Below are 56419 nucleotides of genomic sequence, written 5' to 3'. Positions count from 1 at the left end.
GGCGCGCCGGAGCGTGCGGGGGATCGCGGCCGGGCTGCACGCGCTGATCGAGGTGCCGGACGAGGCCGCGGTCCTGGCCCGAGCGGAGGCGGAGGGCCTGGCGCTGGGCGCGCTCGGCGACCACTGGCACACCCCGGGCCCCGGCCGGCCCCAGGGCCTGGTCGTCGGCTACGGCACTCCGCGGGAGCGGCTGTACCCGGAGGCGCTGGAGACCCTGGCGAAGGTCCTCGGACAGCCCGGCGGCACCGGCAGGGCCGCCGCTAGGCCGTGAGGAGGGACGGGTCCTTCCGCCATTTGAGGATCTTGTCGAAACTGACCACCGTCCCGCCCCGGCCGGGCTTCGGGCCGATGTGCACGTGGTCGGCCAGTTCGCGGATCAGACAGAGGCCGCGGCCGTGCTCGGCGTCGGGGCGGGCCGGCCGGGGGTCCTGCGGGCGGGCGAAGCCGGGACCGGAATCGGTCACTTCGATACGGCACTTCTCGCCGTCGAGATAGGCGGTCACCCGGTACGCCTCCGAGGCGCCGCGGGCGGCATCCCCGCCGTGCTCGACGGCGTTCGCGCAGGCCTCGCTCAGGGCGACGGACAGGTCGTAGGAGATCTCCGGGTCGACGCCCGCTGTCTCCATCGTGCCGATCAGCAACCGCCGGGCGAGCGGCACGCTGGCGGCCTCGCGCCGCAGATGGAGTGACCACCAGATGCTCATGCTCCAGCCTCCTGGCCGCGGCTCGACATACCGTTACGTATTGCCGCCCGTAGGCGGCCGTAAGCACCGCGTCGACGTGTCTGCGCCCGTCCGGCCGATGCGCCGGGGGAGGAATCGGTGTATGAGGGACGCCTCAGGCGCCCTGCCGTATACGCGCGGTAAGGGCAGTGCGATGATGGCCCCGCCATGACTGCCCCCCACCCACGCACGGCGCACTCCGGAGCCGGACTCCGGATCCTGCGGGCCGCGGTGTTCGCCGCGGTCTGCGTCGCGCTGGCCGCGGGCGGGCACTTGCTGGCCTCCTGCGCGCGCGTGCCGCTGTGGACGCTCGGCGCGGGCTTCCTCGGCGCCCTGCTGCTCGTGGCACCGCTCGCCGGGCGGGCCCGCTCGCTGCCGGGCATCGCCGTACTCCTCGCCCTCGGCCAGACCGTGCTGCACACGCTGTTCGGGCTGGGCCAGCACGGGGCGACGATGGCCTCCGCCGGGATGTCGATGGGCTCGACGGGGTCGACGGGTGCCGTGCTGAGCGACAGCGCGCTGGTCGAGCAGGCCACGCGGCTCGTGTGCGGCTCGACCGCCGCGTCCCTCACTCCGGGACACGCATTCCGCCTGCTGCTCGACGCGCGTCTCATCGACCGCGCCGGCCGGCCGACGGGGGCCATGGGCACCTTCGAGCACGTTCACGACGCCACCGGCGCCTCGGCCGGTCTGCTGCCCTCGCTGCCGATGCTGCTCGGCCATGTGCTCGCGGCCGTCGCCGCCGGCTGGCTGCTGCGCCGCGGGGATCTCGCGGTGCTGCGGCTGATCGAGCTATCGGCGCATGGAGTCGCGGAGGGGGCGCTCGTACGATCCCTGCGCGCGGCTCTCGCGCTGACGCGCGCCCTGTGCGCCGGGCTGCTGCCCGCCACCGGGCCCGGCCCGCGCGGCCCCCGCCCCGGCCGGGACGAGGCGCCGGCCCCGCACACCGCCGCACTCCAGCACACGGTGATCCGGCGCGGCCCGCCCGCCGCCGCCTTCCTCCTCGCCGCCTGACGCGGCCACCGCTCCCCCGACACGGACCCGGTGCGCCGCCGACGCGCGGCACGCGCGCGTGCGCGTCCTGCCGAGCCGTACGGGCGATTTCCGTGCCGTACTGCGACCACACCCCTCACGCGCGCGTATCCCTCTTCATCACCGGTTCCCACTCAGAGTGGAGTGCTTCCTTCCATGAAGGCTTCTCGTATCGCCGCCGCCGCCGCTGTCGCGGGTACGGCCGTCCTCACCCTGTCCGCCCCCGCCTTCGCGCACGTCTCCGTACAGCCCGAGGGCTCCGCGGCCAAGGGCGGTTACGCGGTCGTGGACTTCAAGGTCCCGAACGAGCGGGACAACGCCTCGACGACCAAGGTCGAGGTGAACTTCCCGGCCGACCACCCGATCGCCTCGGTGATGCCGGAGGCGATCCCGGGCTGGAAGATCGACATCACCAAGTCCAAGCTGGCCAAGCCGCTGACCATGCACGGCGAGAAGATCGACGAGGCCGTCACCAAGGTCACCTGGACCGCCGACGGCAAGGGCATCGAGCCCGGCTACTTCCAGAAGTTCCCGCTCTCCCTGGGCGCACTGCCCGAGAACACCGACCAGCTGGTGTTCAAGGCGATCCAGACGTACTCCAACAAGGAGGTCGTCCGCTGGATCGAGGTGCCGCAGAAGGGCCAGGACGAGCCGGAGAACCCGGCCCCGGTCCTGGAGCTGTCCGCCGCCACCGACGACCACCACGGCACGGCGAGCGCCGAGAACACCGCCGAGAAGACCGGGAAGACGACCGCCGCCGAGGACTCCGGCGACGGCAGTGACACCACCGCGCGCGTGCTCGGCGTGGTCGGCATCGTGATCGGCGTCGCGGGCGTGGCCTACGGCGTCCTCGCGGGCCGCCGCCGGACCGCCGCCTGAGCCTTCGTTCCGCAGCGCGCACCGGGCGCCGTACGTCCCCGGCAGCCGGGCCGTCGTACGACCCCGGTGCGCGCCGCAGTTCACACATCTGGGACATTTTTCTATGCGCAAGAAGACGTTCACCGCGGCCGTGCTGCTCGCCGCCGCCACCCTGACCCTCTCCGCCTGCGGCAGCGGCGACGACGGCAAGTCGCCGGTCGCCGTGGTCTCGGGAGGGTCGGACGCGGGCAAGGTCGCCACCGTGCTGGACCAGCCGTTCGACAAGCCGGGCCTGGTCCTGACCGACACCCACGGCGAGAAGTACGACCTCCGCAAGGAGACCGAGGGGCACCCGACCCTGGTCTACTTCGGCTACACGCACTGCCCCGACATCTGCCCGACGACGATGAGCAACATCGCCGTCGCCAAGAAGGCGCTGCCCAAGGCCGAGCAGGACGACCTCCGGGTGGTGTTCGTCACCACCGACCCCGGCCGCGACACCCCGGCCGAGCTGGGCAAGTGGCTCAAGGGCATCGACCCGCAGTTCATCGGCCTGACCGGCGACTTCGCCAAGATCCAGGCCGGCGCCCGGTCCGTCGGCATCTCCGTGGAGCCGACGACGAAGGACAAGAACGGCAAGCTGGTCTCCGTCCACGGCACCCAGGTCGTCGCCTTCTCGCCGAAGACCGACGCCGGATACGTCCTCTACGGCGAGGACGCCACGGTCGACGACTACACCAAGGACCTGCCCAAGCTCGTCAAGGGAGCCAACCCGTGAGGCGCCGTGCCGCGGTCCTGACCGCGGGCGCGCTCGCCGGGGCCCTGGCCCTCACCGGCTGCTCCGGGTCCGGCTCGGGGTCGGACAAGGCCGAGCTGTCCGTCGGCTCCTCCTACATGCCCCAGCCCGTCTCCGCCGACATGGCCGCCGGGTTCCTGACGATCACCAACAAGGGCGGGGCCGGGGACGAGCTGACCTCGGTCACCAGTGACGTCGCCGGCGAGGTGACCATGCACAGCACGGTCGGCGGCGCCATGGCGGAGAAGTCCTCCTTCGCGATACCGGCCCACGGACGGCTCGTGTTCCGAAGCGGTGGCAACCATCTGATGTTCGAGAAGCTGAAGCGCGCGCCGAAGCAGGGCCAGACGGTCACCGTGAAGCTCACCTTCAGCGCGTCGGAGCCGCTCACCGTCGAGATGCCCGTCAGGTCCGCCACGTACAACCCGTCGACCGGCCACTGAGGGAGGGATCACCGTGACCCGGACCACCGCCCCCCGCGTGCGGATCCTGGTGCTGCTGTTCATCGCCGTCACCGGCGCGCTGCTGGCGGGCGCCGGACCGGCCTCCGCCCACGCGGCGCTGACCGGCAGCGACCCCGCGCAGGGGGTGGTGGCCGACAAGGCACCCACCCAGGTGTCGCTCACCTTCTCCGAGAAGGTGGCGCTGAACGACGACTCCCTGCGCGTCCTCGACCCGAAGGGCAAGCCGGTGCAGACCGGCAGCCCGGCCAACGTGAGCGGGACGACGTACGCCGTGCGGCTCAAGAGCGGCCTGGCCGACGGCACGTACACCGTCACCTACCAGGTCGTCTCCGCGGACAGCCACCCCGTCGCCGGTGCCTACACCTTCTCCGTCGGGGCGCCCTCGCAGACGGTCGTCTCCGGCGCCGGTCCGGCCGCGGGCGGCGGGGTCGTGGGCGGGCTCTACGCGTTCGGGCGGTACGCGTCATACGCCGGGTTCATCGTGCTCGCCGGCGGCGCGGCCTTCGTGCTCGCCTGCTGGCGGCACGGCGCGGGCGTACGGCCCCTCCAGCGGCTGGTCGTCGGCGGCTGGGTCGCCTTGACGGCGGCCACCCTGTGGCTGCTGCTCCTGCACGGCGCGTACACCGGTTCCGGAAAGTTCGCCGACGTCTTCGACCTCGACCTGCTCGGCCAGGTGCTCCAGACGAAGACCGGTGCCGCGCTGGTCTCCCGGCTGCTGCTGCTCGCCGCCGCCGCGCTGTTCGTCGCCGTCCTCTTCGGCACCTACGCCCGCCCGTCGCCCACCACCACCCTGAACGACGGCGCTGCGCGCCGGCTGCCTGATCCCCGGGAGGAGGGCGAGGAGAAGCGCGACCTGGCCTTCGGGCTCGCCGTCGGCGGAGTGGTCGTCGCGGCCGGTCTCGCCACCAGCTGGGCCATGGCCGAGCACGCCTCGACCGGGCTCCAGCCGGGTATCGCCATGCCGGTCGACGTCGTCCACCTGCTGGCCGTCGCCGCCTGGCTCGGTGGCCTCACCGCCCTGCTGACCGCGCTGTACCGGGCACCCGCCGAGACCCCCGTCGAGGCCGCCGCCGTACAGCGCTTCTCCCGCGTGGCCTTCGGCAGCGTCCTCGCCCTCGTCGTCACCGGTGCCTACCAGTCCTGGCGGCAGCTCGGCTCCTGGTCGGCGTTCACCGAGACCCGGTACGGGCAGTTGCTGCTGGTCAAGATCGGGCTGGTGGCGGTGCTGGTCGGCATCGCGGCCGTGTCCCGGCGGTGGACGGGACGGCTCACGGACCCGGCCGTCCGCACCGGGAAGGCGCGGAAGACCCAGGCCCGCAAGGAGCAGGTCGCCGTCTCGAAGGCGACCGGTGACGGCAAGCGCACCGGCACCGGTTCCCGTGACACCCAGCGCGCCGCCCAGCTCGCCCGGCAGCGCGCGGCCGTCGACGCCGCGCGGGAGAAGCGGCTGCGGGACGGCGACGCGAACCGCTTCGGCCTGCGCCGCTCGGTGCTCGCCGAGGCCGGCGTGGCCATCGTGCTGCTCGCCGTCACCACCGCGCTGACGCAGACCGAGCCGGGCCGCACCGAGCAGGAGGCCAAGGCGGCCACCTCCGCGCCGGCGGACTCCGGCACCAGGGCGGCGTCCGGCGCGCTCACCCTGGACATGCCGTTCGACACCGGCGGCACCGACGGCAAGGGCGTCGTCAGCATCGACCTCGACCCCGCGCGCGTGGGCGGCAACGAGATGCACGTCTACGTCCAGCGCCCCAACGGCCGGGCCTTCGACGTCCCGGAGGTGAAGGTCTCCTTCACCCTGGAGGCGAAGAAGATCGGTCCGCTTCCCGTGAACCCCGACCACATCACCACCGGCCACTGGTCGGCGAGCGGAGTGCAGATCCCCATGGCCGGCGACTGGAAGATCGCCGTCACGGTCCGCACCTCCGACATCGACCAGGTGACCGTCTCCAAGAACGCGCAGATCGGCTGAACCACACCATGCCCGACCAGTCCATCCCTCAGGCCCGCACGCCCGACGCGCCGCCGGCGGAGCCCGTGTCCGGGGCGAGCGGCATCTCGCGGCGCGCCCTGCTCGGCACCGCCGGCGCCACCGGGCTCGTGCTCGGCACGGCCGGCGGGGCCGTGGGCTACGCCTCCGCGCCCGCCGGGGCCACCCCGCTCACCTCGGTGGGTTCGGGGCGGGCGATGTTTCACGGGAAACATCAGCCCGGCATCACCGAGGGCCTCCAGGCGCGCGGCCATCTCGTCGCCTTCGACCTGGCGGCGGGCGCGGGGCGCAAGGAGGCGGCGGCCCTGCTGCGCCGCTGGTCCACGACCGCCGAGCGGCTGATGGCGGGCGAGGCGGCCCCGCACGGCGACACCGATGTGGCCCGGGACGCGGGCCCGTCCTCGCTGACCCTCACCTTCGGCTTCGGCTACAGCTTCTTCGGCAGGACGGGCCTGGAGAAGCAGCGGCCCGGTGCGCTCGACCCGCTGCCGGACTTCTCCTCCGACCACCTCGACAGGTCCCGCAGCGACGGCGATCTGTGGGTGCAGATCGGCGCGAACGACGCCCTGGTCGCCTTCCACGCCCTGCGCACGATCCAGAAGGACGCGGGCTCGGCCGCCCGGGTGCGCTGGCAGATGAACGGCTTCAACCGCAGCCCCGGCGCCACCGCCCACCCCATGACGGCCCGCAACCTGATGGGCCAGCTCGACGGCACCGGCAATCCCAAGCCCACCGACACCGACTTCGACCAGCGGATCTTCGTGCCGGCCTCGGGCGAGCCCGCGTGGATGGCCAACGGTTCCTACGCGGTCGTACGCCGTATCCGCATGCTCCTGGACGACTGGGAGAAGCTGTCGCTCACCGCCCAGGAACAGGTCATCGGGCGCCGTAAGGCCAATGGGGCGCCACTGTCCGGCGGCGACGAGACGACTCCGATGGACCTGGAGAAGAGCGACGCGCACGGCGACTACGTCGTCCCGCTCAACGCGCACGCCCGGATCACCCGGCCCGAGAGGAACGGCGGCGCGGCCATGCTGCGGCGCCCGTTCTCCTACCACGACGGCATCGACGCGGACGGCACGCCCGACGCCGGTCTCCTCTTCATCTGCTGGCAGGCGGACCCCCTGCGCGGCTTCGTCCCGGTGCAGCGCAAGCTCGACCGGGGTGACGCGCTGTCGAAGTACATCCGGCACGAGGCGAGCGGCCTGTTCGCGGTGCCGGGCGGGGCGGCGAGGGGGGAGTACGTGGGGCAGCGGCTGCTGGAGGGCTGAACCCGGGAACCCGGGGTGTGCGGGGTGAACCGGGTTCAAACCACCTGGTCGAGTGGTTGTCGTCGAACGCCTCAGCCGAGCGGGCCCACGGCCATTAGGGTGAGGACATGCCAGCGAGCTATGCCTACCTCGGCCCGGAGGGCACCTTCACGGAGGTCGCCCTGCGCAGGCTTCCGGAGGCGGCCACCCGGGAGCTGATCCCGTACGTCTCGGTGCAGTCCGCGCTGGACGCGGTCCGGGCCGGCGAGGCCGAGGCCGCGTTCGTGCCGATCGAGAACTCCGTCGAGGGCGGCATCACCACCACCCTGGACGAGCTGGTCGCGGGCGAGCCCCTGATGATCTACCGCGAGGTGCTGCTGTCGATCACCTTCGCGCTGCTGGTCCGCCCCGGCACACGGCTCACGGACATCAAGACGGTCTCCGCGCACCCCGCGGCCCAGCCGCAGGTGCGCAACTGGCTGCGCGCGAACCTCCCGGAGGCCGCCTGGGAGTCGGCGGCCTCCAACGCGGACGCCGCCCGCCTGGTCCAGGAGGGCCGCTACGACGCCGCCTTCGCCGGCGAGTTCACGGCCGCCCGGTACGGCCTGGAAGCACTGGAGACCGGGCTCCACGACGCGGAGAACGCGCAGACCCGGTTCGTGCTGGTCGGCCGCCCGGCCCGGCCCGCCGCGCCCAGCGGTGCCGACAAGACCTCCGTGGTGCTGTGGCAGCGGGATGACCACCCCGGTGCCCTGCGCGACCTGCTCGGCGAGTTCGCCTCGCGCGGCATCAACCTCATGCTGCTCCAGTCCCGGCCGACCGGCGCCGGCATCGGCAACTACTGCTTCTGCATCGACGCCGAGGGGCACATCGCCGACCGGCGGGTGGCGGAGGCGCTGATGGGGCTGCGGCGGATCTGCCTCCAGGTGCGCTTCCTCGGTTCCTATCCGCGCGCGGACATCGCGCCGGACGGGGCCCGGCCGACGCTGCCGGGAACGTCGGACGAGGAGTTCATGGCGGCGGCGGACTGGGTGGCGCGCTGCCAGGACGGCCGGTTCTAGCCGTCGTACAGGCGGACGCCGACCGGTCGTACCTGCGGACGAACGTTATCCACAGAAGTTATCCACAGGTTCCCTTCTCGACCTGGGGACAAGTCGACAGAGTGGTGCCATCGGGTCGACAAATCGCCCGGGGAGCCCCGGTCGGGGTCACCGGCGCCTGGCTCACCCTTCGTCCACGCGTTTCCTTTGGTTCATCTTTGGGGGCGACCGTTTTCCACCCGAAGGTGGGTGTCGACGTGGTTTGACCCAGGAATTCTTCCGTCCGTTCGCGGTTTCCGGAGTGATCAATTCCGAAGTCCACAGATCTTCCACACAGCCTGTGGATAACTCCTGGGAGGGTGTGGATCGCTGTGGACAACCGACCCGCCAAATCCCGTTCTCCACAAGGAAGTCGAGTCAACCAGACGCCCGGGATGTGGCCCGTCCCAGGGAGTGAGACACTTTCCCCTTGACGCCCGGCATGACGTACGGACGACACACCGCAACACACTGGGCAATTACCGCATTACGGAACGTACGCCGCGAAACAGAACTCCTTGATGAGTGAGTCGTGAGCCGCGACCCCGCACCGGTAGCCTTGCCCTCGTGATTGACCTTCGCCTGCTCCGTGAGGACCCCGACCGTGTGCGTGCGTCCCAGCGCGCCCGTGGAGAGGACGTCGCGCTCGTCGACGCCCTCCTGTCTGCCGACGAGCGGCGCAGGTCCTCCGGCGTCCGCTTCGACGAACTGCGCGCCGAGCAGAAGCAGCTCGGCAAGCTGATCCCCAAGGCCGGCGCCGAGGAGAAGGCCGAGCTGCTGGGGCGCGCCGAGCAGCTGAAGGCGGACGTGAAGGCCGCCGACGCCGAACGCGACGCCGCCGACGCCGAGACCCAGGAACTGCTGCTCAAGCTCGGCAACCTCGTCCACCCCGACGTGCCCGTCGGCGGCGAGGAGGACTTCGCCACGCTGGAGACGCACGGCACGATCCGCGACTTCGGTGCCGAGGGCTTCGAGCCCAAGGACCACCTGGAGCTGGGCCAGCTGCTCGGCGCGATCGACGTCGAGCGCGGCGCCAAGGTCTCCGGCTCCCGCTTCTACTTCCTCACCGGTGTCGGCGCCCTGCTGGAGCTGGCCCTGGTGAACGCGGCGATCTCCCAGGCCACCGCCGCCGGCTTCACGCCGATGCTCACCCCGGCGCTGGTCCGCCCGCAGTCCATGGCCGGCACCGGCTTCCTCGGCCAGGCCGCCCAGGACGTCTACCACCTCGACAAGGACGACCTGTACCTGGTCGGCACCTCCGAGGTCCCGCTCGCGGCCTACCACATGGACGAGATCATCGACGCGGACCGGCTGCCGCTGCGGTACGCGGGCTTCTCCCCGTGCTTCCGCCGCGAGGCCGGCTCGCACGGCAAGGACACCCGGGGCATCTTCCGCGTGCACCAGTTCGACAAGGTCGAGATGTTCTCGTACGTCGCTCCCGAGGACTCGCAGGCCGAGCACCAGCGCCTGCTGGAGTGGGAGAAGCAGTGGCTGACCTCGCTGGAGCTGCCGTTCCGCGTCATCGACGTGGCCTCCGGTGACCTCGGCTCCTCGGCCGCCCGCAAGTTCGACTGCGAGGCGTGGATCCCGACCCAGGGCAAGTACCGCGAGCTGACCTCGACCTCGGACTGCACCGAGTTCCAGGCCCGCCGGCTGTCCATCCGGGTCCGCGACGGCAAGCAGGTCAAGCCGCTCGCCACCCTCAACGGCACGCTGTGCGCCGTACCGCGCACGATCGTGGCGATCCTGGAGAACCACCAGCAGGCCGACGGCTCCGTCCGGGTCCCCGAGGTGCTGCGCCCCTACCTGGGCGGACGTGAGGTCCTGGAGCCGGTCGCCAAGTGACCGGCTTCCCGTACCGACTGATCGCCACCGACCTCGACGGCACGCTCCTGCGCTCCGACGAGTCGATCTCGCAGCGCACCCGTGACGCGCTCGCCGCGGCCACCGCGGCGGGCGCCGCGCACATCGTCGTCACCGGCCGCGCGGTCCCCTGGACCCGGCACATCCTGGACGACCTCGGCTACGACGGCCTCGCCGTCTGCGGTCAGGGCGCCCAGGTGTACGACGCCGGCTCCCACCGCCTGCTGACCTCGGTCACCCTGGACCGGCAGCTCGCGGGCGTGGCCCTCGCCAAGATCGAGGCCGAGGTGGGCCCGCTGTACCTGGCGGCGAGCCGGGACGGCCTGGACGGCGAGGTGCTGGTGGGCCCGGGGTACGCGGTCGTCGGCAAGCTGCCCGGCACCCCCCTCACGGACGCCTCCGACCTCTGGACGGCGCCCCTGAACAAGATCTACATACAGCATCCGACGCTGGGCGACGACGAGCTGGCGGAGGCGGCCCGGCAGGCGGCCGGCGGCTTCGTCACGGTGGCCATGGCGGGCGAGGGCATCGTGGAGCTGCTCCCGCTCGGCCTGTCCAAGGCCACGGGCCTCTCCCTGGCGGCCCGCCGCCTGGGCCTGAAGGCCGCCGACACGATCGCCTTCGGTGACATGCCCAACGACATCCCGATGTTCGCCTGGGCGGACCGCGGCGTGGCCATGGCCAACGCCCATGCGGAACTACGGGCGGTGGCCGATGAGATCACGTCCTCCAACGAGGAGGACGGGATCGCGGTCGTGCTGGAGCGGCTGCTCGGCTAGCGGGCCACCGCGTCAGCGCAGGTAGCGGGCCCGGGCCGGGTACGTCTCGGCCTCCCCGGCGGCCATCATGCTGCCGTCGGACCGGGGCGGCATGCGCGGCCGCCCCCGGGCGGCGGCTGGGTGGGCGGCCCACGCGAGAGCGACGTCGCGTGCTCGAAGCGGCCACCCCTGGCAGTCCCCGTGGCCTCACGGAGATGCCCCCAGCCGGTGACGCCCGGACGATCCCGGGCGTATGGGGCACACCCACTGTGCCCGGCGCCGGAGTGGGGCGCCACCGAAAAAACCGGACAGGCGGACGGCCGCTACCGGCGGCGCCACCGGCGGCGCCGCGCCTTGCTGAAGAACCAGCCGGCCGGCGGGTCGTCGGAGCGCCACGGCTGCGGCTCGGGCGCCTCGGCCCGCCAGCGCGCGGCGAGCATCCGGGCCCGGGCCGACGGCTCGGAGGTCCCGGCCGCGCGGACGAACGCCTCGTCCAGGACGACGTCGTCCCACGCGTCCTCGCCGGTCCGCTCCCGCCCTTCGTGCTGCGGCGTCTCCTCAGCCATCTCCGGCCTCCCAGCCGTCCGTCCGCTCAGCCCAGTGTGCCCGGGCCGGGGTGAAGCCCCCGTCAAGGACGATGCCCGTCACTCCTCGCCCGCGAGCGTCAGCGACCGCAGCTTCTGACCGGCGTACCAGGTGGCCAGGACGGTGACCGCCACCAGCAGCACGGTGGCCGTCGGCAGGCCCACCTCGGAGGTCACCAGATCCCCTCCGGCCAGCTTGTGGGCGACGGCGAGCGACCACTGCTGGACGCTCAGCGTGCGCGCGCCCGGCACCAGGGAGCCGAACAGCGCCTCCCAGACCAGGGCGTAGACGAGCCCGAAGACCACCGCGTGCCGGGAGACCGTGCCCAGCAACAGGAACAGCGCCGAGTAGGCGATGGAGGAGACGAGCGCGGCGACCGTGTAGGCGACGGCGATCTGCTGGCCGTTGCCGTTCAGGATGAGACCGGCGATCAGGGTCGGCACTGCCGAGAAGACCATGGTCACGGCGATGGCGACGATCAGCTTGGTGAAGATGATCGTGGGCCGCTTGAGCGGCTTGGACAGCAGGTAGACGACGGAGCCGTCGTCGATCTCCGGACCGATCGCGCCGGTGCCGGCGATGACACCGATGATCGGCACCATCGTGGCGAGCGCGAAGCCGCCGAGCACGTCCGAGGCCGTCTGGTCGTCGGCTCCGGTCAGGGCGCGGACGGCCACGGAGATCACGATGAGCAGCAGCGGGAGCGCGCCGAGGATGAGGGCCCGGCGGCGGCCGAGCAGGGCTCGGTAGGTCAGCCGGGCGACGGTGGGGTCGTACATCTTCGGCCTCCTACGCCGCGACCAGGTACGAGAAGACGGACTCCAGGGACTCGTCGGACGGCGAGACCGTGAGGAGCCGGATGCCGTGGTCCCTGGCGACCTTCGGCAGCAGGGCGGTGAAGCGGCCGAAGTCGACGGCCTGGACGCGCAGGGCGCCCTCGGCGTGGTCGACCTCGATGCCGGCCGTCGACGGGTCGGCGATCAGCGCGGCCGCGAGGGCGCGGTCGTCGCTGGAGCGGACCAGGTAGCGGTGCGGGCGGTCGGTCATCAGACGGCGGATCCTGCGGAAGTCGCCGCTGGCCGCGTGCCGTCCGGCGACCACGACCTCGATGTGCCAGGCGAGTTGCTCGACCTCTTCGAGGATGTGGGACGAGAACAGCACGGTGCGGCCCTCGTCGCCCATGCGCCGCAGCAGGTCCATGAGCTGCATGCGCTGGCGCGGGTCCATGCCGTTGAAGGGCTCGTCCAGCAGGAGCAGCGAGGGGTCGTGGACCAGGGCGGACGCCATCTTCACGCGCTGGCGCATGCCCTTGGAGTACGTGGCGATCTTGCGGTCCTGTGCGTACTCCATCTCGACCGTGGCGAGGGCGCGCTGGGCGGCCTTGTCGCCGAGGCCGTGCAGTTCGGCGTTGGCCACGACGAACTCACGGCCGGTGAGGAAGTCGTACATCGCCTCGCGCTCGGGGACGATGCCGATGTGCCGGTAGATCGCCTCGTTGCGCCAGACCTGCTGCCCGTCGAGGGTGACGGTGCCGGTGGAGGGGGCGAGGAAGCCGCCCATCATGTTGATGAGGGTGGACTTGCCGGCGCCGTTGGGGCCGAGCAGGCCGGTGACGCCGGGGCCGATGGTCATGGTGATGTCGTTGACGGCGACCACGTTGCCGAACCAGCGCGAGACGTGGTCGATGACGAGGGTGCTCATGGGCGCGGCCCGTTCCTTAGAAGGGTGGTGGTGGCCGGACGGGTGGGTGTGGTCACAGTCCCACCTTCTTGTAGCGGCGCATCAGCAGGCCGTAGCTGGCGGCGATCAGGCCCAGGACGACCAGGACGTACACCACGCCCTCGCCGCTGCCGGGGCCGGCCGCGCCGGGGAACGCCGAACTCGCGCCGAGGAAGGCGGACTGGACCCCGTCGATGAGTGTGACGGGCGAGAAGAGTCCGATCCAGGGGATGGCGCCGGTGCTGTTCTGCGCGTCGGCGATGGCCTGGAGCGTGGAGACGGCGCCGTAGGAGATGGTCAGTACGGCGATGACGGCCGCGATGCCGAAGCCGCGCCGCGGGGTGACCGAGGCGATGACCAGGCCGATGCCGGCGAAGAGCAGTGAGAGCAGTGCCACGGAGACGAGTCCCTGCGCGAATCCCTTGGTCTGGTCGGCGAAGTCCAGCTTGGCCAGCAGCGCGCCCACGTACAGGACGACCAGCGGGGCCGCGGTGAGGACGAACAGCGCGGAGGCCAGCGCCGCGTACTTCGCCCGGACGTAGTCGGCGGTCTCGATCGGCCGCGAGAAGTACAGCGGGACGGTCTTGAAGCGCAGGTCGCGCGAGACGGACTGGGGCGCCTGCGAGGCGACGTACAGGCTGATGACGGCCTGCATGATGATCGCGTAGCGCGTGTAGTCGACGGGCAGTTCCCTGGCCTTGGTGGCGACCGCGACGGCGACCATGATGGCCGCGGGCACGCACATCACCACGAACAGCAGCATCGGCAGCACCTTGGACTTGACGGAGCGTCCGAGTCCGTAGGCGCCGCGCAGGGACTGCGAGTACAGGGAGCGGGTGGCGTAGGAGCGGCCGAGGCGGGGGCCGTCGTAGTTGCGGTAGCCGATGTTGTGGATGCGGGTCTGGTCACCCGGGGTCGCGGCGGATGCCGGCAGGGGCTGCTCAACTGCCATGGACGGCCGCCTCCTTCCGCTGCTCGTCCTCGGTGAAGACCTCCGAGATGTGGTGCCGGCGCTGCTCCATGCGCACCAGCCCGAGGCCCAGGTCGGCGACGACGTCACGGACCAGGTCGTACGTCTCCTCGCCCTGCGCCGTCAGAAGCAGGATGTGGCCGGCGCCCGGCAGGCCGCTGCCGGCCTCGACGGTCACCCCGCGCGCGTGCAGCGCCTCGCGCAGCGCGCGCGTGCCGTCGGGGTGCTCGTCGGTGTCGGTGACCTCCACGGCGAGCGTGGTCGTGGTCTGGGTGAAGTCGGTGGTGGAGCTGGAGCGCAGCAGCTTGCCGCCGTCGATGACGACGACGTGGTCGCAGGTGCGTTCCAGCTCGCCGAGCAGGTGGGAGGTGACGAGGACCGAGATGCCGAAGTCGGTGTGGATGCGGCGGATCAGGCCGAGCATCTCGTCGCGGCCGACCGGGTCGAGGCCGTTGGTCGGCTCGTCCAGGAAGACGAGCTGCGGGTCGTGCACCAGCGCCTGGGCGAGCTTCACCCGCTGCTTCATACCGGTCGAGTAGCCGCCGATGGGGCGGTACCGCTCCTCGTACAGCCCGACATGGCGCAGGGTGTCGGCGGTGCGCTCGCGGGCGGCGGCGGGCGGCAGGCCGGACATGCGGGCCATGTGGACGACGAACTCGGTGGCCGAGACGTCCGGCGGCAGGCAGTCGTGCTCCGGCATGTACCCGACGCGCTCGCGGATGGCGGCGCCCTCGGAAGCGACGTCGAGGCCGAGCACCTCGGCGCGGCCCTCCGTGGCGGGGGACAGCCCCAGCAGGATCTTGATCAGGGTGGACTTGCCGGCGCCGTTGGCCCCGACGAGTCCGGTCACACCGGGTCCGATGTCCACGGACAGCCGGTCGAGCGCGGTCACCCGGGGGAACCGCTTGCTCAGGCTTTCGGTCGCGATCACAGTCACGCCGTCGACACTAGTGACGCGGACCACGTCGGTCGTCAGACCGGAGAGCAGTCTTCGTGTCCGACTCCAGGTGTAGGGGTTCCTTAAGGGACCCCCTCCCTGAGAGGTACGGCCACCCTGTTGACGCCGGGTCTAACAAGTGCGAGATTCTCCGGTGTCGGGTGACGGGCACGTACCGCGAGGGTGGGACGGGGTGGCATGGCGACGACGTCGACCGGGGGGCGCTCGGCGGAGCCGCGGGGTTTCCGGACCGTGCGGCGCCTCGCCTACGCGTGCGCGGAGGCGGTCGCGGCCCGCCTGGAGCATGGCGTGACCGAGCGCGGGGCGGCCCGGATGCAGCGCGAGTGGCTGCGCGGGCGCAGGGCGCGGGACTGGTTCCACCCGCCCTTCGCCTGGTTCGGGGACCGCACGGCGTTCACGGGCTTCCGCGTGCCGTCGCGGCTCTTCCCGACCGGCCGCGCGCTGGAGCCCGGGATGCCGTTCGCCCTCGGCCTGGCGCCGGTGTACGAGGGGTACCCGGCGGACATCGGCCGCTCGGGCTCGCTGGGCGTGAACCCGGTGCAGGACCGGCTCATGGCCGGCCTGGAGGCACTCCGTGGGCTGATCGTGCGCGAGCGGCGCCCGCTGCGGGAGATCCACCAGGACGTGGACCGGCTCATGGTCCGCCAGGGCTACGCCGGGCGGCACCGCGCCCACCCCTTCGGAGTGATCGCCCGCAAGGTGCACCGGGTGCGACAGCTCCGCTGGTCACCCCACCTGTTCGGGTTCGGCACCCAGTCCCTGGAGGGCCTCGCCGCCGACGCGCTGCACGGCCACCGCGAGGGCTGGTCGCCGTACCGCTTCTCGGACCACCCGCCGCGGCCGGGGCTCCGGCGGTCGAACCCCACCCCGGCTTCCGGGTGACGGGCGCAAAGTTCGAGGAGATCCTGGTGGTCACCGACTCCCGGGACCCCGGAGAGAGCGCGTTCCGGCTGGACGACGATCTGCCGCACACGCGGCGCTGGGCGGAGGAGAAGTGACCTTGAAGGGTGCACGCGAGCGCTGGGTGCGCACGGGCGGGGTCGAACTGTGCGTGGCCGAACTGGGCGACCCCGGCCGGCCGACGGTGGTGCTGGTGCACGGCTACCCGGACAGCAAGGAGGTCTGGTCGGAGGTCGCCGCCCGGCTCGCCGGCCGCTTCCACGTCGTCCTCTACGACGTCCGGGGCCACGGCCGCTCCACGGCACCCCGGCCGCTGCGCGGGGGCTTCACCCTCGCCAAGCTCACCGACGACTTCCTGGCCGTCGTGGACGCGGTCAGCCCGGACCGGCCGGTGCACCTCGTCGGGCACGACTGGGGCTCGGTGCAGTCCTGGGAGTTCGTCACGGTGGGCCGCACCGAGGGCCGTATCGCCTCTTTCACCTCGATCTCCGGGCCGTCCCTCGACCATTTCGGACACTGGATCAACGCGCGCGTCAAGCGCCCCACGCCCCGCCGGGTGGGCCAGCTCCTCGGCCAGGGCGCCAAGTCCTGGTACGTGTACCTGCTGCACACGCCGGCCCTGCCGGAACTCGCCTGGCGCGGGCCGCTCGGCACGTACTGGCCGAAGATCCTGGAGCGGGCCGAGCGGGTCCCGCGCGGCGACTACCCGACCGCCTCGCTGCCCACCGACGCCGCGCACGGCGCCTGGCTGTACCGGGACAACGTCCGCGCGCGACTGCGCAGGCCGCGCCCGGACGCGTACGCCCACGCGCCCGTGCAGCTCATCACGCCCCAGGAGGACGCGTTCCTGTCCGAGCGGCTGTACGACGACCTGGACCGGTGGGCGCCCCGGCTGACCCGCCGCACGCTCCCGGCCGGGCACTGGGTCCCGCGCACGCGTCCGGACCAGGTGGCCGCCTGGATCGAGCAGTTCGCGACGTCCGCCGAGGGCGGCCGTCCCGCCCCGCGGCCCACCGGGCGCCACGCCGACCGGTTCGCCGGACAACTGGTGCTGGTCACCGGCGCGGGCAGCGGGATCGGCCGGGCCACGGCGTCCGCCTTCGCCGAGGCCGGGGCGCGCGTGATCGCCGTCGACCGCGACGCCGAGGCCGCTGCCCGCACCGCCGAGCTGTCCCGGCTGGCCGGCGCGACCGACGCCTGGGCGGAGCCGGCCGACGTCTCCGACGAGCAGGCCATGGAGAAGCTCGCGGAGAAGGTCCACGACGAGCACGGCGTGTTGGACGTGCTGGTCAACAACGCGGGCATCGGTCTGTCGGGCTCCTTCTTCGCCACGACGACCGACGACTGGCGCAAGGTGCTGGACGTGAACCTGTGGGGCGTGATCCACGGCTGCCGGCTCTTCGGCGCGCGGATGGCCGAGCGCGATCAGGGCGGCCACATCGTCAACGTCGCGTCGGCCGCCGCCTACCAGCCCTCGCGCGCGCTGCCCGCCTACAGCACCTCCAAGGCGGCGGTCCTGATGCTCTCCGAGTGCCTGCGCGCCGAGCTGGCCGGCCAGGGCATCGGCGTCACGGCGGTCTGCCCGGGCTTCGTCAACACCAGCATCACCTCCACGGCCCGCTTCGCCGGTGTGGACGAGGAGGAGCAACGCCGCCGCCGGCAGCGGACGGCCCGCCTGTACGGCCTGCGCAACTACCCGCCGGAGAAGGTGGCCGACGCGATCCTGGACGCGGTGGCCGACAACAGGGCGGTGGCGCCGGTGACCCCGGAGGCCCGCGGCGCCCGCCTGCTGTACCGCTTCGCGCCGGGGCTGCTGAGGAGGATCGCCCGGGTGGAACCGAGGTTGTGACGCCAAATGCCGCAAAGGGCACGGCAGTTGTCCACAACTTTGTCAATTCGCCTGTGGATAACCGCACTTGGTTGTGGATCAAACATCGGAGCGAAAACGAGCTGCGTGATCCGCGTCTCTCCCGCACGCTGGACCCATGGACGAACGCCGCACCGTGAAGGTGTCGAAGTACCTCTCCAGACACCTGCGGCACCAGCCCGAGAGGATCGGACTCACACCGGACCCGGGCGGCTGGGTGGAGATCGACACGCTGATCGCCGCAGCCGCCGCCCACGGGTTCCCGCTCAGCCGCGCGGAGCTGGACCACGTGGTCGCCGCGAACGACAAACGGCGGTTCGCCGTCGAGGACGGCAGGATCCGCGCCAGCCAGGGCCACAGCATCGAGGTCGACCTCGGCCTGCCCCCGGCGACCCCACCGCCGTACCTGTACCACGGCACGGTCGCCCGTCACCTGGACGCGATCCGCGCGGAGGGACTGCGTCCCATGAACCGGCACGCCGTGCACCTCTCCGCCGACCGGGAGACCGCGACCCGCGTCGGCGCCCGCCGGGGCAGGCCGGTGGTGCTGTCCGTGGACTCCGGCGCGATGCACCGCGACGGCCATGTGTTCCACATCAGCGCGAACGGGGTCTGGCTGACGGAGACGGTACCGGCGCGCTACCTGCGATTTCCCGGCCGGCACTGAGCACTGGGTGACTGTCGGCGCCGGCGCCGAGCACTCCGTGGCCGGCGGACACGGGGGTCGCTCGGTGAGCGTCGGGCACGCAGGTCGCTCAGTGACAGGCGGGCACGGGGTCGCTCGGTGAGCGTCGGGCACGGGGGTCGATAGGTGAGCGCCAGGCACGAGGGTCGCTCGGTGACCGGCGGACACGGGGTCGCTCGGTGAGCGTCGGGCACGGGGGTCGATAGGTGAGCGCCAGGCACGAGGGTCGCTCGGTGACCGGCGGACACGGGGTCGCTCGGTGAGCGTCGGGCACGGGGATCGCTCAGTGACCGGCGGACACGGGGTCGCTCGGTGACCAGCGGGCACAGGGGTCGCTCGGTGACCGGCGGACGCGCCCAGCGCTCCGTGGCCGCGGGACCGCACACAGTAACCGTTTCGTCCATGTCCGAGGGGGCCCCTTACGCTCGGACGCATGAGTCTGCGTCTGAGCACCGTGATCCTGCCGTACCGCCGCTGGCACGAGGGCGGCCGTTCGGCCTGGGTACGCGCCGAGCAGCTCGGCTTCCACACGGCGTACACCTATGACCACCTGTCCTGGCGAAGCTTCCGTGACGGCCCCTGGTTCGGCGCGATCCCGACGCTGACCGCAGCCGCGGCGGCCACCGACCGGCTGCGCCTCGGCACGCTGGTCACCTCGCCGAACTTCCGCCACCCGGTGACCCTCGCCAAGGAACTGATCTCGCTGGACGACATCTCCGGCGGCCGGGTCACCCTCGGCATCGGCGCGGGCGGCACCGGTTTCGACGCCACCGCCCTCGGCCAGGAGCCGTGGAGCCCGCGCGAGCGCGCCGACCGGTTCGCCGAGTTCGTGCCCCTGCTCGACCGGCTCCTCACCGAGGACGCGGTCTCGTCCGAGGGCCGTTTCTACTCGGCGGACGAGGCCCGGAACATCCCGGGCTGTGTGCAGCGGCCCCGGCTGCCGTTCGCGGTGGCGGCCACCGGCCCGCGCGGCCTGAGGCTCGCCGCGCGGTACGGCCAGGCGTGGGTGACCACCGGCGACCCGAAGCTGTACGAGACCGGTACGCCGGAGCAGTCCGTCACGGCCCTGCGCGGCCAGATCGGCAAGCTGACCGAGGCCTGCGAGGCAGCCGGGCGGGACGTCGCCGAGCTGGACAAGGTGCTGCTCACCGGCTTCACCCCGGACCGCGCCCGGCCGCTCGCGTCCCTGGACGCCTTCGTGGACTTCGCCGGCCGCCACCGGGAGCTGGGCTTCACCGAGATCGTGATCCACTGGCCCATCCCGGACTCCGACTTCGCCGCCGACGAGAAGGTCTTCGAGCGGATCGCCATGGAAGCCCTCGCCCAGCTGGACTGACCCCGGGACCTACAGTCCGTACCGGCCGCGCCGAGCGTCGCCTGTGTCTCATCCGTGCGGTCTCCTGCACGGCCGTGCGGAACCCTGGGTGAGAATGGCCGGGTGACCTCAGCGACCAGACAGCCCGGGACCCCTGCCGCCGCCTTGCCACCGCGGCTGATCGCCACCGACCTGGACGGCACTCTGCTGCGCGACGACAAGTCGGTCTCCCCGCGGACCGTCGCCGCGCTGGCCGCCGCCGAGGAGGCCGGGATCGAGGTCTTCTTCGTCACCGGCCGGCCGGCCCGCTGGATGGACGTGGTCAGCGAGCACGTCCACGGCCACGGCCTGGCGATCTGCGGCAACGGCGCCGCCGTGGTCGACCTGCACGGCGGCCCCGGAACGCACCGGTTCGTGAAGGTCCGCGAGCTGGCCCGGGACAACGCCCTGAAGGCCGTACAACTGCTGCGCGGGGCGGCGCCCGGCACGGTGTTCGCGGTCGAGCAGACGTACGGCTTCCACCAGGAGCCGGACTATCCCAAGCTGCACATGGAGATACCCGACCATCTCCTGCCCGCCGAGGAGCTGCTCGCACCCGACGGCCCCGGCGCCGACCAGCCCGTGCTCAAGATCCTCGCCTACCACCCGTCCCTCGACCCCGACGCGTTCCTCACCCTCGCCCGGCTGGCCGTCGGCGAGCACGCCAACGTCACCCGGTCCAGCCCCAGCGCCCTGCTGGAACTCAGCGGCCCCGGCGTCTCCAAGGCCAGCACCCTCGCCCTGTGCTGCGCCGAGCGCGGCATCTCGCACGAGGAGGTCGTGGCCTTCGGGGACATGCCCAACGACGTCGAGATGCTGACCTGGGCCGGCCAGTCCTACGCGATGGGCAACGCCCACCCCGACGTCATCGCCGCCGCGTCGGGCCGCACGGTCGCCAACAACGACGACGGTGTGGCGGTGGTGATCGAGCACCTGCTCGCCGACCGGCTGCGATAGCGCTCCGCGCAGGGGCCCGGTCTGAAGGCCCGCCGCCCTGGTGAAGCCCGGTAGGCACAGCCGGGCCGCTGACGGCCGCTGGTGGGCCGGTCTGAACAGCGGGCCGCTGGCGGCCGGTCACGCTGGTGGGCCGGGCGGAGCCGTCGGGCCGTCGATGCCCCCCGTCCGGGACCGCGGGGCGGCCCCGTCGGCGAGCCTCAGCCCACCCCCACCAGCGACTCCGCCTCGGCTTCCCGGCGTGCCATCTCCCGCAGCGGCCCGTCCTCGGTGATCAGCCGCTCGTAGGGCCCTCGCTGCACCACCCGGCCCGCGTCGAGCACGATCACCTCGTCCACCGCGTCGAGTCCCGCCAGCCGGTGCGTGATCAGCAGCGTCGTACGGCCCTCCGTGGCGGCCAGCAGATCGGCGGTCAGCGCATCCGCCGTCGGCAGATCCAGGTGCTCGGCGGGCTCGTCCAGGACCAGCACGGGAAAACCGGCCAGCAGCGCGCGTGCCAGCGCCAGCCGCTGCCGCTGCCCGCCGGACAGCCGCGCCCCGTGCTCGCCGACGAGCGTGTCCAGGCCGTCGGGCAACACGTCCACCCAGTCCAGCAGCCGTGCCCGGGCCAACACTCCGCGCAGGTCGGCCTCGGTGGCGTCCTTCCTGGCGAGGAGCAGGTTCTCGCGCACCGAGCTGTCGAAGAGATGCGCGTCCTGCGCGCACAGTCCGACGAACCGCCGTACGTCGTCTCCGTCCAGCGCGCACGCGTCCACACCGGCGAGCGTGTACGAGCCCGCCTCCGGGTCGAGGAACCGCAGCAGCACCTGCGCGAGGGTCGTCTTGCCGGAACCGGACGCCCCCACCACCGCCACCCGGCGCCCCTCCTCCAGCGTCAGATCCAGCCCGGCGAGCGCTTCCCGCCGCTGTCCCGCGTACCGCGCGACCACGTCCTTGACGACCACCGGGAACGGAGAGGCGGGCGCCTGCCGGGGCGAGACGGGCTCGCGCACGGGCTCGGGCGCGTCCAGGACCTCGTACACCCGCTCCGCGCTGCGCCGCACGCGCTGCCGGTACCGCGCGGCGAGCGGCAGCCCCAGTACGGCCTCGAAGGCGGCGAGGGGGGTCAGGACGACCACGGCCATCGCCACGCCGCTCAGCCGGCCGGCCGCCACCGCCTGGGCGCCGAACGCCGCGGTGGCCGTGACGGTCAGCCCGGTGATGAGCGCGGTGAGCCCGTCCCCGAGCCCGGTGACGGCGGCGGCGCGCGCGGCGATCCGGGTGAGGGTGCCGTCGGCCCGCCGGGCCGCGTCCGTACGGGCCGGCAGCGCACCGGCGACGGTCAGCTCGGCCGTGCCGGTGAGCAGGTCGGTCACGCGGGTCGCGAGCACTCCCCGGGCGGGCGCCAGCCGCCGCTCGGTCCGCCGGGCCGCGGTCGCGGTCAACAGGGGGACACCGGCACCGGCAGCCAGCAGGCCCGCCGCGAGGACGGCACCGGCCTCGGGCAGCAGCCAGGCCGTGAAGCCGACGGAGGCGGCGGACACGGTGAGCGCCACTCCGGCGGGCAGCAGCCAGCGCAGCCAGTAGTCCTGGAACGCGTCCACGTCCGCCACCAGCCGGGTGAGCAGATCACCGCGCCGGGCGCCGCGCAGCCCCGCGGGGGCCAGACGCTCCAGCCGCCGGTACACCGCGACCCGGGTGTCGGCCAGCATCCGCAGCACGGCGTCGTGCGACACCAGCCGCTCGGCATAGCGGAAGACGGCCCGCCCGATCCCGAAGGCCCGGGTCGCGGTCACGGCCACCATCAGGTACAGCACCGGGGGCTGCTGGGACGCCCGCGAGATGAGCCAGCCGGAGGTGGCCATGAGCCCCACGGCACACCCCAGGGCAAGGCTCCCCAGCCCCAGGGCCCCGACCAACCGCCCCCGTCGCCGCCCGCCGATCCCCCGGACCCGCCGCAACACACCGCCCCCGACCCGCTGCTCCGGCCCACCATCCAGCCGGCCGAGTCGGGTGGCGGGTGGGCGAGGGCGGGGGTCCAGGGAGCGGAGCTCCCTGGTGGGCGCACTGCACCCCGGGGACGGAACAGCAGCGGCACCTCCGAGCCGTACCACCCGGTCAGCCACCCCCAACAACGCGGGCCGATGCACGACAAGCAGCACGGTCCGCCCAGCGGCAAGCCTCCGCACCGCGGCCACGACCTCCCCCTCGGTCCCCCCGTCCAACGCAGCCGTCGGCTCATCCAGCAACAGCACAGGCCGATCCGCGAGAAACGCCCGAGCCAACGCCAACCGCTGCCGCTGCCCCGCCGACAACCCCGCCCCGTCCTCCCCGAGCACGGTGTCGACCCCCTCCGGCAGCGCCGCCACGAACTCCCACGCCCCCGCGTCCCGCAGCGCCCGCCGCACGGCACCGTCGTCGGCGCCAGGCCGGGCCAGCCGCACGTTCTCCGCGATCGTCCCGGCGTACAGATGAGGCCTCTGCGGCACCCACGCGACCCTCGACCGCCACTCCGCCAGATCCAGCCCGGCGAGATCCGCGCCCCCGATCCGTACCCGTCCCTCGGTGGGCCGTACGAACCCCAGCAACACGCTCAGCAGCGTCGACTTGCCCACCCCGCTCGGCCCGACCAGCGCAACGGTCTCACCGGGCTCGACGGTGAACGACACATCGGTCACCGCATCCGAGGACCGCCCCGGATACCGAACGCTGATCCCCTCGAAGGCCACACCACCCACCGGCACCGCACCGGTACCCGAGTCCGGCACCGCCGTCTCCAGCACGCTGAAGATCTCCTCCGCCGCGGCAAGCCCCTCCGCCGCCGCGTGGTACTGCGCACCCACCTGCCGCAACGGCAGATAGGCCTCGGGCGCCAGCACGAGGATCACCAGACCGATGGAGAGATCCATGTCTCCGTGGACGAGCCGCATCCCGATCGTCACGGCGACCAGCGCGACCGACAGCGTGGCCAGCAACTCCAGCGCGAACGAGGACAGGAAGGCGATCCGCAGCGTCCGCAGGGTGGCCTGCCGGTACTCGCCGGTGATCCGTCGGATGGACTCCGCCTGTGCCTTGGCCCGGCCGAACACCTTCAGCGTGGGCAGTCCCGCGACCACGTCCAGGAAGTGGCCGGACAACCGGGACAGCAACCGCCACTGCCGCTCCATCCGGGACTGGGTCGCCCAGCCGATCAGCATCATGAAGACCGGAATCAACGGCAGGGTGCAGACGATGATCGCCGCCGACACCCAGTCCTCGGTGACGATCCGCGCCAGCACCGCCACGGGCACGACCACGGCGAGCCCCAACTGCGGCAGGTAGCGCGAGAAGTAGTCGTCCAGGGCGTCGACCCCGCGCGTGGCCAGGGTGACCAGCGAGCCGGTCCGCTGACCGCTCAGCCACCCCGGACCGAGCGCCGCCGCCCGGTCGAGCAGCCGCCCGCGCAGCTCCGACTTCACGGCCGCGCTCGCGCGATGGGCCGAGAGTTCGGTGAGCCACGCGACGATCGATCGCCCGACGGCCACGGCGGCCAACAGCAGTAGGGGAGTGCGCAGTTCGGCGACCGACTGCCCGTGCTGGAACGCTCCGACGACGATCTCGGCGACGAGCATCGCCTGAGCGATGACCAGTCCGGCACCGACGGCCCCCAGACCGATGACCGCGACGAGGAAGAGACGGGTGGCGCGGGCGTACCGCAGAAGGCGGGGATCGATTGGTTTCACGTGAAACATGCCCTTCGGTACCGGGGGTGCTGTTTCACGTGAAACAGCACCCCCGGCGGACTCAGTGCGCGGCGCCGGCCGCAGCGTCAGGAGCGATGTGCTGCGTGCCGATCCGCTTACGGAAGACCCAGTAGGTCCAGCCCTGGTAGAGCAGAACGAGCGGCGTGGCGATCGCCGCGCACCACGTCATGATCTTCAGGGTGTACGGACTCGACGAGGCGTTGGTGACTGTCAGGCTCCAGTCCGCGTTCAGGGTGGACGGCATGACGTTCGGGAAGAGCGACAGGAAGAGCATCGCCACGGCCGCCACGATGGTGACGCCGGACAGTGCGAACGACCATCCCTCCCGACCGGCCTGGTTGGCCACGAGAGCCGCCACCAGAGCGACGACGGCCACGATCAGAGCCACCAGACTCTTGCCGTCACCGCTGTCGGCCTGCGTCCACACCAGGAAGGCGAGCGCCACGACGGCCGCGACCAGACCGACCCACCGGGCCAGCTTCCGGGCCCGTACCCGGATCTCCCCGACCGTCTTGAGCGCGGTGAACACCGCTCCGTGGAAGGTGAACAGCGTGAGCGTCACCAGGCCACCGAGCAGGGCGTAGGGGTTGAGCAGGTCCCAGACGTTGCCGACGTACTCGAAGTTCCGGTCGAGCTTGACCCCCCGCACGATGTTCCCGAAGGCCACGCCCCACAGGAACGCCGGCAGCAGCGAGGTCCAGAAGATCGCTGTCTCCCAGGTGCGCTGCCAGTTCTCCTCCGGCCGCTTGGCCCGGTACTCGAAGGCGACACCCCGGACGATCAGGCAGACCAGGATGAGCAGCAGGGGCAGGTAGAAACCGGAGAAGAGGGTGGCGTACCACTCGGGGAACGCGGCGAAGGTCGCGCCGCCCGCGGTGAGCAGCCACACCTCGTTGCCGTCCCAGACCGGGCCGATGGTGTTGATCAGCACCCGGCGCTCGGGCCGGTTGCGGGCCAGCAGCTTGGTGAGGATGCCGACCCCGAAGTCGAAGCCCTCCAGGAAGAAGTAGCCGGTCCACAGGACGGCGATCAGGACGAACCAGACGTCGTGAAGTTCCATGACTGTTCCCTCGGCCTAGTACGAGAAGGCCATCGGCTTGTCGGCGTCACGGGTGTCGCCGCCGATCTTCGTGGGCGGGTTGAGGTCGGCCTCGGTGAGCTCGGGCGGGCCGGCCTTGACGTACTTCGCGAGCAGCTTGACCTCGACCACGGCGAGGATGGCGTACAGCGCGGTGAAGACGGTCATCGAGGTGAGGACCTCGCCCTGGGAGACACCGGGGGAGACCGCGTCCCGGGTCTGGAGGACGCCGTAGACGACCCACGGCTGGCGGCCCATCTCCGTGAAGATCCAGCCCCACGAGTTGGCGATCAGCGGGAAGGCGAGGGTCCAGGTCGCGATGCGCCAGTACCAGGGGGTCAGCTTCAGGCTGAGCGCCTTGTTCTTGAACAGCACCAGGTGCGGCACCTCGTCCTCGCCGACCCTCAGGGCTTGGGGCAGCATGAACTTCTTGCGAGTCAGCCACAGTCCGGCCAGTCCGATGGCGAAGGAGGCCATGCCGAAGCCGATCATCCAGCGGAAGCCCCAGAAGGCGACGGGGATGTTGGGCCGGTAGTCACCAGGCCCGAACTTCTGCTGCTCGGCCTTGTTCACGTCGTTGATGCCGGGCACGTACGAGGTGAAGCTGTCGTCGGCGAGGAAGGACAGCAGCCCCGGGATCTCGATGGCCACGGAGTTGTGGCCCTTGTCCACATCGCCATAGGCGAAGATCGAGAACGGCGCCGGCTTCTGGCCGTCCCACAGTGCCTCGGCGGCGGCCATCTTCATCGGCTGCTGCTTGAACATCACCTTGCCGAGGGTGTCGCCGCTGATGGCGGTGAGCAGGCCGGCGATGACCACGGTGACCAGGCCGAGCCGCAGCGAGGTCTTCATCTCGCGGATGTGCTTCTTGCGGGCCAGGTGGTAGGCGGAGATGCCCACCATGAAGGCGCCACCGGTCAGGAACGCCGCGGACAGGGTGTGGAAGGCCTGGCTGAGGGCGGTGTTCTGGGTCAGCACGGCCCAGAAGTCGGTCAGCTCGGCCCGCCCCCTGACCTTGTCGATCTTGTAGCCGACCGGGTGCTGCATCCAGGAGTTCGCCGCGAGGATGAAGTACGCCGACAGGACCGTGCCGATCGAGACCATCCAGATGCAGGCCAGATGGATCTTCTTGGGCAGCTTGTCCCAGCCGAAGATCCACAGGCCGATGAAGGTGGACTCGAAGAAGAAGGCGATCAGCGCCTCGAAGGCGAGCGGGGCGCCGAAGATGTCACCGACGAAGCGCGAGTAGTCGGACCAGTTCATGCCGAACTGGAACTCCTGCACGATGCCGGTGACCACGCCCATCGCGATGTTGATCAGGAAGAGCTTGCCCCAGAACTTCGTCGCCCTGAGGTACTTCTCCTTCTCCGTGCGCACCCAGGCCGTCTGTAGCCCGGCCGTGAGCGCGGCCAGGGAGATCGTCAGCGGAACGAACAGGAAGTGGTAGACGGTGGTGATGCCGAACTGCCAGCGCGCCAGTGTTTCCGGCGCCAAAGCCAGGTCCACGTCGTCACTCTCCTTACTACGGCGTGGTGCAGCGCGGTTTGCCCCTTTTGTTGCACGCATACGGAACAAACGAGACGCGCTTGTGAACGCGTTCACATTCACAAGCCATTATGACGCACTGATTTTCAGCCTGCGTAGGGGGTCCCCCCTCACTTCGACCGCCCACACATGGGCGAGGAGGATCATTTCGCCACAGGCGCCCCTGTTTCACGTGAAACGGACGCCCGGCAGGGTCGTGGAACCGGGCACGGTGGCCTTCTGCACGGACGGCGACGCAGCCCGTGCACTGTCTCCGGCAACGTGCACGGGGGCGCCGCTCTCCTGGCGGCCGTACGCGACGGCGCCCCCGTCCGGGTGGAACTGATCGACGAGCAGAGCTACCGCCGGACTACAGCTCCTTGCGGAACGCCTCCGCCACCTTCAGGAAGATGTCGTTCGCCTCGGCCTCCCCGACCGTCACCCGCACACCCTCGCCCGGGAACGGCCGGATCACCACTCCGTGCTCCTCGCAGGCCTGTGCGAACGGGACCGTACTCTCCCCCAGCCGCAGCCACACGAAGTTGGCCTGCGTCTCCGGCACCGTCCAGCCCTGGGCCCGCAGCGCGTCGACCACGCGCGTGCGCTCGCACACCAGCGAGCCCACCCGGCCCAGCAGCTCGTCCTCGGCCCGCAGCGAGGCGATCGCCGCCTCCTGAGCCAGCTGGCTCACCCCGAACGGCACCGCCGTCTTGCGCAGCGCCGCCGCCACCGGCTCATGGGCGATCGCGAAACCGACGCGCAGCCCGGCCAGCCCATACGCCTTGGAGAAGGTCCGCAGGACGCAGACGTTGGGCCGCTTCCGGTACAGCTCGACACCGTCGGGCACCTCGGGGTCGCGGATGAACTCCCGGTAGGCCTCGTCCAGCACCACCAGCACATCGGCGGGCACCCGGTCGAGGAACCGCTCCAGCTCGGCCCGCCGCACCGTCGTGCCGGTCGGGTTGTTGGGGTTGCAGACGAAGACCAACCGGGTCCGGTCGGTGATCGCGTCCGCCATCGCGTCGAGGTCGTGCACATCGCCCGCCGTCAGCGGCACCTGCACCGAGCGGGCGCCGCTGATCTGCGTGATGATCGGGTACGCCTCGAACGACCGCCAGGCGTAGATCACCTCGTCGCCGGGGCCGCTGGTGGCCTGGATCAGCTGCTGGGCGACACCCACCGAGCCGGTGCCGGTGGCCAGGTCGGAGAGCGGCACACCGAAGCGATCGGACAGCTCGTTCATCAGCCCGGTGCAGGCCATGTCGGGGTAACGGTTGAAGTCGCAGGCCGCCGCACTCACGCTCTCCAGCACGCCGGGCAGCGGCGGGTACGGGTTCTCGTTGGAGGACAGCTTGTAGGCGACCGGTCCGCCGGCCGCGGCCGGTTTGCCCGGCTTGTAGGTAGGAATACGCTCCAGCTCGGCGCGCAGCTTGGGGCTCGTCTCGCTCACCGCAGTCCTCCTCGCGACCACCGGCGGCCCGTCGACACCGTCGGCATCCAATACTCCTCACCTTAAGAGGATTCGGCGCCGCTGCGAACAGGTCCGGAGCGCCCAGCAGTGCGGCCGTCGCCGCGGAAAGAGGCGAAGCTCACGTCTTCGACCGGCATCAGGGGCATCTTCGTACGAAGGCGTACGTTTCGGGGGGCGCGCCGTACATATATCTATGCGCCGGTAGCTTGCGCCGTGGCGCGCGTCCCCCGTGAAGGTGAGTTGAGACCTCTTCGAGACATCGGGGACTAGGTAGGTCGATCCGCGTCGACCAGTCACGTCTTACTATTGGATCGGTCAACCACCTTGGTTCCCAAGGAAGTTGGCACCCAATGACCATGCAGAAACGTGCCTGTCAACGCGTGCATATGCGTCCGCACTACCCCACCGCATGAGCCCTACTATCGGCTCGCCATGACAGCAGCAGGGAAGCACCAGGTGAGCCGCGCGGAAACCTCACGTCGAGGCAGCCGGCCGGGTCGGGCGGGCATCAGAGACGTCGCCGCCGCCGCCGGGGTCTCCATCACGACCGTGTCCGACGCCCTCAACGGCAAGGGCCGGCTTCCGGATGCCACCCGGCGCCATGTCCGCGAGGTCGCCGACCGGCTGGGGTACCGGCCCTCGGCCGCCGCCCGCACCCTCCGTACCGGCAAGTCGGGTCTGATCGGCCTGACCGTGACCACATACGGGGATGAACCTTTCACCTTCACCGAGTTCGCCTACTTCGCCGAGATGGCACGGGCGGCGACATCGGCCGCGCTCGCCCGCGGCTACGCCCTGGTCATCCTGCCCGCGACCTCCCGCCACGACGTCTGGTCCAACGTCGCCCTGGACGGCACGGTCGTCATCGACCCCTCCGACCAGGACCCGGTGGTCAGCGAGCTGGTGCGACAGGGACTGCCGGTCGTCTCGGACGGCCGCCCGGCCGGCGCGCTCCCCGTCACCGCCTGGGTCGACAACGACCACGAGGCCGCCGTGCTCGGCATCCTCGACCACCTCGCCGCCGCCGGCGCCCGCCGCATCGGCCTGCTCACCGGCACCACGACGGACACGTACACCCACCTGTCGACCACCGCGTACCTGCGCTGGTGCGAACGGGTCGGCCAGGACCCGGTCTACGAGTCCTACCCGGCGCACGACCCGTGCGCGGGCGCCGTCGCCGCCGACCGGCTGCTCGCCCGCCCCGACCGGCCCGACGCGGTCTACGGGCTGTTCGACCCCAACGGCACCGACCTGCTCGCCGCCGCCCGCCGCTACGGCCTGCGCGTCCCCGACGACCTGCTGCTGGTGTGCTGTAGCGAGTCCACCGTGTACGCCAGCACCGAGCCGCCCATCACCACCCTGTCCCTGAAGCCGCGCCGCATCGGGACCGCCGTCGTCCAGCTCCTCATCGACGCCATCGAGGGCGTCGAGTCGGACCAGCCGGTCGAGCAGGTGATACCGACCGAGCTGATCGTGCGCACCTCCTCCCAGCGGCGGTCCCCGCGCACGACGGTCAGTCCGCCGCGGACACCGGACGAGAAGTAGCACCGCCCGCCGCACCGGCCCGCGCGGGGCCCGGCCGGTGCGGCACAGGGGACCCGGCGGCGCGCCGCGGCGGGGACGGACCCGGCGGACCGAGGGCTCGTCCGGCCGACAGCCGGTCGAACATCTGCCCAAACGGGGCGAAAGCCACGGTGAACTGGAGTCTTGTTCCGATTCACCACCCCTGGGTCATCACACGGCGCTACGCGCATTCCTATGATGGGCCCACGACACCGCGGACCGCTGCGACCAGGCAGTCCGAAGCGGTGCAGATGCGGCGCGATGGTGGAGGGGTCTGATGACTCAGGGGGCCGGTCAGGGACCCGAGGCGGAGCGGACGGCGACGCTGCGCGACTTCCGGGTACCCGCGTACGTCCACGAGACCGGTCCGTACGTCCAGCACGTCCACCCCGGCGACGTCGTACCGCCCGCCGACGAGGCGTACCCCGAGGGCTACACCCCCACCCAGCGCGACCTGCCCGTCATCAACCGCGGCGACACCCTCCAGGTCCCCGTCGAGCCCGCCTCCGCCCCGGCTCCCCAGCCCGCGACCGGGCCCGGCCCGCTCTATGTCGTCGGTGATGTCCACGGCTACCTGGACGAGCTGGTGGCGGCCCTACAGGAGCAGGGCCTGATCGACGCCTCGGGCCAGTGGTGCGCCGGCACCGCCCGGCTGTGGTTCCTCGGCGACTTCACCGACCGCGGCCCGGACGGCATCGGCGTCATCGACCTGGTCATGCGGCTGTCCGCCGAGGCCGCGGCGGCCGGCGGATACTGCAAGGCCCTCATGGGCAACCACGAACTGCTGCTCCTCGGCGCCAAACGGTTCGGCGACACCCCCGTCAACTCCGGCGCGGGCACGGCCACCTTCCAGGCGGCCTGGCTGCTCAACGGCGGCCAGAAGACCGACATGGACCGCCTCCAGGACCACCACCTCCAGTGGATGGCCCGCCTCGACGCCGTCGAGGAGGTCGACGGCTATCTGCTCCTCCACTCCGACACCACCGCCTACCTCGACTACGGCGACTCCATCGAGGCGGTCAACGACACGGTCCGCGAGGCTCTGACCCGCAACGACGCCGACGAGGTCTGGGACCTGTTCCGCAAGTTCACCAAACGCTTCTCCTTCCGCGACGAGGGCGGCGCCGACGCCGTACGCTCCCTCCTCGATACGTACGGCGGCACCCGGGTCGTTCACGGGCACAGCCCCATTCCCTACCTCCTCGGCCAGGTCGGCTCCGAGGACGGCGAGGAGAGCACCGGCCCGATCGTCGAGGGACCGCACGTCTACGCCGGCGGACTCGCCATCGCCATGGACGGTGGAGTGACCATGGCTGGAAAGCTGCTGGTCCAGCAACTGCCCTTGAACGGCTGACCGTTCGTCGGGCAGGCATCCCCCGGCCGCGTACGCGCAGGCCGGACCGCAATTTCCGGCAATCCCCTGTCACCGTGCGCCGTCACGGCTCTACCATCGGCTTATCCGTAGCAGGCTCCCCTCCGTTTCTGCCCGACGGCTCGCCGGCGTGCGAGCCCCAAGCCCTACGGAGCATCGGGGGATGCACATGAACAGCGTTCCGCAGCACCTGCTGAGCGAGGACCGCCAGGACTTCGAGCGGCTCCTCGATGAGGCGCTGCGCTCCGCACCGCACCGACCGGAACTGGCCGCTGTCGGCCAGCGGCTCAACTCCGAACAACTACGCACCATGGCACTCAACGCCTCCGCCCTGATCACGGCAGCCGCGGCGGCCGAGTACCAGCACTACGTCAAGCTGCGCGACGAGCTGCGTCACCCTGCGCTGTCCGGCCCGCCGGCCGTCGCCGACTCCGGCGAGCCGAGCCCGGTTTCGACCGCCACGGGCCTCGCCACCACCCTCGGCGAAGCCGCCGACAGCACCGGCGCGGGCGCCATCGCGGTCATCGCCGTCCTGGCTCCCGTCCTCTCCGGGACCGCTGCGGTGATCTTCCTGCTCGTCGGCTACATCCTGAAGGTGCTCGACCCCCACCAGACCTTCGCCCGGACCATGCTCACCGCCGGCTGGGTGTTCGGCGCCATCACCGCGGCGACGGTCCTCGTCGCCGCGGTCGGCCTGCTGCTCACCGCTCTGCGCAACAGCACCCGGGCGGACGACCGGGCACGGGACGCGGCCCACGAGGAGCTGGCCAGGGCCAGGGAGGCGTGGCGGGGCGCCCTGCTGGAGCGCGGCATCCTGCCCTTCCTCCGGGAGGCACTCGCCGAACCCGGCACGACCACCGGACACCCGTCGACCCCGTCCGCGCCGACCGGCCGCATACCCCGCCTCGGCTACGACCGCCCCGGCTTCAGCAGCCCCGACGACGGCACCGCGACCGGCCGCCCGAGCTTCACCAGCCCCGACTACACGAGCCCGGACTTCGGCGGCCCGGAGCACCAGCCCGAGTGATCCGACCGGCCCACCGGTGTGCTGCCACCACACCGGTCGGTCGTGGACCCTGCTGCCCCACCACACCGGCCGACCGTCAGTGGACCGGCCGGCGCGGTGAGTCCGGCGTGCGGCGCTCAGTCGGCGATCGGCAGGTACACCCGGTTGCCGGCGGCCGCGAACTCCTTGGACTTCTGGGCCATACCCTCCTCGATCTCGGCCCGGCTGCCGCCGTGCTCGCGCCGGATGTCCTGCGAGATCTTCATGCTGCAGAACTTCGGGCCGCACATGGAGCAGAAGTGCGCCGTCTTGGCGGGCTCGGCCGGCAGGGTCTCGTCGTGGAACTCCCGTGCCGTGTCCGGGTCCAGCGCGAGGTTGAACTGGTCTTCCCACCGGAACTCGAAGCGGGCGTCGGACAGTGCGTCGTCCCACTCCTGAGCGCCGGGATGCCCCTTGGCGAGGTCCGCCGCGTGTGCGGCGATCTTGTAGGTGATGACACCGGTCTTGACGTCGTCCCGGTTGGGCAGTCCCAGGTGCTCCTTGGGCGTGACGTAGCAGAGCATCGCCGTGCCCCACCAGGCGATCATCGCGGCACCGATGCCGGAGGTGATGTGGTCGTACGCGGGCGCGACGTCCGTGGTCAGCGGGCCGAGCGTATAGAACGGAGCTTCATCGCAGATCTCCTGCTGAAGGTCGATGTTCTCCTTGATCTTGTGCATCGGGACGTGTCCCGGGCCCTCGATCATGGTCTGTACGTTGAAACGCTTGGCGATCCCGTTGAGTTCCCCGAGCGTCCTCAACTCCGCGAACTGTGCCTCGTCGTTGGCGTCCGCGATCGATCCCGGCCGCAGGCCGTCGCCCAGCGAGTACGTGACGTCGTAGGCGGCGAGGATCTCGCACAGCTCCTCGAAGTTCTCGTACAGGAACGATTCCCTGTGGTGCGCCAGGCACCACGCGGCCATGATCGAGCCGCCGCGCGAGACGATGCCGGTCTTGCGGTGGGCGGTGAGCGGGACGTACGGCAGCCGGACGCCCGCGTGGACCGTCATATAGTCCACGCCCTGCTCGGCCTGCTCGATGACGGTGTCCTTGTAGATCTCCCAGGTCAGTTCCTCGGCCTTGCCGTCGACCTTCTCCAGGGCCTGGTAGAGCGGCACCGTGCCGATGGGGACGGGGGAGTTGCGCAGGACCCACTCGCGGGTGGTGTGGATGTTGCGGCCGGTGGACAGGTCCATGACCGTGTCGGCGCCCCACCGGGTCGCCCAGGTCATCTTCTCGACCTCCTCCTCGATGGAGGACGTCACCGCGGAGTTGCCGATGTTGGCGTTCACCTTCACCAGGAACCGTTTGCCGATGATCATCGGCTCGATCTCCGGGTGGTTGACGTTCGCCGGCAGCACGGCCCGGCCCGCCGCGATCTCCTCACGGACCACCTCGGGGGAAACGTTCTCCCGGAGGGCCACGAACTCCATCTCCGGCGTGATCTCGCCGCGGCGGGCGTACGCGAGCTGCGTCACCGCCCGGCCGTTGCCTCCCCGCCGCGGCTGACGCGGGCGTCCGGGGAAGACCGCGTCCAGGTTCCGCAGCCCGCCGCGCGGCGAGGTGTGCTTGATCCCGTCGTCCTCGGGACGGACCGGACGGCCCGCGTACTCCTCGGTGTCGCCGCGGGCGATGATCCAGTTCTCCCGCAGCGGCGGCAGGCCACGGCGGACGTCCGTGTCGACGAGTGGATCGGTGTACGGGCCTGATGTGTCGTACAGCGTGACCGACTGCCCGTTGGTGAGGTGCACCTGACGGACCGGCACCCGCAGATCGGGGCGCGAGCCCTCGACGTACGCCTTGTGCCAGCCGATGGACTTCCCGGCCTCCGGGGACTTCTCGTCCTGGACGGAGGCAGGCGTGCGTGCGTCCTTGTTGGCCATGAGACCTACTCCCTACGCCGGCATTACCCGGTAACAGGTTCGGCGGTCGACGCAGCGGCTTCCGTCTGCCGACGTTTCTTGTGGAACACCTCTTGTTCCACGTGAAACATCGCGTGTACGGAGGTCAGCGCCCTCTCAGCCCGGTGCTCCGAGCTCCCGCGTGTGCAAAGGTGCCTCCACGCTAGCGCCATGTGTGGCGCGGTGAACAGTGGGCCCCCGTCGTTCTTGCGATGATCGGGCGGTGACCAGGATGGAGCAGTACCCCTACCAGCCGCCCGAGCCGCCCCGCCGAGACGGCCCGGAACAGGGCGACGGACACGGCCACGGTCCACGCGATCACGGTCACTCACACGGCAACAGCCACTCGCACGGCCACAGCCACCACCACGGCCCGGCTGCCCCCGTCTCCCAGCACCTGCGCAAGGTCATCGCGGCGATCCTGGTCCCCTTCACCGCGGCGGTCCTGGTCGGCCTCGTGGTGCTCTGGCCCGGGCACGCCCCCTCCCACAAGCGCACCGGCGTCGGCTTCGACCGGCAGACCCAGCAGGCCACGGTCACCCGGGTCGTCGAGGTCAGCTGCAAGTCGGTGAACGCGTCCGGCGGCACTCCGGCCGGCGACACCTCCAGCGCCGAGGGCACGTCGGCGGAGGCGGAGACCGACAGAACCTGCAAGAAGGCCACCATCCGTGTGGACACCGGCAAGGACGAGGGCCGTACCTTCACCGAGATCGTGCAGCCGGACCAGTCACGGCAGTTGCACCAGGGCGAGAAGGTCGTGGTCGCCTACGAGCCCTCGGCCCCCAAGGACCTGCAGTACTCGGTGACCGATGTGAACCGGAAGTTCCCCATGGCACTGCTCGCGGGGATCTTCGCGGTGGCCGTCGTGGTGGTGGGCCGACTGCGCGGGGTCATGGCGCTGGTCGCCCTGGCCGTGAGTTTCCTCGTGCTGACGCTGTTCATCCTGCCGGCGATCCTGGAGGGGGCGAACCCGCTGCTGGTGGCCGTGGTGGGGTCGAGCGCCATCATGCTGATCGCCCTGTACATGTGCCACGGTCTGTCAGCGCGTACGTCGGTGGCCGTGCTCGGCACACTGATCTCGCTCTGTCTGATCGGCGTGCTCGGCTCGCTGTTCATCGGCTGGGCCGCGCTGACCGGCAACACGGACGACAACACCGGCCTGATCCACGGCCTGTATCCGTCGATCGACATGAGCGGTCTGCTGCTGGCCGGTGTCATCATCGGTTCGCTCGGCGTCCTGGACGACGTGACGGTGACGCAGACCTCGGCCGTCTGGGAGCTGCACGAGGCCAACCCGTCGATGGGCTGGCGCGGGCTGTACCGGGCGGGCATCCGCATCGGCCGGGACCACATCGCGTCCGTGGTCAACACCCTCGTGCTCGCCTACGCCGGTGCCGCACTGCCGTTGCTGCTGCTGTTCTCGATCGCGCAGAGCAGCGTCGGCACCGTGGCCAACAGCGAGCTGGTGGCCGAGGAGATCGTGCGCACGCTGGTGGGCTCGATCGGTCTGGTCGCCTCGGTCCCGGTCACCACCGCGCTGGCCGCGCTCGTCGTGTCGGCCGACCGGACCGGGCCCGGCTCTACGGCACCCGCCGGGGCACAGCCCGCACCGGCACGCGGCGGCCGGGGCCGACGCCGGAAGCGGTGACGCAGTAAGGGGTGACGCCGGAAGCCGGAAGCGGTCAGCCCGGAGGAGAGGTGAGCACAGTGGAGAGGCGAGCACCGCGGAAGGGTGCGCCCACCGGAACGGGCGCCCGCCGCAGAAGCGTTACTGCACAGTTCCGCACGGCACGGCGGATCGTCCGCCACCCCTTGCCGTAACGCTTCAGCCGGCGCTCTGTTCCTCGGCGAGGATGCGGTCCAGGGCCTCGTCGAGGTGAGCGTCGAAATCAGCGAGCGCGCCCTCCTGGCCGAGCGGCACGAGCTTGTCCGTACGGTCGAGGAAGGCCACGAGCGGTGGCGCCGACGAGCGGAACAGGGCCTGGTCGCCGCCGACCTGAAGCCGGATCAGCACCTCACCCAGCACCTCGGAATCGGCGGGGGCGATGTGCACGTCCCCCTCCCCGCACGGGCGGCCGACCCCGTCGATCAGCAGCTCCCGCCCGAAGGCCCAGGTGACCGGAGCATCACCGGGCAGATGAAAGGTGAGGCGTACGGCATACGGATCACAGGTCTCGTAGCGCAACTCCACCGGGATGCGGAAGGAGAGCTCCTCCGACACGAGAAAGCTCATCATGACTTCTGCCTGAACGGACTCGCGCATCGCCTATCCCGTCATATGACATCGACTGGCCGGGATTGATCCCTCTGACCGTGGTCAAATCTTGCTGAAAGTACACAAGAGATCACAAGGAGTAAGTTTTCAGATACTGATAGAGAGCGTGAGCGATCCGAGATGCCGACCGATCTCCGCCTGCATCCGCTGTGCCGCGGGCATCAGCCGGTCGGCCTGACGGACGGGCAGGGAGAGGGCCATCGTGGCCGCGGTGGTGCCGACCGTGATCGGGACCGCCGCGCAGACGGTGCCGACCGCGTACTCCTGGCGCTCCACCACCGGTTCCATGCGCCGCGTCCGGGCCAGCCGCCGCAGCAGCGCGTCGTTGTCCCGCACCGTGTACGGCGTGATGGGCCGCACCGGATACCGGGCGAGGTGGTCGCGCCGTGCGTCCTCGTCCAGCTGGGAGAGCAGGCACTGTCCGATCGCGTGCGCATGCCCGGTCTCACGGAAGTCCGCCCACTCTTCCACCGCGGGCGCCTGACGGGAGGCGGAGACGCACATGACCTCGATCTCACCGTCCCGGTACATCGCGTAGTACACCGGCACTCCGATGGAATCGCGCCAGTGCGCCAGCGTGTCCGCCACCGTGCTGCGACGTTTCTGCTGGGCTCCACTGCGGCCCAGTCGCTCCGCCGCGTCGCCGAGGAAGAACAGCCCCTTCTCGCGGCGCAGATAGCCCTCGTGGACCAGGGTGCGCAGCAGGTGGTACGCCGTGGGCAGCGCGAGGCCGGTCTCACGGGCGAGCTGTTTGGCCGGGGCGCCGTATGCGTGCGCGGCGACGGTCTCCAGCAGGCGCATGGCGCGCTGGACGGACCCGATGAGCGTGGCGGTGGGTGTCGGGGCGGCCGGTGGTCCCGGCCGGCCGGCGGAGGGCGGTGGTCCGGAGCGGTCCGCGGCACACGGGGGTCCGGGGATGTCCGCGGCCTGTGGCTGGCCCGGGACGGCCAGGGGCACCGGGCGCTGGACGGGGGGCGCGCAGGAGCGCGGTGGGGTGGGGGGTGCGTGTGGTTCCGCCGGTGCGGTGTCAACCGTGGCCAAGGGTCACTCCCGGAGCGCGAGGGGGCAGCCCGTGCGAGGAAGAGCACGGAGGGGGGTCTGCGCCGCCCACGGGGCCGGACCCCGTGGGGAGTTCCGGACTTTAACCGCCCGCCACCGCCCGTAGACGGCTCCCGGGGGAAACTTCCCTCCCCCGAGGGAACCGGCCCTCCGTCATGGGTGACCGGCTCCCGGGTGCCTCACCAGTCGCTGCGCGACGAGGAGTTCCCCATGAACTTGCGGACGATGTAGATCAGTCCGCCGACCAGGGCGACGAAGATCAGCGCCTTGAACAGCAGGCCGATCACGAACCCGACCACCGTCGCTATCAGGCCGCCGAACACGACCAGGGCGATGACCGGCACCGCGACCCACTTCACCCACCACGGCAGCCCCGCGAAGATCTCTCGCATCGCCCTCGTCCTTTGCGTCTCGTGCGTTGTCGATGTTCCGCACTCGATGCTAGGGCCGCGCAGGGCCCTCGCGGGGGCCTCGCATCCCTTGTCCTCCCCTGACCCGTCCCCTAGGGAACCCGGGGGTCCCGGGTCACGCCTCGGGCGGAGAGAACACGACGAGCACCCTGAGGTCCTCGCTGATGTGGTGGAACTTGTGGGCGACCCCGGCGGGCACGTACACGACGCTGCCCCGCGCCACCTCGGTCGTCTCCAGCCCCACGGTGATCGACGCCCGACCGCTGACCACGAAGTACACCTCGTCCTGGCCGTGCGGCTTCTGCGGGTCGTGTTCGCCCGCGTTGAGGGCGTACAGGCCGACCGACATGTTCCGCTCGCGCAGGAACTGTAGGTAGGCGCCTTCGTTGGCGGCGCGTTCCGCCTCCAGATCGTCCAGCCGGAATGCCTTCATCGCCGCTGCCGCCCTCGCCTCACTGCTCGCTGTTCCGCTGCCCGCCGTCGCACCGCTCGCCGTCCGTCCGGCCAGGGCCCGCCCGGTCTGCCACGATCAGACACATGAAGAATTTCGTAGTCAAGACGATCGCCAACGCAGGCGCCCTGGCGGTCGCGGTGTGGCTGCTCGACAAGATCACCCTGACGGGTGACAGCACCGCCAAGAAGACCGGCACGCTGATCGTCGTCGCGTTGATCTTCGGCCTGGTGAACTGGTTGGTCAAGCCGATCGTGAAGGTGCTCACCTTCCCGCTGTTCATCCTGACCCTGGGCCTGATCACCCTGGTCGTGAACGCGCTGATGCTGCTGCTGACCTCCTGGGTGTGCGGCAAGCTCGACCTGAGTTTCCATGTGGAGGGCTTCTGGACGGCCGTCGTCGGCGGTCTGATCGTCTCCGTCGTCTCCTGGGCGCTGCACGTCGTCCTGCCCGACGAGGACTGAGCGCATGACCTACCGCGTCTGTTTCGTGTGCACCGGCAACATCTGCCGCTCCCCGATGGCCGAATCCGTCTTCCGCGCGCGCGTGGCGGAGGCCGGGCTGGGGGACCTGGTGGCAGTGGACAGCGCCGGCACGGGCGGCTGGCACGAGGGCGAGCCCGCCGACCCGCGTACCGTCTCGGTCCTGGAGGAACACGGTTACGACAGCGAGCACGTCGCCCGCCAGTTCCTGCCGTCGTGGTTCGCCCGCCTCGACCTCGTGATAGCCCTCGACACCGGCCATCTCAAGGCCCTGCGCCGTCTCGCGCCCACCGAGGAGGACGCGCGCAAGATACGCCTGCTGCGCTCCTACGACCCCACCGCCGGCGACGACCTCGACGTGCCGGACCCGTACTACGGGGGCCGGGACGGTTTCGAGGAGTGCCTTGAGATGGTGGAGGCGGCGAGCACCGGTCTGCTCGCCGCCGTACGGGACGAACTGGAAGGACGGGCCGCATGAGCGACGCCATGAAGAACGAGGGGGGCCGCGTCGGCGACGGCACGCGCGCGGTACGTGCGGGACTGCCGGAGCCGGCGAAGAACGAGCCGACCCTGCCCGGACCGGTGTTCGCGGCCCACTTCCACCTGCCCGGCGAGGTCTCGGGACCGTATGCGTACGGCCGTGACGACAACCCGACCTGGACGCTGCTGGAGCGGGCCGTCAGCGAGCTGGAGGCACCCGGGCGGGAGGACGCCGAGACGCTGGTCTTCGCCTCCGGCATGGCGGCGATCTCCGCCGTGCTGTTCTCCCAGCTGCGCGCCGGGGACGCGGTCGTGCTGCCGTCCGACGGCTATCAGGTGCTGCCGTTGGTCGGCGCCCAGCTGGAGGCGTACGGCGTCGAGGTGCGCACCGCGCCGACCGGCGGGGACGCCCAGCTGGAGGTGCTCGACGGGGCGCGGCTGCTGTGGATCGAGTCGCCGTCCAACCCCGGGCTCGATGTCTGCGACATCCGGCGCCTGGCCGAGGCGGCCCACGCGCGGGGCGCCCTGGTGGCCGTCGACAACACCCTCGCCACCCCGCTCGGCCAGCGCCCGCTGGAACTGGGCGCCGACTTCTCCGTGGCCAGCGGTACCAAGCAGCTCACCGGCCATGGCGATGTCCTGCTGGGTTACGTCACCGGCCGCGACGCCGAGGCGATGGCCGCCGTGCGCCGCTGGCGCAAGATCGTCGGCGCGATCTCCGGCCCCATGGAAGCCTGGCTCGCGCACCGGTCGATCGCCACGCTCCAGCTGCGCGTCGACCGGCAGAACGCCACGGCCCTCGCCGTCGCGGAGGCGCTGCGGCGGCGGCCCGAGGTCTCCGGCCTGCGCTATCCGGGCCTGTCCGACGACCCCTCGCACAAGATCGCCGCGCAGCAGATGCGCCGCTACGGCTCCGTCGTCTCCTTCACCCTGCCCACGCGCACGCGTGCCGAGCGTTTTCTGGCTGCCCTGCGGCTGGTGGAGGACGCGACGAGTTTCGGCGGGGTGCGGTCCACCGCCGAACGCCGCCGCCGCTGGGGCGGGGACGCCGTCCCGGAGGGCTTCATCCGCATGTCCGTCGGCGCGGAGGACCCCGAGGACCTGGTGGCGGACGTGCTGCGTGCCTTGGACGAGTCCGCCGAGTAGCGTCCGCGTCTCCCGCCGCTGTCGTCAGGACGGTCCGAGCCTCCCCCCTCGTGGCTCGGACCGCCTGCGGCTTTCCCGGGGAAAGACCGTGCGAACCAGGCTAGTTGACTCTGCGTCAGTGTCCAATCACGCTAACGACAGAGACCTATCGACTTATTTATAGTTGGTGCCTGCCTGGGGGCCGGAGGGGGCAGCGACACGGGAGGGCGTGCCATGGATCTGGCCTTGCTGCGGACCTTCGTCGCCGTGCACAGAGCCGGTTCTTTCACCCGCGCCGCCGCTCTGCTCGGCCTCTCCCAGCCCGCTGTCACCTCGCAGATCCGGACGCTGGAGCGCCAGCTCGGCAGACCGCTGTTCCTCCGTCAGGCGCGCGGAGTGACCCCGACGACCGTCGGCGACGAACTCGCGCACAGGGCCGCACCGCATCTCGATGCCCTGGTGGAGATAGTGGAGAGCGGCCTGGACGACGAGTCCTCGTCACGGACGCTGCACCTGGCCGGGCCTCCGGAGTTCACCGCCGAACGTGCTCTGCCGGCGCTCAGCGAGCTGACCGGCGACGACGGCCGGAGCCTCGCGCTACGGGTCTCCTTCGGGACGACCGAGGAGGTGCTGGAGGGGCTGGCCTGCGGCCTTCATGATCTGGCCATCAGCACGGCATGGCCACGCGGGGCCCTGCTCACCGCCACTCCGCTCTGCGACGAGGAGCATGTGCTGGTCGCCGCCCCACGCTGGACGGAGCGGATCGGCGCGGACGCCCTGCGGCTGAAGGGCGCCCCGGCCCTGGAGCACCTGCCGCTCGTCGAGGTCCACGAGTCGCTGCCGTTCGTCTCGCGCTACTGGGCCTCCGTCTTCGACTCCCGCCCAGCCGCCACGGGCACGGTCGTCGTCCCGGATCTGCGTGCCGTGCTCTCCTGCGTCATCGCCGGGGCCGGACTGGCGGTGCTGCCCCGCTATCTGTGTGCCCCGGCGCTGGAGGACGGCACGATCGTCACCCTGCACGATCCGGTGGTCCCGCCCCTGCGTACGTACTTCCTGGTGGTGCGGACCGGCACGCTCGCCCTGCCCCATATCGGCCGGGCCCATGAGTGGCTCCAGCGCGCCGCCACGGCCTGGGGCTGACCTCGTCCGCCCGGGATGCACGCACTGCGGTCATGTCGTGGCACTTTGCGATGTTTCACGTGGAACCAGCCGGGCCACATTTCTCCCATGACCGTCCGACCCGTGGTCAAGCGCACCGCCCGTGCCGTTCTCCTGGACGGTGACGACCTGATCCTGATCAAGCGCACCAAGCCCGGTGTCGATCCCTACTGGGTCACCCCCGGTGGGGGAGTCGAACCCGGGGACTCCACCGTCGTGGACGCCCTGCACCGTGAGGTGGAGGAGGAACTCGGCGCCAAGATCACCGACGTGGTGCCGTGTTTCGTGGACACGGTGGAGCACATCGGTGAGGACGGCGGCGCGACCGGGGTGAAGGTGCAGCACTTCTTCGTCTGTCGGCTGGAGTCCATGGATCCCTCCCTGCGTCACGGCCCCGAAGTGGACGAGCCGGCCGGTGAGTACGAGATCGTCCGCGTCCCGTTCACCCGCGTCGGCATCGCCTCCGTGCATCTCGTCCCGCTGTCCCTGCGCCACTACCTGGACGGGAACATCGAAGGGGTACGGGCCATGCACGCCCCTGACCTCGGCTAGCGCGGTCAGCCCGCGCCGACGAGCCGTTCCTCCACCGCGTCGTGCCGTATGCGGCCGGCCGGGATGCCGATGTCCCGGAGGGTGTCGATGCCGCTGCGGATCATTCCGGGCGGGCCCGAGAGATAGGCGTCGTACTCGGCCCACGGACCATGGGCGCGGATGGCGTCGGGGAACCGGAGATGCGTCCGCTGGTCGATGACGGGCCGGACCGACAGCCAGGGGTGACTCTGCTGGAGCCTGAGCATCGTGTCGATGTCGTACAGGTCGTGATCGGTGCGCGCCCCGTAGAACACCTCGACCAGGCGGCGTTCGCCGCGCCCGGCGACATCCTCCACCAGGGCCTTGATGGGCGCTATGCCGGTGCCGCCGCCCAGGCAGAGCAGTCCGCTGTCGGTGGTGTGGTCGACGGTCATCGAACCGGCCGGCGGTCCGAGGCGTATGACGTCTCCGGGCCGGGCACGGTGGACCAGCGCCTTGGAGACCCAGCCGGCCGGGACGGCCTTCACATGGAACGTCAGCAGTCCGTCCGAGCGGGGCGCGGAGGCGAAGGAGTAGTGCCGCCACACCCGGGGCCACCAGGGCGTTTCCACGCTCGTGTACTGGCCGGCGAGGAAGGGATAGGGCTGGTCGGGGCGGACGGTGAGGATCGCGACGTCCGGGGTCCGCAGATCATGCGTGACGATCTGCGCCTGCCACCAGGCCGGGGCACGCAGTTCGTCGGCCGCCGCCGCGTCGATCATGACCTGGGACATCGTCCTGTAGGCCCGCACCCAGGCGGCCTCCGTCTCCGGGTTCCAGACGGTGGCGGCGTACTTGCTCAACGCGCCGATGAGGCATTCGCCCACGGCCGGGTAGTGCTCGGCCCGCGTCCCGTACTTGCGGTGTCCGCGGCCCAGATTTCGCAGGTAGTCGACGAGGACCGGGGCGTTGTCCAGGTGCTCGGCCGCCGTGAGCAGTGCCTTCAGCAGGCGGTCCCGCTGGGTGTCCATCGCGGCCGGGAACAGGGACCGCAGTTCGGGATGGCGGACGAAGAGGAGAGCGTAGAAGTAGGAGGTGGCCCTGTCGGCGTCGGGGCCGATCTCGGTCATCGTGCGGCGGATGAGAAGGGCGTCCGACGAGCCCTCCTCAGCAACCACGGCCGACCGCCGCACGGGCACACGCTGCGACTTCTCGGGTGCGCCCTGATCACCGTCAGGAAGCGGAACCGATGCTCCCTGGCGTGGCATGAACCAGCCGCCCCCGTCCGGCACGGCGTTCTCCCCCGGCGGGGTGGTCGGAGCATCCATGGTGTGCCCTCGCCTCGAACATCTTGCGGTCGTGCGCACCCTCCTCACGGAAGGCGCACTCCATCCCGGACGTGAACCGGAGTCGACCCTACCGGTCGTCGGCACGCACACAAGTCCCTCCTCGTTCCGCCCAGAGGACAGCACGGGGCATGCGGTGACGTCGCTCAACTACCGGGCAGGTCCGACCAATTCATAGGCGTCCCACAGATCCCGTCCCGTGTACGAATGGGTCGCCAGTCCGGCCAGGTGCGCATCGGCGTTGACCGCCACGGAAACCGGTACGGCAGCAAACAACTCCTTGTCCGACGACGAGTCGCCATACGCCACACAGTCGGCTCGTGCCACCCCGAACTCCGCGCAGAGCCGGTTCGCGATGGTCACCTTGGCCGCTGCGCTGAGCGCCCCGGAGGGATCGACAGGCTCGGTGAACGGCACGGCGGGGAAGCGCGACCCATGCGTCGCGTGGGCACCCCAGTCGAGGAGGCGTTCCACGAAGAAGGAGGGCGAGAGAGACACCACCGCGCAGTACTCACCCGCGCTTCTGATCGCCGTCCAGACCTCACGGATCCGGGTCAGCCAGGGAGCCGCCTCGAACGCGGCCCGCACATGTTCCTCGGTCAGGTCCGCCCAGAGCTCGTACACCAGGGCCGCGTACTGCGGCGGACCGATCCGGCCCTCCGCGATCGCACGGTCCAGTGCCACCGTCTCTGCCTCCAGGCCCAACTGGCGTGAAATCTCCACTGGAGCGGTCGTTCCGTGCAGCAAGGTCCCGTCGAGATCGAAGAGATGAAGTCTCGCCATGGCCCGAGGCTAGTGGGCTGCCGATGTTTCACGTGAAACACGCAGAGCTGTCCACGGGCTGTGCGCAGGGCCACGAGATGGCCAAAAGCACGTGCGTCCGCCTCGAAACGGGTGGACGGCAGGGGTGCTGGTCGGACAGCCTGACCTGCGTGCCAACTCCTTCCCTCACCGCTCTGCCCATTCGCCGCCTGACGCTTCGCGACCTCACCGCCTGCGCCGACCTGTCCGAAGACCGGGGGTGGCCACGTGAGGAACACAAGTGGGGCTTCCTCCTCACAGCCGGGAAGGGCTTCGGCATCGACGACCCCGAGGGCGGCCTCGTCGCCGCGTGCGTGGTCACGGAGTACGGCACGTGGGGGCGGCCGGATCTCGGCGCCATCGGCATGGTTCTCGTGGCCGAACGTCACGCCCGTCGGGGTGTCGGGCGCCGCCTGATGCGGCACGTCATGTCCAGCATGGGGACGACTCCCCTGACTCTGCACGCCACGCCGTACGGCCGTCCCTTGTACGAGGAGCTGGGTTTCAAGGTGACGGGCCGGGCAGAGATGCTGACGGGCCGCTTCACCCCCGGCGGCCGGGATTACGGGGTCGTCACGCGTGCCGCCACCGCAGAGGATCTCCCGGCGATCCTGCGCCTCGACGAGGAGGTGTTCGGTACCGATCGCACCTCCCTCATCACCCGCCTGCCCGCCTTCGCCGATCAGCTCCGGGTGGCCGAGGAGGACAGCCGCCTCATCGGTTACGCCGCCGCGTGGCCCAACATGGACACCCATGTCGTCGGTCCGCTGATCGCCCGGGACACGGAGACCGCCAAGGCACTGATCGCCTCGCTGGCGGCCCGCACGGACCGTCCGCTGCGGACCGACATCGACGTGCGCCATGAAGAGCTGCTCACGTGGGCGAAGGAGCGCGGCCTGGCCTCCGTGGCCGTCAACTCGGTGATGATCTATGGCATCACGGATCTGCCGGGGGACTGGACGCGACGGTTCGCACCGCTGACGGTCGCCGCGGGCTGAGTCCTCGTACGACGCGCACCGGCCCCGCCGCTCGAAGCGGCGGGGCCGGTGTCATGCGGGCCGGGCTGTTGTTATGGCTCAGACGAGCGCCTGCACGGCCGCGGTGGCGAAGCCGTGGTCCTGGTCCGGAGCACCGCCGCCGACACCGATCGCGCCGACCAGCCGGCCGTCGCGGTGGACCGGGATACCGCCCGCGATGAACAGCAGGGGCCGGTCGAGCGCCGTGGGCAGGGTGTGGAAGAGGCCGCCGGGCTGGACGGCGTCGACGAGGTCGGCGGTGGGCGCGTTCAGCTGGAGAGCCGTGTAGGCCTTGCGGGTGCTGGTCTCGCCCGAGATCAGCACGGCGCGGTCGTCCCGGCGGAAGGCGAGCAGGTGACCGCCGGCGTCCAGGACGGTGACGCTGACGGTGACTCCGGCGTCCTCGGCCGCCCGGCGGGCGGTGGCGACCAGCAGCTCGGCGTCCTCGATGGTGAGCGGGGCGACGGCGGTGGTGGTCATGGAGATGTCTCCTCGGGAGGTGCTGTGGTGGGTGCTTGCCGTACCGGGAGAGTCCCGGTACGGAGGTCTGTGGGTGTGAGGCGTCCGGGGTGCGGGCGCTCAGTGGTGGACGGGCGTCCGCTGCTCCGCCGCCGATGTGCCGGAGGCGGTCAGGGGCCCGTGGGCGCCGTCACGGCGCTCCAGGGCTGCCGAGAGGAAGGCGAGGACCAGCGCGGCGGCGGCGAGCGCGGCGCCCACCCAGTTGGGGGACGTGTAACCGAAGCCGGCCGCGATCACGAGGCCGCCGAGCCAGGCGGACAGGGCGTTGCCCAGGTTGAAGGCGCCGATGTTGACGGCCGAGGCGAGCGTCGGAGCGCCGTGCGCCTGGTCGAGGACGCGCTTCTGTAGCGGCGGCACGGTGGCGAAGCCGAGGGCGCCGATCAGGGCGATGGTCACCGCCGCCGCGATCTTGTTGTGGGCGGTCAGTGTGAAGAGCGCCAGGACGACGGCCAGGGCCCCCAGGGAGACGTACAGCATCGGCATCAGGGCGCGGTCGGCGAACTTGCCGCCGATGAGGTTGCCGGCCACCATGCCGAGGCCGAACAGGACCAGCAGCCAGGTGACCGATCCGTCGGCGAAACCGGCGACGTGGGTCATCATCGGGGCGATGTAGGTGATGGCCGCGAAGACACCGCCGAAGCCGAGGACGGTCATCGCCATGGCCAGCAGGACCTGGGCGTTCTTGAAGGCGGCCAGCTCGTGGCGCAGGTGTACGCCCTCCGGCCGCGGCAGCTCGGGAACGAGCTTGGCGATACCGGCGAGGCCGACGACACCGAGGGCTGCGACGATGCCGAAGGTGACGCGCCAGCCGGCGCTCTGCCCGATGAACGTGCCCAGCGGGACGCCGACGACGTTGGCGATGGTCAGACCGGTGAACATCATGGCGATGGCGCCGGCCTTCTTGTGGGGCGCGACCAGTTCGGCGGCGACGACCGAGCCGATGCCGAAGAAGGCACCGTGGGCGAGCGAGGCGACCACTCGTCCGATCAGCATGACCGCGAAGGCCGGGGCGACGGCCGAGAGCAGGTTCCCGGCGATGAACAGGCCCATGAGCAGCATCAGCATCCGCTTGCGCGGGACCTTGGTGCCGAGCACGGTCATCAGCGGGGCGCCGATGACCACGCCGAGCGCGTAGCCGGTCACGAGCAGGCCCGCCGTGGGGATGGAGACCCCGAAGTCACTCGCGACCTCGGGCAGCAAGCCCATGATCACGAACTCGGTCGTTCCGATTCCGAAGGCCCCGATCGCGAGGGCCAGAAGCGCGAGAGGCATGAGGGGGTACACCTTCCCAAACGATTGCAGGAGCGCGTTGCGTTCCATCACAATAATTGCAGACGCGGGCTAAACGCAAACGACGTCTATTGCGGCGGTGCTCTACTCTTGTGATGCAGCCACTCCGGGACGGAGGAAAACGCCAATGACAGCGACGGACCCCGCGCTCACCGCCCTCGCACAGGGCTGGTGCGCCCTTTCTGCGCTGCACGGACGGATCGAGGCGCACATCGAGCGCGCCCTACAGGCCAAGCACGACCTGAGCGTCCGCGAGTACTCACTGCTGGACGTCCTCAGCAGACAGCACGAAGGCGAGGGCGGGCATCTTCAGATGAAGCAGGTCGCCGACGCGGTCGTGCTCAGCCAGAGCGCCACCACCCGCCTGGTGACCCGGCTGGAGGACCGCGGACTGCTGGAGCGCTACCTGTGCCCCACCGACCGGCGCGGCATCTACACCAACGTCACCCCGGCGGGCCTGCGGCTGCTGGAGGAGGCGCGGCCCACCAATGACGCCGCCCTGCGCGAGGCCCTGGACAGCGCCGCCCAGAGCCCCGAACTGGCGCCGCTGGTGCGAGTGGTGGAGTCCCTGAACGTGCCCGCGTAGGGTGCGCCCATGGACGATCTTGAGGTACGTGCCGCGACCGCCGACGACCTCCCGGCGATCGTGGCGATGCTCGCCGACGACCCGCTCGGGGCCCAGCGCGAGTCACCCGACGATCTCACGCCGTACCGGAGCGCGCTGGAACGCCTTGCCGCCGACCCCAACCAGCACGTCGTCGTCGCCGTGCGCGACGGCCGTGTGATCGGGACTCTCCAGCTGACGATCATCCCCGGGCTTTCGCACAAGGGGGCCACTCGTGCGCTCATCGAGGCCGTACGCATCCACGCCGACGAGCGGGGCAGCGGGCTGGGCGGCCGGCTGATCGAGTGGGCGATCGACACGTCCCGAAGGCTCGACTGCCGGATGGTGCAGCTCACGTCCGACAAGACGCGGACCGATGCTCACCGTTTCTACGAGAGGCTGGGCTTCACCGCCTCACACGAGGGCTTCAAGCTGCGCCTTTGACGGCGGCCCGAAGAACGGAACAGGGGTGTGTTCCACGTGAAACACACCCCTTGTGCATATCCGGGCTAGCCGATGCCCCGCCATCCCTCCGGATCCACGCCACCGGGCACCGGGGCCTCGGGGTCGTACGGCTGCCGGGTGAACACGAATGAGCCGAGATCCAGGTGACTCACCGACCCGTCCGGGCGCCGTTCGGGCCGCAGCAGCTCACCGGCGTAGTAGCCCTCCAGCCCCGTCCAGGTGCCGTCGCCGTTCGCGCGGAAGCGGGCTTTCCGTCCGCCACCCGCCAGTGGCGCCAGTGCGAGCAGGCCGTCGGCGGTCGCACGCAGGCCGAAGGCGTGGGTGCCCCAGTACCACTGCCCCACGAGCCCCAGCACGGCCGGGTCGACCTCCCTCAGCGGTCGCCAGGGCTCGGGGATGCGCGGCTCCGCCTCCGCGACGATCCGGACGAGATCCGCTCCTACGGCACCCAGCAGCGGACCACTGGTGCAGTTGGCGAGCACCACCGCGGCCACGTCGTCCTCCACGCCGATCGTGAGGTTGGCCAGAAAACCCGGCAGGGAACCGGAGTGCCCGACGAGCAGCCGGCCGTCACGGCACTGGATCTGCATGCCCAGGCCGTACGTGTCCCCGTCCACCACATCCGCGGCCTCGGCGGGCGCCGCCGGAGTGCGCATCTCCCGGACGGATTCCGCACTCAGGACCCGCTCGTCTCCGCGGGCCAGAAACGCGGCGAACCGCGCCAGGTCCCCGGTGGTCGACCAGAGCTGGCCGGCCGGTGCCATCCGGCCCAGGTCCTCCGTCGGCTCGGGGAGCATCGCGTCGGCCCACGGGTGCACCGCCCATCCCCCCGCGTGCGGCTGCTCCGGCTGCGTGCTCGTCCTGTGCAGGCCCAGCGGCTCCAGGATCTCCGCGCGCAGCACCTCCTCCCAGGGCGCGCCGCGCAGCTCTTCCACCAGGGCACCGAGAACCGTGTAGCCGGGGTTGGAGTAGTGGTGCCGTCGGCCGACGGGATGCAGGAGGGGCTGTTCCCCGAGCACATCGCTCAGTGCGGGCCGCAGGGAGCCGGGCGTCCGCTCCCACCAGGGCGCGGGCGATTCGGCCGCCAACCCGGCGGTGTGCGCGAGCAGTTCCGCGATCGTCGACTCCCCCGCACCGGTGCCCGGCAGATGCTTCTCCAGCGGGTCACCGAGATCGAGGACGCCCTCGTCCCGCAGCCGCATCACCAGTACGGCGGTGAAGGTCTTGGTGATGGATCCGATCCGGTACTGCACGGTCTCGTCCGGCCCGTGCCCGTCCACCGAGGTCCGCGCCCCGTGCCACACGGCCTGCCCGTCCCGTACCACGGCGGCGACCAGTGACGGAGCCCGTCCTTCGGTCTGCGCGACGGCGATCCGGTGGAGCAAGGCCCGGCGGGTGGCGGGGAGCAGCGTTTCCTGAGTTCTCGTCATGGGCCCAGTCCACCTGGTGCGGCGGCGGGCGTCGAATGCATTTGCCGCGCGCCCCCGGCCGGGCCCGCCGTCACTCCCGCCCGTAACCGCGGACGTGCCCGTGTAGGTTCTCTCTTTCGGTGTCATGCGCCGACGCTATGACCTGGACGTTCCCCTCCAGTCTCACGACGTGTCGGCAGGCGGCTGTCTCAGATCGGTGTCATTTTCCTCAGACTGCCCAGCCGGCTGCGCCGGACCTCATGAGCCTGCATCGGCGGCCGTCCGTTCCATCCACTCCCGCACCTTCACTGCTTGCTCGATGCGGTTGACGATGTCCTTCTTGGATGCCGTGTCCAAGGTCTCCGGGATCTTGTCGAAGGTGTCGGGAAGGACGTCGAGGAGACCCCAGATCTGCTCGCCGGTGCTGACGGTCAGCAGTTGCTGGCACCTCCACTGCAGCGGCACCTCGGGACGGTGCGTGAGCCGCTGCACGAGTGTCGGGAACAGGTAGTGCGTCGCTTCTGCGGCGAGGTGTTCTCGTAGCCAGTCGACCGGGAGCCGCTGGCTGAAGCCATGCATGGCAGCCTCCTGGGCCAGGTCCAGGAGCTGAGCGGTGTCGACGGCCCGGACGGTGCGGGGAAGGGTCGGGTTCATGTCGCGATGATGCCAAGAAGCCAGTGCGGCGCCGAGAGGTCAGCTGGTCCGGGAAGCGATCTGCTGACGGGCAGGGCCCCAGACATCCTCGAACTCCTCGAAGGTGAGTTGTTCGGGGTCGTGGCCTTCCCATTCCGAGACGGGCAGCTCGGCGGTGATCCCGAACCTGCTGTCGTACTCGTCGAGGCGGCCTGCGTCGCGGGCCCGCTGCCACTCGGCGAGGGAGGCAGCTGCGATCGGGGTCAGCTCAGGCCCTTCGAGTTCGACCTGCCGGATCACCCAGCCTTCGGCGTCGACCTCGAAGTAGAACCAGGTGTCTTCCTCGTCCCAGTAGCAGCGCATCCATGTGGTCACCAGGCCATGATGCCGGGCCGGATGCGCCGCCCTACTCCGCTCTGTCTCATGCCTGGGCGATGAATCCTGCGGATCGGTCGAGCTGGAAAGGAGAACCGACCCGGGTTGGATCCCAGCCTTGATCCCGTGCCTCTCGAATGCTGGCAGCAACGTGAGCCGGACGAATGGGCTCCGTCTCGACGCCCACCCAGTTGCTGGGATGGGCCTGACCGCTGGTGACGATCAAGGTCGTGCCCGGCTGGCTGTCGCTGGCCGCTTCAACCGCATAGGTCATCGGTGTCCAGCAGAGTCCCTGCATGTAGGAGGGCTTCCTGCGGATCCGCCAGCGGTACTCGATCCCGTCAACGGTTATGCGCCGGGAACCCTTCTTGTTCAGCGCCATCTTCGCCTCCTCCGCTGTTGGACTCTAGGGCCGTGCAATAGGTCCGTCTCAGCCGGAATCTTCCGGGCCGCCGGGCAGCACGCCAAAACCCGAGTGCCGTGCAGGCTGTGGTCGCCGTAGTGTCCCAGGCGAAAGGCGGTTCCAGTGGAGATTACGGTTCAGTGGATCAGGACGTCCTGGACGAAGCACTCCAGGGGCGGTGACGCTGCTGCCCGTAGGAACTCAGCGCCAACGGGGTTCCTGGTGTCACCAGTGCCGTCTTCCTTCGCCCAGGTCATCCAGATGTCCGAGCGTGACGGTTTCGAGCCGCACAAGAGTGAGAGGGACTTGCGCCAGGTCGGACTCAGCTTGCGAGACGAGGGCGATCGGCTCCGCGTGCTGGCGCGTGTGGAGCCGTTGTTCGGATTGCCGCCGCGCCCGAGGCGGCCGCCGGCGGTGCGTCTGGTCCCGGGGCAGTGGGTCCGTTGGCAGTTGAACTATCGGTTCAGTAGCGCCGCCGGAATACGGGACTGGTCGTACTGGCTCGACACGTTCAACGTTGCCTATGGGCCCGTCGACCCGAACGTCTTCCTGTCGGAGCCGACCATTCTGGTCGATGAGTGCGGTCCTGTTCGATAGCCGACCGCCGACGATCGGCTGGTCATGGGTTCTGCCTGGAGGCGGGAGGAATGCCGGTCTCGATGGTGTTGCCGCCTGGTCGGGCGCCTTCGCTGTCGGTCAGCGCGTCCATCACGGCTTGTCCGGCCTTGGTGGGGCGGAGTGATTCGCCCCGGCGGGGGCGGATGTAGAGCTGGAAGCCCAAATCACCTTCCAGGGCAGCAAACTGGGTGTAAAGGACCGAGCGAGTGGTGCCGAGCTGGCGTGATGCCTCGGCGAGGGTGCGATGCTTCATGGCTTCTCGAAACCGCTGAAGGCGGCCCCAACAGCGCCGATCTGTGAGGGCCGGCCTGATCAGCGGCGGTACTGAGTCGAGTTCCGATTGGCTCACTGCCCGGCGTCCGCCGCGTGGACGGAGTGCGATGCCCATGGCCCGGAGGCGGCGTGTCAGGGTCGTTGGGCTCATGTCCAGCTCGGTGGCGATGCTGGCCAGGGTCCGGGCCTGCCGGATGTACTGCTCTCGGATCCACTGCTCATCGCCGATCGGCTTCCTCGATGGCTCTCGGCTAGCAATGAGGCCGGACTGATTCAGCACCTCGCTGATGAGTCTTTTGGGGAGACGGGTCTCTGAGGCGATCTCTCTGACCGTCTTCCGCGCGTCGAGGTACTCGCGTCGCAGGAAATCGTCGGTGAGCACGGTATGTGCTTGCTGACGGGCCTGAGCTGCGGCAAGCCGGGACCGTCGAGCGATGGGCCGGCTGGGGTCGACCCAAGATCCGCCGCTTTTGGAGGGCCAGGGGCTGCTGGGTGGGTGCTGCTCGAAGCAATGGCGGATGCTCTCCAGAGCGACGCCCATCTCCTTGGCAGCGACGGCGGGCGCTTGGCCCTCAGCGCAGATGAGACGGTGCGCTCGTGTCACGTCCACTGGTCTGCCGGGCAGGCAGAGTCCAGCGGCAAGATCCGCTGGAGGCTCCCAGGTCAGCGGTTCGTCGATGCCCAAACCCCGTAGGTAGTTCTCGCCGTACTTGTCGAGAGTTCCCAGCAGGGCGGCGGTGATCCGGAAGGGAACCACCGCGACGCCTGCCGTCTCCTCGGCGGTCGTGATCCGGAGCGACTCTGGCGCCTGCCGGAGATCATTTCCGGTGATGCGCTGATAGAGGTAGCGGCGCACAGACAGCAGCCGCGCTTCCTGTCCCGGGTGGACACCGGTCTGTGTGCAAATCGAAACCCAGTCATCAGCGGGCAAGAGGCCGTCACCTGTCAGCCCGCGTCGACGTTCGTAGTCGATGGGGACGGGCTGGGTGTCCAGGTAGTCGGCGATCTTGCAGAGCCCGGTGAGGACTCCGTCGTGGCCCTGCTGGGCAAGCTCGGCAAGCGTGTAGTGGACGTCGAGCTGCGCCTGATGGCCGAGCATGCTGATCAGGGGATCGAAGTGACGTTTGGATGCTCCGGGGAGGAGGAGTGCGACGGCCAGGGCCGCGCGGAAGTTGCCGATGTTCCGGACGCCGGCGGCGGGCAGGAAGCGGGCAGTCCATCCACGCCAGAGCAACTGTGGGACTCGGTCGGCCCGTGCCGTAGTCAAGGTCTCGTTCATCTTGTGGGGTGGGCGCGGGCGAGTGGTGCAGCTTCGGAAGCGGAGCCGGTCCACGTTCGCCATGCGGGTGTCCATGGCCTGCCAGATCAGTTGTTGCAGGGCAGTGGAGTGTGCTCTCCAGCGTTTGTTGATGTCGCCGAGTGGCATGAGGTCCAGTCGCTCGCCGTCTCGTTCGAGGAGGGTCCGCAGCGTGGCGATGTTTGTCTTGTCGGAGCCCTGTTGAAGGATGTGGACGGCGCGGGTGAGTCCGCCTGCGGTCACTGCCGCCGAGGTGGGCGAGAACTGGCCGTCTCCGGCGTAGTCCTGGCATGCCTGCTCGACATGTGGATCGAGTGTCGGGAAGTCGCCGGGTTCCGCGATGCGCAAAACCCAGGAGGCCAACGCACGCAGGTCGTTGAAAATCATTCGGGGTGCGGGAAGGGACTGCGCTTGTCCCTGTTCGACTCGGTCCAGCAGGTCGTTGATCCAGCGCTGCGACGCCAGTACTGGGCTGTCTTCGCGAAGGGCGGCCGCGGGGGCCAGGGCAAGATCCGTCTGGCAGAGCGCCCCTGACGGTTTCAGCGTCGTAGGACACTGATGGGGTGGAAGATCACGGAAGATGCTGACTCGGCCGTGGCGGGTGCGCTGGTTGCAAGAGGGACAGGCGTGCGGCAGCAGGATCCGGTGCCGAGTGCAAGCGAAGCTCCAGGGGAGGCGCCAGCGCAACTGCCAGCGGCCGTCGTGTTCGTGAAGGCATTGGGGGCAGTATCGGGAGCCGTTTCGGCCCCATAGCTGCATGCGATTCACCGTCCGGCGGTCCGGGTGCAGTACGAGCGCATGGCCGTCGTACTGGCGCAACGTCATCGCGTGCAACCGGTCAGCGGGGACTCCGCTGACGGCCGCGGCCTGTTCGGCCTGCTCCGGCTCGAGGTAGCGGGTGAGGTCAGGGAGGTTGCCGTCGCGCCGGCCGGGCAGTCCCAAGGCGATCAGGATCTCGCGGAAGCTGACCATGCTGCGGTGGGCCAGGGTCTCCAGCCAGGAGTCCAGGGCTTCTCCTGGCAGCGGCGCGACTCTGATCGGGAGAGTCCGCAGGCCGGACGTCACGCGGCTTTCCGGTTGCTGGATCGGGGCCGGCTGGTGAGTCGTCGCTTGTCCAGGGCTGCTTCGAGCTCTCTGCGAGCCTTCTCGGATGCCTCGTCGTTCTTCACTCGGTCGAGCAGGTCACGGTCGAGGCGTTCGGTGCCGCTGCGGACGGCTCTTTGGCAGCCCCGGTTGATCAGTGTCATCAGAGAGCCGATATGCCCGGTGCTGCGGGCAAAGAGGTAGTCGGAAAGATCGTCTGCAAGCATGCCGGGGTACTTATCGGCTAGGACCACTCGCTTCTCCAGGGCGAGGAGCATCTTCCTCCATTCTCGGCGGCCTGCCTCGTTCGTGATGGTGAAGGGCTGCATGTCCAGTCGAGTCGTGCGCCGGCCTGTCTGGGCCAGGGCTGTGTCACCAGAAGTGGTTCCTTCGCTGAACAGGCCCTTCTCTGCGAGTCCGACGCCGATCATCAGCAAGGTCACGGGGAACTCGTTGGCGATCCACTTCAGGTGGTTGCTGACCTCGATGCCGCTGGTGTTGCGCCACTTCAGGAAGTGCAGATCGTCGAGGGCGAGGACGCGCACTTCGCAGGACAACACGCAGTCCAGGGCCCGCTGGCCCATCTGGGCGGCTGTTCCGCGGTTGCGTCCGGCATGGCCGAAGAATTCCAAAATGGCACGGTTGAGGTCCTTCATGCCGGTGTTGCCGGTCAGTCCGACCCGGCAGACCGGAAGCCGTTCGTGTCCCTGCGCTGTGAACTCGCCGTTCTCGGCGATCTCCCGGTGGTGGAACTCACGGAGGAACGCCAGCACCGAGGTCGTCTTCCCGAGGCCGGGAAAGGCGTCGACAGCCACGGCGCCCTTGGCCTTGTCACCATCCTGCTGATTGCTGTCGACGATGTCCCACAACTCCTCGTGAAGATCGGCCAGTTGCTGCGTCCTGATCGGCCCGAGGTTGGCATGCCACTCCCGCCGAAGTCGGTCGTAGGCGGCTCTTGCCTCAGAGGTCAGAGCTTTCAGCTCTGCCCTCGTCAGCAGCCTGGGCTGTTCGCGACGCGGAGCGTTGGCGAACTCCTTGAAGTCCTCCTTCCGCGACAACGCCAGATTCCCCAGGCCCAGCGGGAGCGGGTCAGTCACACGTCCTCCAGTGCGTCGGCGTAGAAGTCATCCTCTTCGACGAGGGTTTCGAAGTCGGCCTCGTCGTCATCACCCGTCTCGGCCGGCTCCATCTCCTCCAGCTCCTCGTGGGACGAGCTGTCTTTGTCCCCCAGGGCTTTGCGGACTGAGGGCAGCGAGACGACTGACTCGTCGGAATCGGGCAGTTCGATGGCCGCTTGCTCTCGCGATAGCCGCAGGGCCATCCGCCGCTCTGCCAGAGTTGTGCCCAGGCCGAGGTTCCAGCGCTCCAATAGGTCGGCGACTGCAAGACGGTCGTCAGGAAAGCGATACTTCGCAGCAGCCAGTTTCCGGGCGAAGGCGAGAGCATCCTCGCTCAGCGGCATACCTGCCGTGGGCGCATGTTCCCAGGTCAGGGTGCGCCAGCGACGGTCCAGGTCCCGGACGTAGATGCGAGTGATGTCGTCGGGGTCGACCTGGAAGGGCCATCCGTTCTCGACCGGCCCCTTGTAGGGACTCCGGACATCGCTGAGGCATTTGAGGCCGGGGCCGCTGTATCGGCGACGGCCGATCTCGACTCCGTAGTGCTGGATCGTGCGCCATTCGGTCTTCAGGAATTCGTAGGCGAGGTCGGGGTCTCTGGGGGCCTCGATGTAACCCGCCCGGGCCATGCCATGCTCGAACATCGCGGCGGGGGACATCCGCAGCCCTGGCAGGCCCGGGTCGACCAGACTCGTGTGCGGGCGATGGTGGTAGACCGCCGCGACCCACTCACGGATGATCG

Annotated in this window: 53 protein-coding genes and 1 pseudogene (2 of these 54 running past the window's edge); 28 read left to right on the top strand and 26 right to left on the bottom strand. The window is 70.4% G+C overall.

From position 1 onward, the window contains the following. Nucleotides 1–271: the 3' end of a MocR-like pyridoxine biosynthesis transcription factor PdxR gene (gene pdxR, locus IE294_RS20705; RefSeq protein ID WP_189888237.1), read on the top strand. It extends 1127 nt beyond the left edge of the window; only the last 271 of its 1398 coding nucleotides appear in the window; its start codon lies off the left edge, out of view; its stop codon occupies nucleotides 269–271. Here the strand turns inward: pdxR and IE294_RS20700 are convergent. Beyond that, nucleotides 261–704, bottom strand: coding sequence for an ATP-binding protein (locus IE294_RS20700; RefSeq protein ID WP_103813639.1), 444 nt, complete (start codon nucleotides 702–704; stop codon nucleotides 261–263). The two genes, pdxR and IE294_RS20700, sit on opposite strands and share 11 nt — an antisense overlap. Nucleotides 705–890: 186 nt before the next feature. Here IE294_RS20700 and IE294_RS20695 point away from each other — a divergent pair, with 186 nt between their 5' ends. The 9 genes from IE294_RS20695 to IE294_RS20655 all read left to right on the top strand — a co-directional run bounded on the left by IE294_RS20695 (nucleotide 891) and on the right by IE294_RS20655 (nucleotide 10830). Beyond that, on the top strand, nucleotides 891–1736 hold the full coding sequence (locus tag IE294_RS20695) for a hypothetical protein (RefSeq protein WP_189888235.1): 846 nt from the start codon (nucleotides 891–893) through the stop codon (nucleotides 1734–1736). Nucleotides 1737–1910: 174 nt separating this feature from the next. After that, nucleotides 1911–2633, top strand: a complete 723-nt coding sequence (locus IE294_RS20690) for a YcnI family copper-binding membrane protein (protein WP_189888233.1) — start codon at nucleotides 1911–1913, stop codon at nucleotides 2631–2633. A 103-nt stretch (nucleotides 2634–2736) separates the two neighbouring features. Continuing rightward, entirely contained in the window at nucleotides 2737–3390 is a 654-nt protein-coding gene (locus IE294_RS20685; protein ID WP_189888231.1) for an SCO family protein, read from the top strand. Further along, on the top strand, nucleotides 3387–3851 hold the full coding sequence (locus IE294_RS20680) for a copper chaperone PCu(A)C (protein ID WP_189888229.1): 465 nt from the start codon (nucleotides 3387–3389) through the stop codon (nucleotides 3849–3851). The genes IE294_RS20685 and IE294_RS20680 overlap by 4 nt, the downstream gene beginning before the upstream one ends. A 13-nt stretch (nucleotides 3852–3864) precedes the next feature. Further along, nucleotides 3865–5841 (top strand): copper resistance CopC/CopD family protein, encoded by a 1977-nt coding sequence (locus IE294_RS20675; protein WP_189888227.1) that lies wholly within the window; start codon nucleotides 3865–3867, stop codon nucleotides 5839–5841. 8 nt (nucleotides 5842–5849) lie between these two features. After that, nucleotides 5850–7130, top strand: coding sequence for an iron uptake transporter deferrochelatase/peroxidase subunit (efeB, locus tag IE294_RS20670; protein WP_189888225.1), 1281 nt, complete (start codon nucleotides 5850–5852; stop codon nucleotides 7128–7130). Nucleotides 7131–7237: 107 nt separating this feature from the next. Beyond that, nucleotides 7238–8170 carry a prephenate dehydratase gene (gene pheA, locus IE294_RS20665; RefSeq protein ID WP_189888223.1) on the top strand — a complete coding sequence of 311 codons (933 nt, stop codon included), beginning with the start codon at nucleotides 7238–7240 and terminating at the stop codon, nucleotides 8168–8170. 585 nt (nucleotides 8171–8755) lie between these two features. Further along, nucleotides 8756–10033, top strand: a complete 1278-nt coding sequence (gene serS, locus IE294_RS20660; RefSeq protein ID WP_189888221.1) for a serine--tRNA ligase — start codon at nucleotides 8756–8758, stop codon at nucleotides 10031–10033. Further along, entirely contained in the window at nucleotides 10030–10830 is an 801-nt protein-coding gene (locus IE294_RS20655) for an HAD family hydrolase (RefSeq protein WP_189888219.1), read from the top strand. The genes serS and IE294_RS20655 overlap by 4 nt, the downstream gene beginning before the upstream one ends. Before the next feature lie 302 nt (nucleotides 10831–11132). Here IE294_RS20655 and IE294_RS20650 read toward each other — a convergent pair whose 3' ends face one another. The 5 genes from IE294_RS20650 to IE294_RS20630 all read right to left on the bottom strand — a co-directional run bounded on the left by IE294_RS20650 (nucleotide 11133) and on the right by IE294_RS20630 (nucleotide 15014). After that, entirely contained in the window at nucleotides 11133–11375 is a 243-nt protein-coding gene (locus tag IE294_RS20650) for an SGM_3592 family protein (protein ID WP_189818434.1), read from the bottom strand. Nucleotides 11376–11453: 78 nt separating this feature from the next. Then, nucleotides 11454–12173 carry an ABC transporter permease subunit gene (locus tag IE294_RS20645; RefSeq protein ID WP_014673707.1) on the bottom strand — a complete coding sequence of 240 codons (720 nt, stop codon included), beginning with the start codon at nucleotides 12171–12173 and terminating at the stop codon, nucleotides 11454–11456. Between the two features lie 10 nt (nucleotides 12174–12183). After that, nucleotides 12184–13095, bottom strand: a complete 912-nt coding sequence (locus tag IE294_RS20640) for an ABC transporter ATP-binding protein (protein ID WP_189888218.1) — start codon at nucleotides 13093–13095, stop codon at nucleotides 12184–12186. A gap of 52 nt (nucleotides 13096–13147) precedes the next feature. Further along, nucleotides 13148–14065, bottom strand: a complete 918-nt coding sequence (locus IE294_RS20635; RefSeq protein WP_189888216.1) for an ABC transporter permease — start codon at nucleotides 14063–14065, stop codon at nucleotides 13148–13150. Further along, entirely contained in the window at nucleotides 14055–15014 is a 960-nt protein-coding gene (locus IE294_RS20630; protein WP_189888282.1) for an ABC transporter ATP-binding protein, read from the bottom strand. The genes IE294_RS20635 and IE294_RS20630 overlap by 11 nt, the downstream gene beginning before the upstream one ends. A gap of 204 nt (nucleotides 15015–15218) precedes the next feature. On the opposite strand from IE294_RS20630, the pseudogene IE294_RS20625 reads away from it, so the two are divergent. The 5 genes and pseudogenes from IE294_RS20625 to IE294_RS20605 all read left to right on the top strand — a co-directional run bounded on the left by IE294_RS20625 (nucleotide 15219) and on the right by IE294_RS20605 (nucleotide 20804). Continuing rightward, nucleotides 15219–16039 (top strand): annotated as a pseudogene (locus tag IE294_RS20625) (M24 family metallopeptidase). Then, the gene (locus IE294_RS20620) at nucleotides 16036–17790 is read left to right on the top strand and encodes an SDR family oxidoreductase (RefSeq protein WP_189888214.1); all 1755 of its coding nucleotides are present in this window, start codon (nucleotides 16036–16038) and stop codon (nucleotides 17788–17790) included. Before IE294_RS20625 ends, IE294_RS20620 begins: the two are co-directional and overlap by 4 nt. Nucleotides 17791–17926: 136 nt before the next feature. Beyond that, nucleotides 17927–18475: an RNA 2'-phosphotransferase gene (locus IE294_RS20615; RefSeq protein ID WP_189888212.1), complete on the top strand. Its 549-nt coding sequence runs from the start codon at nucleotides 17927–17929 to the stop codon at nucleotides 18473–18475. Between the two features lie 451 nt (nucleotides 18476–18926). After that, nucleotides 18927–19829 carry an LLM class flavin-dependent oxidoreductase gene (locus tag IE294_RS20610; RefSeq protein ID WP_189888210.1) on the top strand — a complete coding sequence of 301 codons (903 nt, stop codon included), beginning with the start codon at nucleotides 18927–18929 and terminating at the stop codon, nucleotides 19827–19829. 102 nt (nucleotides 19830–19931) lie between these two features. Further along, a complete protein-coding gene (locus IE294_RS20605; RefSeq protein WP_189888208.1) occupies nucleotides 19932–20804 on the top strand; it encodes a Cof-type HAD-IIB family hydrolase in 873 nt (290 codons plus the stop codon). A 197-nt stretch (nucleotides 20805–21001) separates the two neighbouring features. On the opposite strand, the gene cydD is transcribed toward IE294_RS20605, so the two are convergent. The 4 genes from cydD to hisC all read right to left on the bottom strand — a co-directional run bounded on the left by cydD (nucleotide 21002) and on the right by hisC (nucleotide 28575). Continuing rightward, the gene (gene cydD / locus IE294_RS20600; RefSeq protein ID WP_189888206.1) at nucleotides 21002–24502 is read right to left on the bottom strand and encodes a thiol reductant ABC exporter subunit CydD; all 3501 of its coding nucleotides are present in this window, start codon (nucleotides 24500–24502) and stop codon (nucleotides 21002–21004) included. Nucleotides 24503–24563: 61 nt separating this feature from the next. After that, on the bottom strand, nucleotides 24564–25583 hold the full coding sequence (gene cydB, locus IE294_RS20595; RefSeq protein ID WP_189888204.1) for a cytochrome d ubiquinol oxidase subunit II: 1020 nt from the start codon (nucleotides 25581–25583) through the stop codon (nucleotides 24564–24566). Nucleotides 25584–25598: 15 nt separating this feature from the next. Next, nucleotides 25599–27107: a cytochrome ubiquinol oxidase subunit I gene (locus tag IE294_RS20590; RefSeq protein ID WP_189888202.1), complete on the bottom strand. Its 1509-nt coding sequence runs from the start codon at nucleotides 27105–27107 to the stop codon at nucleotides 25599–25601. Between the two features lie 388 nt (nucleotides 27108–27495). Beyond that, complete coding sequence (hisC, locus tag IE294_RS20585) at nucleotides 27496–28575, bottom strand: histidinol-phosphate transaminase (RefSeq protein WP_189888199.1); 1080 nt, start codon at nucleotides 28573–28575, stop codon at nucleotides 27496–27498. Nucleotides 28576–29028: 453 nt separating this feature from the next. Here hisC and IE294_RS20580 point away from each other — a divergent pair, with 453 nt between their 5' ends. The 3 genes from IE294_RS20580 (at nucleotide 29029) to IE294_RS20570 (ending at nucleotide 32558) form a co-directional block, all read left to right on the top strand. Then, a complete protein-coding gene (locus IE294_RS20580) occupies nucleotides 29029–30141 on the top strand; it encodes a LacI family DNA-binding transcriptional regulator (RefSeq protein WP_189818446.1) in 1113 nt (370 codons plus the stop codon). 295 nt (nucleotides 30142–30436) lie between these two features. Beyond that, the gene (locus IE294_RS20575; RefSeq protein ID WP_189888196.1) at nucleotides 30437–31513 is read left to right on the top strand and encodes a metallophosphoesterase; all 1077 of its coding nucleotides are present in this window, start codon (nucleotides 30437–30439) and stop codon (nucleotides 31511–31513) included. 181 nt (nucleotides 31514–31694) lie between these two features. After that, on the top strand, nucleotides 31695–32558 hold the full coding sequence (locus IE294_RS20570) for a hypothetical protein (RefSeq protein ID WP_189888194.1): 864 nt from the start codon (nucleotides 31695–31697) through the stop codon (nucleotides 32556–32558). A gap of 116 nt (nucleotides 32559–32674) precedes the next feature. On the opposite strand, the gene thiC is transcribed toward IE294_RS20570, so the two are convergent. Continuing rightward, on the bottom strand, nucleotides 32675–34459 hold the full coding sequence (gene thiC / locus IE294_RS20565) for a phosphomethylpyrimidine synthase ThiC (RefSeq protein WP_229917242.1): 1785 nt from the start codon (nucleotides 34457–34459) through the stop codon (nucleotides 32675–32677). A 250-nt stretch (nucleotides 34460–34709) separates the two neighbouring features. On the opposite strand from thiC, the gene IE294_RS20560 reads away from it, so the two are divergent. Further along, nucleotides 34710–36125, top strand: coding sequence for a YibE/F family protein (locus IE294_RS20560; protein ID WP_373315837.1), 1416 nt, complete (start codon nucleotides 34710–34712; stop codon nucleotides 36123–36125). A gap of 177 nt (nucleotides 36126–36302) precedes the next feature. On the opposite strand, the gene IE294_RS20555 is transcribed toward IE294_RS20560, so the two are convergent. From IE294_RS20555 to IE294_RS20540, 4 genes are all read right to left on the bottom strand, one after another. After that, on the bottom strand, nucleotides 36303–36740 hold the full coding sequence (locus tag IE294_RS20555; RefSeq protein ID WP_014673729.1) for an SsgA family sporulation/cell division regulator: 438 nt from the start codon (nucleotides 36738–36740) through the stop codon (nucleotides 36303–36305). Nucleotides 36741–36839: 99 nt separating this feature from the next. Then, a complete protein-coding gene (locus tag IE294_RS20550; protein WP_229917241.1) occupies nucleotides 36840–37793 on the bottom strand; it encodes an IclR family transcriptional regulator in 954 nt (317 codons plus the stop codon). A 197-nt stretch (nucleotides 37794–37990) separates the two neighbouring features. Then, complete coding sequence (locus tag IE294_RS20545; RefSeq protein ID WP_014673731.1) at nucleotides 37991–38203, bottom strand: DUF5326 family protein; 213 nt, start codon at nucleotides 38201–38203, stop codon at nucleotides 37991–37993. 133 nt (nucleotides 38204–38336) lie between these two features. After that, on the bottom strand, nucleotides 38337–38654 hold the full coding sequence (locus IE294_RS20540) for a cupin domain-containing protein (RefSeq protein ID WP_058081142.1): 318 nt from the start codon (nucleotides 38652–38654) through the stop codon (nucleotides 38337–38339). Between the two features lie 104 nt (nucleotides 38655–38758). Between IE294_RS20540 and IE294_RS20535 the strand changes: the two genes are divergently transcribed. The 5 genes from IE294_RS20535 (at nucleotide 38759) to IE294_RS20515 (ending at nucleotide 42469) form a co-directional block, all read left to right on the top strand. Beyond that, entirely contained in the window at nucleotides 38759–39136 is a 378-nt protein-coding gene (locus IE294_RS20535; protein ID WP_189888188.1) for a phage holin family protein, read from the top strand. Between the two features lie 4 nt (nucleotides 39137–39140). Continuing rightward, nucleotides 39141–39632 carry a low molecular weight protein-tyrosine-phosphatase gene (locus IE294_RS20530; RefSeq protein WP_189888186.1) on the top strand — a complete coding sequence of 164 codons (492 nt, stop codon included), beginning with the start codon at nucleotides 39141–39143 and terminating at the stop codon, nucleotides 39630–39632. Then, a complete protein-coding gene (locus IE294_RS20525) occupies nucleotides 39629–40780 on the top strand; it encodes a cystathionine gamma-lyase (protein WP_189888184.1) in 1152 nt (383 codons plus the stop codon). The genes IE294_RS20530 and IE294_RS20525 overlap by 4 nt, the downstream gene beginning before the upstream one ends. Nucleotides 40781–40993: 213 nt before the next feature. Further along, nucleotides 40994–41899 (top strand): LysR family transcriptional regulator, encoded by a 906-nt coding sequence (locus IE294_RS20520; RefSeq protein WP_189888182.1) that lies wholly within the window; start codon nucleotides 40994–40996, stop codon nucleotides 41897–41899. 87 nt (nucleotides 41900–41986) lie between these two features. Continuing rightward, the gene (locus IE294_RS20515; protein ID WP_171154728.1) at nucleotides 41987–42469 is read left to right on the top strand and encodes an NUDIX hydrolase; all 483 of its coding nucleotides are present in this window, start codon (nucleotides 41987–41989) and stop codon (nucleotides 42467–42469) included. Between the two features lie 5 nt (nucleotides 42470–42474). Here the strand turns inward: IE294_RS20515 and IE294_RS20510 are convergent, their stop codons facing one another. Both IE294_RS20510 and IE294_RS20505 read right to left on the bottom strand, forming a co-directional pair. Continuing rightward, nucleotides 42475–43866, bottom strand: a complete 1392-nt coding sequence (locus IE294_RS20510; RefSeq protein ID WP_373315835.1) for a globin domain-containing protein — start codon at nucleotides 43864–43866, stop codon at nucleotides 42475–42477. A gap of 57 nt (nucleotides 43867–43923) precedes the next feature. Then, the gene (locus tag IE294_RS20505) at nucleotides 43924–44556 is read right to left on the bottom strand and encodes an HAD family hydrolase (protein WP_189888180.1); all 633 of its coding nucleotides are present in this window, start codon (nucleotides 44554–44556) and stop codon (nucleotides 43924–43926) included. Nucleotides 44557–44705: 149 nt separating this feature from the next. On the opposite strand from IE294_RS20505, the gene IE294_RS20500 reads away from it, so the two are divergent. Further along, entirely contained in the window at nucleotides 44706–45572 is an 867-nt protein-coding gene (locus IE294_RS20500; protein ID WP_189888178.1) for a GNAT family N-acetyltransferase, read from the top strand. Between the two features lie 78 nt (nucleotides 45573–45650). Here IE294_RS20500 and IE294_RS20495 read toward each other — a convergent pair whose 3' ends face one another. Further along, nucleotides 45651–46070, bottom strand: a complete 420-nt coding sequence (locus IE294_RS20495) for a GlcG/HbpS family heme-binding protein (RefSeq protein ID WP_189888176.1) — start codon at nucleotides 46068–46070, stop codon at nucleotides 45651–45653. A gap of 99 nt (nucleotides 46071–46169) precedes the next feature. Beyond that, a complete protein-coding gene (locus tag IE294_RS20490) occupies nucleotides 46170–47381 on the bottom strand; it encodes an MFS transporter (RefSeq protein ID WP_189888174.1) in 1212 nt (403 codons plus the stop codon). A gap of 145 nt (nucleotides 47382–47526) precedes the next feature. Here IE294_RS20490 and IE294_RS20485 point away from each other — a divergent pair, with 145 nt between their 5' ends. Beyond that, nucleotides 47527–47985 carry a MarR family winged helix-turn-helix transcriptional regulator gene (locus IE294_RS20485; protein ID WP_014673743.1) on the top strand — a complete coding sequence of 153 codons (459 nt, stop codon included), beginning with the start codon at nucleotides 47527–47529 and terminating at the stop codon, nucleotides 47983–47985. A gap of 9 nt (nucleotides 47986–47994) precedes the next feature. After that, nucleotides 47995–48447 (top strand): GNAT family N-acetyltransferase, encoded by a 453-nt coding sequence (locus IE294_RS20480; protein WP_189888172.1) that lies wholly within the window; start codon nucleotides 47995–47997, stop codon nucleotides 48445–48447. A gap of 65 nt (nucleotides 48448–48512) precedes the next feature. Here the strand turns inward: IE294_RS20480 and IE294_RS20475 are convergent, their stop codons facing one another. The 4 genes from IE294_RS20475 to IE294_RS20460 all read right to left on the bottom strand — a co-directional run bounded on the left by IE294_RS20475 (nucleotide 48513) and on the right by IE294_RS20460 (nucleotide 51267). Continuing rightward, on the bottom strand, nucleotides 48513–49898 hold the full coding sequence (locus IE294_RS20475; RefSeq protein WP_189888170.1) for a serine hydrolase domain-containing protein: 1386 nt from the start codon (nucleotides 49896–49898) through the stop codon (nucleotides 48513–48515). A gap of 237 nt (nucleotides 49899–50135) precedes the next feature. After that, nucleotides 50136–50531, bottom strand: coding sequence for a hypothetical protein (locus IE294_RS20470; RefSeq protein ID WP_189888168.1), 396 nt, complete (start codon nucleotides 50529–50531; stop codon nucleotides 50136–50138). 39 nt (nucleotides 50532–50570) lie between these two features. Further along, the gene (locus tag IE294_RS20465) at nucleotides 50571–50873 is read right to left on the bottom strand and encodes a hypothetical protein (RefSeq protein ID WP_229917249.1); all 303 of its coding nucleotides are present in this window, start codon (nucleotides 50871–50873) and stop codon (nucleotides 50571–50573) included. 58 nt (nucleotides 50874–50931) lie between these two features. Further along, nucleotides 50932–51267 (bottom strand): hypothetical protein, encoded by a 336-nt coding sequence (locus IE294_RS20460; protein WP_189888164.1) that lies wholly within the window; start codon nucleotides 51265–51267, stop codon nucleotides 50932–50934. Between the two features lie 144 nt (nucleotides 51268–51411). On the opposite strand from IE294_RS20460, the gene IE294_RS20455 reads away from it, so the two are divergent. Continuing rightward, nucleotides 51412–51885, top strand: coding sequence for a hypothetical protein (locus tag IE294_RS20455; protein ID WP_189888162.1), 474 nt, complete (start codon nucleotides 51412–51414; stop codon nucleotides 51883–51885). Nucleotides 51886–51907: 22 nt separating this feature from the next. Here IE294_RS20455 and IE294_RS20450 read toward each other — a convergent pair whose 3' ends face one another. The 3 genes in view from IE294_RS20450 to IE294_RS20440 are tightly spaced (each overlapping or abutting the next) and all read right to left on the bottom strand, a layout consistent with a single transcriptional unit that may run on beyond the window. Beyond that, nucleotides 51908–54541: a TniQ family protein gene (locus IE294_RS20450; protein ID WP_189888160.1), complete on the bottom strand. Its 2634-nt coding sequence runs from the start codon at nucleotides 54539–54541 to the stop codon at nucleotides 51908–51910. Continuing rightward, nucleotides 54538–55656 carry an ATP-binding protein gene (locus tag IE294_RS20445; protein ID WP_189888158.1) on the bottom strand — a complete coding sequence of 373 codons (1119 nt, stop codon included), beginning with the start codon at nucleotides 55654–55656 and terminating at the stop codon, nucleotides 54538–54540. Before IE294_RS20445 ends, IE294_RS20450 begins: the two co-directional genes overlap by 4 nt. Beyond that, on the bottom strand, nucleotides 55653–56419 hold the 3' end of the coding sequence (locus tag IE294_RS20440) for a TnsB C-terminal domain-containing protein (protein WP_494487332.1). 1342 nt of this gene lie beyond the right edge of the window; the window shows 767 of its 2109 coding nt (coding positions 1343–2109); its start codon lies off the right edge, out of view — the gene reads right to left on this strand; it ends in the stop codon at nucleotides 55653–55655. The genes IE294_RS20445 and IE294_RS20440 overlap by 4 nt, the downstream gene beginning before the upstream one ends.

This window comes from Streptomyces canarius, from assembly GCF_014650735.1.
In the GTDB taxonomy this organism is placed as follows: Bacteria; Actinomycetota; Actinomycetes; order Streptomycetales; family Streptomycetaceae; genus Streptomyces; species Streptomyces olivaceoviridis.
Note: the sequence above shows the minus strand (reverse complement) of the source record. Positions and strands in the feature narration are given on the sequence as shown.

Excerpts from the sequence above, each read along its gene's own strand:
- cydB (WP_189888204.1), bottom strand. The coding sequence starts at position 25,583 with ATGGAACTTCACGACGTCTGGTTCGTCCTGATCGCCGTCCTGTGGACC.
- pheA (WP_189888223.1), top strand. The coding sequence starts at position 7,238 with ATGCCAGCGAGCTATGCCTACCTCGGCCCGGAGGGCACCTTCACGGAG.
- IE294_RS20485 (WP_014673743.1), top strand. The coding sequence starts at position 47,527 with ATGACAGCGACGGACCCCGCGCTCACCGCCCTCGCACAGGGCTGGTGC.
- thiC (WP_229917242.1), bottom strand. The coding sequence starts at position 34,459 with ATGGCCAACAAGGACGCACGCACGCCTGCCTCCGTCCAGGACGAGAAG.
- IE294_RS20465 (WP_229917249.1), bottom strand. The coding sequence starts at position 50,873 with ATGCGCTGCTACTGGGACGAGGAAGACACCTGGTTCTACTTCGAGGTC.
- IE294_RS20535 (WP_189888188.1), top strand. The coding sequence starts at position 38,759 with ATGAAGAATTTCGTAGTCAAGACGATCGCCAACGCAGGCGCCCTGGCG.
- IE294_RS20640 (WP_189888218.1), bottom strand. The coding sequence starts at position 13,095 with ATGAGCACCCTCGTCATCGACCACGTCTCGCGCTGGTTCGGCAACGTG.
- IE294_RS20690 (WP_189888233.1), top strand. The coding sequence starts at position 1,911 with ATGAAGGCTTCTCGTATCGCCGCCGCCGCCGCTGTCGCGGGTACGGCC.
- IE294_RS20480 (WP_189888172.1), top strand. The coding sequence starts at position 47,995 with ATGGACGATCTTGAGGTACGTGCCGCGACCGCCGACGACCTCCCGGCG.
- IE294_RS20685 (WP_189888231.1), top strand. The coding sequence starts at position 2,737 with ATGCGCAAGAAGACGTTCACCGCGGCCGTGCTGCTCGCCGCCGCCACC.
- IE294_RS20695 (WP_189888235.1), top strand. The coding sequence starts at position 891 with ATGACTGCCCCCCACCCACGCACGGCGCACTCCGGAGCCGGACTCCGG.
- IE294_RS20530 (WP_189888186.1), top strand. The coding sequence starts at position 39,141 with ATGACCTACCGCGTCTGTTTCGTGTGCACCGGCAACATCTGCCGCTCC.
- IE294_RS20460 (WP_189888164.1), bottom strand. The coding sequence starts at position 51,267 with ATGGCGCTGAACAAGAAGGGTTCCCGGCGCATAACCGTTGACGGGATC.
- IE294_RS20470 (WP_189888168.1), bottom strand. The coding sequence starts at position 50,531 with ATGAACCCGACCCTTCCCCGCACCGTCCGGGCCGTCGACACCGCTCAG.
- IE294_RS20515 (WP_171154728.1), top strand. The coding sequence starts at position 41,987 with ATGACCGTCCGACCCGTGGTCAAGCGCACCGCCCGTGCCGTTCTCCTG.
- IE294_RS20520 (WP_189888182.1), top strand. The coding sequence starts at position 40,994 with ATGGATCTGGCCTTGCTGCGGACCTTCGTCGCCGTGCACAGAGCCGGT.
- IE294_RS20570 (WP_189888194.1), top strand. The coding sequence starts at position 31,695 with ATGCACATGAACAGCGTTCCGCAGCACCTGCTGAGCGAGGACCGCCAG.
- IE294_RS20645 (WP_014673707.1), bottom strand. The coding sequence starts at position 12,173 with ATGTACGACCCCACCGTCGCCCGGCTGACCTACCGAGCCCTGCTCGGC.
- IE294_RS20610 (WP_189888210.1), top strand. The coding sequence starts at position 18,927 with ATGAGTCTGCGTCTGAGCACCGTGATCCTGCCGTACCGCCGCTGGCAC.
- IE294_RS20505 (WP_189888180.1), bottom strand. The coding sequence starts at position 44,556 with ATGGCGAGACTTCATCTCTTCGATCTCGACGGGACCTTGCTGCACGGA.
- IE294_RS20560 (WP_373315837.1), top strand. The coding sequence starts at position 34,710 with ATGGAGCAGTACCCCTACCAGCCGCCCGAGCCGCCCCGCCGAGACGGC.
- IE294_RS20490 (WP_189888174.1), bottom strand. The coding sequence starts at position 47,381 with ATGCCTCTCGCGCTTCTGGCCCTCGCGATCGGGGCCTTCGGAATCGGA.
- IE294_RS20700 (WP_103813639.1), bottom strand. The coding sequence starts at position 704 with ATGAGCATCTGGTGGTCACTCCATCTGCGGCGCGAGGCCGCCAGCGTG.
- IE294_RS20545 (WP_014673731.1), bottom strand. The coding sequence starts at position 38,203 with ATGCGAGAGATCTTCGCGGGGCTGCCGTGGTGGGTGAAGTGGGTCGCG.
- efeB (WP_189888225.1), top strand. The coding sequence starts at position 5,850 with ATGCCCGACCAGTCCATCCCTCAGGCCCGCACGCCCGACGCGCCGCCG.
- IE294_RS20575 (WP_189888196.1), top strand. The coding sequence starts at position 30,437 with ATGACTCAGGGGGCCGGTCAGGGACCCGAGGCGGAGCGGACGGCGACG.
- IE294_RS20635 (WP_189888216.1), bottom strand. The coding sequence starts at position 14,065 with ATGGCAGTTGAGCAGCCCCTGCCGGCATCCGCCGCGACCCCGGGTGAC.
- IE294_RS20540 (WP_058081142.1), bottom strand. The coding sequence starts at position 38,654 with ATGAAGGCATTCCGGCTGGACGATCTGGAGGCGGAACGCGCCGCCAAC.
- IE294_RS20580 (WP_189818446.1), top strand. The coding sequence starts at position 29,029 with ATGACAGCAGCAGGGAAGCACCAGGTGAGCCGCGCGGAAACCTCACGT.
- IE294_RS20615 (WP_189888212.1), top strand. The coding sequence starts at position 17,927 with ATGGACGAACGCCGCACCGTGAAGGTGTCGAAGTACCTCTCCAGACAC.
- IE294_RS20555 (WP_014673729.1), bottom strand. The coding sequence starts at position 36,740 with ATGCGCGAGTCCGTTCAGGCAGAAGTCATGATGAGCTTTCTCGTGTCG.
- IE294_RS20650 (WP_189818434.1), bottom strand. The coding sequence starts at position 11,375 with ATGGCTGAGGAGACGCCGCAGCACGAAGGGCGGGAGCGGACCGGCGAG.
- IE294_RS20525 (WP_189888184.1), top strand. The coding sequence starts at position 39,629 with ATGAGCGACGCCATGAAGAACGAGGGGGGCCGCGTCGGCGACGGCACG.
- IE294_RS20495 (WP_189888176.1), bottom strand. The coding sequence starts at position 46,070 with ATGACCACCACCGCCGTCGCCCCGCTCACCATCGAGGACGCCGAGCTG.
- IE294_RS20475 (WP_189888170.1), bottom strand. The coding sequence starts at position 49,898 with ATGACGAGAACTCAGGAAACGCTGCTCCCCGCCACCCGCCGGGCCTTG.